This is a genomic window from Intestinimonas butyriciproducens (assembly GCF_004154955.1).
Classification (GTDB): Bacteria; Bacillota; Clostridia; order Oscillospirales; family Oscillospiraceae; genus Intestinimonas; species Intestinimonas butyriciproducens.
In genome coordinates this window covers 337,344-393,514 of record NZ_CP011524.1, presented here as the reverse complement: position 1 = coordinate 393,514, position 56,171 = coordinate 337,344, and the positions used below count along the sequence as shown (strand labels likewise).

General features: G+C 59.5%; 59 protein-coding genes and 1 pseudogene (2 of these 60 cut by a window edge). 31 read left to right on the top strand and 29 right to left on the bottom strand.

From position 1 onward, the window contains the following. From SRB521_RS01905 to SRB521_RS15935, 5 genes are all read left to right on the top strand, one after another. Positions 1–121, top strand: partial view of a hypothetical protein gene (locus tag SRB521_RS01905; RefSeq protein ID WP_207215989.1) — the 3' end only. The gene continues 1,019 nt to the left of window position 1, outside the view; only the last 121 of its 1,140 coding nucleotides appear in the window; the start codon falls outside the window, past its left edge; its stop codon occupies positions 119–121. Between the two features lie 49 nt (positions 122–170). Then, positions 171–740, top strand: a complete 570-nt coding sequence (locus SRB521_RS01900) for a DUF6935 domain-containing protein (RefSeq protein ID WP_116721485.1) — start codon at positions 171–173, stop codon at positions 738–740. A gap of 94 nt (positions 741–834) precedes the next feature. Further along, on the top strand, positions 835–1,224 hold the full coding sequence (locus SRB521_RS01895) for a hypothetical protein (RefSeq protein ID WP_207215988.1): 390 nt from the start codon (positions 835–837) through the stop codon (positions 1,222–1,224). A 279-nt stretch (positions 1,225–1,503) separates the two neighbouring features. Further along, a complete protein-coding gene (locus SRB521_RS01890) occupies positions 1,504–2,064 on the top strand; it encodes a tyrosine-type recombinase/integrase (RefSeq protein WP_116721487.1) in 561 nt (186 codons plus the stop codon). Positions 2,065–2,077: 13 nt separating this feature from the next. Continuing rightward, on the top strand, positions 2,078–2,218 hold the full coding sequence (locus SRB521_RS15935; protein ID WP_165366524.1) for a hypothetical protein: 141 nt from the start codon (positions 2,078–2,080) through the stop codon (positions 2,216–2,218). Between the two features lie 287 nt (positions 2,219–2,505). Here the strand turns inward: SRB521_RS15935 and SRB521_RS01885 are convergent, their stop codons facing one another. Further along, positions 2,506–2,760 (bottom strand): hypothetical protein, encoded by a 255-nt coding sequence (locus SRB521_RS01885; RefSeq protein WP_116721488.1) that lies wholly within the window; start codon positions 2,758–2,760, stop codon positions 2,506–2,508. Between the two features lie 112 nt (positions 2,761–2,872). Between SRB521_RS01885 and SRB521_RS01880 the strand changes: the two genes are divergently transcribed. Further along, a complete protein-coding gene (locus SRB521_RS01880) occupies positions 2,873–3,049 on the top strand; it encodes a cysteine-rich KTR domain-containing protein (protein ID WP_116721489.1) in 177 nt (58 codons plus the stop codon). Between the two features lie 58 nt (positions 3,050–3,107). Here the strand turns inward: SRB521_RS01880 and SRB521_RS01875 are convergent, their stop codons facing one another. Beyond that, positions 3,108–3,458 carry a helix-turn-helix transcriptional regulator gene (locus SRB521_RS01875; protein ID WP_116721490.1) on the bottom strand — a complete coding sequence of 117 codons (351 nt, stop codon included), beginning with the start codon at positions 3,456–3,458 and terminating at the stop codon, positions 3,108–3,110. 225 nt (positions 3,459–3,683) lie between these two features. On the opposite strand from SRB521_RS01875, the gene SRB521_RS01870 reads away from it, so the two are divergent. From SRB521_RS01870 to SRB521_RS01830, 11 genes and pseudogenes are all read left to right on the top strand, one after another. Next, complete coding sequence (locus tag SRB521_RS01870; protein WP_129868757.1) at positions 3,684–3,962, top strand: hypothetical protein; 279 nt, start codon at positions 3,684–3,686, stop codon at positions 3,960–3,962. A gap of 42 nt (positions 3,963–4,004) precedes the next feature. Then, the gene (locus SRB521_RS01865) at positions 4,005–4,292 is read left to right on the top strand and encodes a helix-turn-helix domain-containing protein (RefSeq protein ID WP_116721491.1); all 288 of its coding nucleotides are present in this window, start codon (positions 4,005–4,007) and stop codon (positions 4,290–4,292) included. A gap of 550 nt (positions 4,293–4,842) precedes the next feature. Then, positions 4,843–4,995, top strand: a complete 153-nt coding sequence (locus tag SRB521_RS15930) for a hypothetical protein (RefSeq protein ID WP_165366523.1) — start codon at positions 4,843–4,845, stop codon at positions 4,993–4,995. 74 nt (positions 4,996–5,069) lie between these two features. Beyond that, complete coding sequence (locus tag SRB521_RS01860) at positions 5,070–6,671, top strand: recombinase family protein (protein ID WP_116721492.1); 1,602 nt, start codon at positions 5,070–5,072, stop codon at positions 6,669–6,671. 32 nt (positions 6,672–6,703) lie between these two features. Beyond that, on the top strand, positions 6,704–7,525 hold the full coding sequence (locus tag SRB521_RS01855; protein WP_165816279.1) for a recombinase family protein: 822 nt from the start codon (positions 6,704–6,706) through the stop codon (positions 7,523–7,525). Next, the gene (locus SRB521_RS01850; protein WP_116721494.1) at positions 7,410–9,035 is read left to right on the top strand and encodes a recombinase family protein; all 1,626 of its coding nucleotides are present in this window, start codon (positions 7,410–7,412) and stop codon (positions 9,033–9,035) included. Before SRB521_RS01855 ends, SRB521_RS01850 begins: the two co-directional genes overlap by 116 nt. A 22-nt stretch (positions 9,036–9,057) precedes the next feature. Further along, positions 9,058–9,804: a metallophosphoesterase family protein gene (locus SRB521_RS01845; protein WP_116721495.1), complete on the top strand. Its 747-nt coding sequence runs from the start codon at positions 9,058–9,060 to the stop codon at positions 9,802–9,804. Between the two features lie 85 nt (positions 9,805–9,889). Then, positions 9,890–10,285, top strand: a pseudogene (locus tag SRB521_RS16850) (DUF1016 N-terminal domain-containing protein); the annotation flags it as partial. A gap of 85 nt (positions 10,286–10,370) precedes the next feature. Further along, complete coding sequence (locus SRB521_RS15920; RefSeq protein ID WP_116721496.1) at positions 10,371–10,838, top strand: low molecular weight protein-tyrosine-phosphatase; 468 nt, start codon at positions 10,371–10,373, stop codon at positions 10,836–10,838. After that, positions 10,839–11,732, top strand: a complete 894-nt coding sequence (locus tag SRB521_RS01835) for a BRO-N domain-containing protein (RefSeq protein WP_116721497.1) — start codon at positions 10,839–10,841, stop codon at positions 11,730–11,732. A 684-nt stretch (positions 11,733–12,416) separates the two neighbouring features. Next, positions 12,417–12,926, top strand: a complete 510-nt coding sequence (locus tag SRB521_RS01830) for a hypothetical protein (RefSeq protein ID WP_116721499.1) — start codon at positions 12,417–12,419, stop codon at positions 12,924–12,926. A 233-nt stretch (positions 12,927–13,159) separates the two neighbouring features. Here SRB521_RS01830 and SRB521_RS01825 read toward each other — a convergent pair whose 3' ends face one another. From SRB521_RS01825 to SRB521_RS01810, 4 genes are all read right to left on the bottom strand, one after another. Further along, positions 13,160–14,494, bottom strand: a complete 1,335-nt coding sequence (locus SRB521_RS01825) for a transglutaminase-like domain-containing protein (RefSeq protein ID WP_075705204.1) — start codon at positions 14,492–14,494, stop codon at positions 13,160–13,162. A 100-nt stretch (positions 14,495–14,594) separates the two neighbouring features. Next, positions 14,595–15,014 (bottom strand): RbsD/FucU domain-containing protein, encoded by a 420-nt coding sequence (locus SRB521_RS01820; RefSeq protein ID WP_075705203.1) that lies wholly within the window; start codon positions 15,012–15,014, stop codon positions 14,595–14,597. 2 nt (positions 15,015–15,016) lie between these two features. Continuing rightward, positions 15,017–15,628: a KpsF/GutQ family sugar-phosphate isomerase gene (locus SRB521_RS01815; protein ID WP_075705202.1), complete on the bottom strand. Its 612-nt coding sequence runs from the start codon at positions 15,626–15,628 to the stop codon at positions 15,017–15,019. A 19-nt stretch (positions 15,629–15,647) separates the two neighbouring features. Continuing rightward, positions 15,648–16,646 carry a ribokinase gene (locus tag SRB521_RS01810; protein ID WP_075705201.1) on the bottom strand — a complete coding sequence of 333 codons (999 nt, stop codon included), beginning with the start codon at positions 16,644–16,646 and terminating at the stop codon, positions 15,648–15,650. A gap of 241 nt (positions 16,647–16,887) precedes the next feature. On the opposite strand from SRB521_RS01810, the gene SRB521_RS01805 reads away from it, so the two are divergent. Beyond that, the gene (locus SRB521_RS01805) at positions 16,888–17,613 is read left to right on the top strand and encodes a FadR/GntR family transcriptional regulator (protein ID WP_058116965.1); all 726 of its coding nucleotides are present in this window, start codon (positions 16,888–16,890) and stop codon (positions 17,611–17,613) included. Between the two features lie 136 nt (positions 17,614–17,749). On the opposite strand, the gene dapA is transcribed toward SRB521_RS01805, so the two are convergent. From dapA to SRB521_RS01775, 6 genes are all read right to left on the bottom strand, one after another. Then, positions 17,750–18,673 carry a 4-hydroxy-tetrahydrodipicolinate synthase gene (dapA, locus tag SRB521_RS01800; RefSeq protein ID WP_081959958.1) on the bottom strand — a complete coding sequence of 308 codons (924 nt, stop codon included), beginning with the start codon at positions 18,671–18,673 and terminating at the stop codon, positions 17,750–17,752. Positions 18,674–18,733: 60 nt separating this feature from the next. Beyond that, positions 18,734–19,609 carry a dihydrodipicolinate synthase family protein gene (locus SRB521_RS01795; RefSeq protein WP_033118825.1) on the bottom strand — a complete coding sequence of 292 codons (876 nt, stop codon included), beginning with the start codon at positions 19,607–19,609 and terminating at the stop codon, positions 18,734–18,736. Between the two features lie 131 nt (positions 19,610–19,740). Further along, positions 19,741–21,036 (bottom strand): TRAP transporter large permease, encoded by a 1,296-nt coding sequence (locus tag SRB521_RS01790; protein WP_075705200.1) that lies wholly within the window; start codon positions 21,034–21,036, stop codon positions 19,741–19,743. After that, on the bottom strand, positions 21,029–21,532 hold the full coding sequence (locus SRB521_RS01785) for a TRAP transporter small permease (RefSeq protein WP_075705199.1): 504 nt from the start codon (positions 21,530–21,532) through the stop codon (positions 21,029–21,031). Before SRB521_RS01785 ends, SRB521_RS01790 begins: the two co-directional genes overlap by 8 nt. Before the next feature lie 114 nt (positions 21,533–21,646). Further along, entirely contained in the window at positions 21,647–22,891 is a 1,245-nt protein-coding gene (gene dctP, locus SRB521_RS01780; protein ID WP_165366522.1) for a TRAP transporter substrate-binding protein DctP, read from the bottom strand. Between the two features lie 188 nt (positions 22,892–23,079). After that, complete coding sequence (locus tag SRB521_RS01775; protein WP_075705197.1) at positions 23,080–23,898, bottom strand: SDR family NAD(P)-dependent oxidoreductase; 819 nt, start codon at positions 23,896–23,898, stop codon at positions 23,080–23,082. Between the two features lie 173 nt (positions 23,899–24,071). Between SRB521_RS01775 and SRB521_RS01770 the strand changes: the two genes are divergently transcribed. Further along, the gene (locus SRB521_RS01770; RefSeq protein WP_075705196.1) at positions 24,072–25,142 is read left to right on the top strand and encodes an iron-containing alcohol dehydrogenase; all 1,071 of its coding nucleotides are present in this window, start codon (positions 24,072–24,074) and stop codon (positions 25,140–25,142) included. 61 nt (positions 25,143–25,203) lie between these two features. On the opposite strand, the gene SRB521_RS01765 is transcribed toward SRB521_RS01770, so the two are convergent. The 5 genes from SRB521_RS01765 to SRB521_RS01745 are packed head-to-tail and all read right to left on the bottom strand — an operon-like array spanning position 25,204 to position 30,426. Continuing rightward, positions 25,204–25,881, bottom strand: coding sequence for a YczE/YyaS/YitT family protein (locus SRB521_RS01765; protein WP_075705195.1), 678 nt, complete (start codon positions 25,879–25,881; stop codon positions 25,204–25,206). Beyond that, positions 25,878–27,023, bottom strand: coding sequence for an acyl-CoA dehydrogenase family protein (locus SRB521_RS01760; RefSeq protein ID WP_116721501.1), 1,146 nt, complete (start codon positions 27,021–27,023; stop codon positions 25,878–25,880). The genes SRB521_RS01765 and SRB521_RS01760 overlap by 4 nt, the downstream gene beginning before the upstream one ends. A 23-nt stretch (positions 27,024–27,046) precedes the next feature. Continuing rightward, on the bottom strand, positions 27,047–27,829 hold the full coding sequence (locus SRB521_RS01755) for an enoyl-CoA hydratase/isomerase family protein (RefSeq protein WP_116721502.1): 783 nt from the start codon (positions 27,827–27,829) through the stop codon (positions 27,047–27,049). A gap of 24 nt (positions 27,830–27,853) precedes the next feature. After that, on the bottom strand, positions 27,854–29,182 hold the full coding sequence (locus SRB521_RS01750) for a GntP family permease (protein ID WP_075705193.1): 1,329 nt from the start codon (positions 29,180–29,182) through the stop codon (positions 27,854–27,856). A gap of 59 nt (positions 29,183–29,241) precedes the next feature. Then, on the bottom strand, positions 29,242–30,426 hold the full coding sequence (locus SRB521_RS01745; RefSeq protein ID WP_033118833.1) for a CaiB/BaiF CoA transferase family protein: 1,185 nt from the start codon (positions 30,424–30,426) through the stop codon (positions 29,242–29,244). Positions 30,427–30,844: 418 nt separating this feature from the next. Here SRB521_RS01745 and SRB521_RS01740 point away from each other — a divergent pair, with 418 nt between their 5' ends. Then, positions 30,845–32,278 (top strand): sigma-54 interaction domain-containing protein, encoded by a 1,434-nt coding sequence (locus SRB521_RS01740; RefSeq protein WP_116721503.1) that lies wholly within the window; start codon positions 30,845–30,847, stop codon positions 32,276–32,278. 96 nt (positions 32,279–32,374) lie between these two features. Here the strand turns inward: SRB521_RS01740 and SRB521_RS01735 are convergent, their stop codons facing one another. Genes SRB521_RS01735 through SRB521_RS01700 form a run of 8 tightly spaced genes read right to left on the bottom strand, consistent with a single transcriptional unit; the run spans position 32,375 to position 41,258 of the window. Beyond that, positions 32,375–33,169 carry a triose-phosphate isomerase family protein gene (locus tag SRB521_RS01735; RefSeq protein ID WP_075705189.1) on the bottom strand — a complete coding sequence of 265 codons (795 nt, stop codon included), beginning with the start codon at positions 33,167–33,169 and terminating at the stop codon, positions 32,375–32,377. 4 nt (positions 33,170–33,173) lie between these two features. Continuing rightward, positions 33,174–33,629, bottom strand: a complete 456-nt coding sequence (locus SRB521_RS01730) for an RpiB/LacA/LacB family sugar-phosphate isomerase (protein WP_075705188.1) — start codon at positions 33,627–33,629, stop codon at positions 33,174–33,176. A gap of 30 nt (positions 33,630–33,659) precedes the next feature. Next, positions 33,660–34,652, bottom strand: a complete 993-nt coding sequence (locus SRB521_RS01725) for a dihydroxyacetone kinase subunit DhaK (protein ID WP_207215987.1) — start codon at positions 34,650–34,652, stop codon at positions 33,660–33,662. 10 nt (positions 34,653–34,662) lie between these two features. Next, positions 34,663–35,301, bottom strand: a complete 639-nt coding sequence (gene dhaL / locus SRB521_RS01720) for a dihydroxyacetone kinase subunit DhaL (RefSeq protein ID WP_075705187.1) — start codon at positions 35,299–35,301, stop codon at positions 34,663–34,665. Positions 35,302–35,330: 29 nt separating this feature from the next. After that, positions 35,331–36,386 (bottom strand): uroporphyrinogen decarboxylase family protein, encoded by a 1,056-nt coding sequence (locus SRB521_RS01715; protein ID WP_116721505.1) that lies wholly within the window; start codon positions 36,384–36,386, stop codon positions 35,331–35,333. Beyond that, positions 36,383–38,131 carry a sigma 54-interacting transcriptional regulator gene (locus SRB521_RS01710; protein WP_075705185.1) on the bottom strand — a complete coding sequence of 583 codons (1,749 nt, stop codon included), beginning with the start codon at positions 38,129–38,131 and terminating at the stop codon, positions 36,383–36,385. Before SRB521_RS01710 ends, SRB521_RS01715 begins: the two co-directional genes overlap by 4 nt. 39 nt (positions 38,132–38,170) lie before the next feature. Continuing rightward, positions 38,171–39,937, bottom strand: coding sequence for a M3 family oligoendopeptidase (locus SRB521_RS01705; RefSeq protein WP_075705184.1), 1,767 nt, complete (start codon positions 39,935–39,937; stop codon positions 38,171–38,173). 16 nt (positions 39,938–39,953) lie between these two features. After that, positions 39,954–41,258 (bottom strand): M20/M25/M40 family metallo-hydrolase, encoded by a 1,305-nt coding sequence (locus SRB521_RS01700; protein ID WP_116721506.1) that lies wholly within the window; start codon positions 41,256–41,258, stop codon positions 39,954–39,956. 26 nt (positions 41,259–41,284) lie between these two features. On the opposite strand from SRB521_RS01700, the gene SRB521_RS01695 reads away from it, so the two are divergent. The 4 genes from SRB521_RS01695 to SRB521_RS01680 are packed head-to-tail and all read left to right on the top strand — an operon-like array spanning position 41,285 to position 44,705. Further along, a complete protein-coding gene (locus SRB521_RS01695) occupies positions 41,285–42,475 on the top strand; it encodes a CaiB/BaiF CoA transferase family protein (RefSeq protein WP_075705172.1) in 1,191 nt (396 codons plus the stop codon). Between the two features lie 51 nt (positions 42,476–42,526). Continuing rightward, positions 42,527–43,003 (top strand): MaoC family dehydratase, encoded by a 477-nt coding sequence (locus tag SRB521_RS01690; protein ID WP_075705171.1) that lies wholly within the window; start codon positions 42,527–42,529, stop codon positions 43,001–43,003. A 38-nt stretch (positions 43,004–43,041) separates the two neighbouring features. After that, positions 43,042–43,515: a MaoC/PaaZ C-terminal domain-containing protein gene (locus SRB521_RS01685; RefSeq protein ID WP_075705170.1), complete on the top strand. Its 474-nt coding sequence runs from the start codon at positions 43,042–43,044 to the stop codon at positions 43,513–43,515. A gap of 44 nt (positions 43,516–43,559) precedes the next feature. Beyond that, entirely contained in the window at positions 43,560–44,705 is a 1,146-nt protein-coding gene (locus SRB521_RS01680; protein WP_075705169.1) for an acyl-CoA dehydrogenase family protein, read from the top strand. Between the two features lie 153 nt (positions 44,706–44,858). Here the strand turns inward: SRB521_RS01680 and SRB521_RS15915 are convergent, their stop codons facing one another. Continuing rightward, the gene (locus tag SRB521_RS15915) at positions 44,859–45,029 is read right to left on the bottom strand and encodes a hypothetical protein (protein WP_156113824.1); all 171 of its coding nucleotides are present in this window, start codon (positions 45,027–45,029) and stop codon (positions 44,859–44,861) included. Between the two features lie 205 nt (positions 45,030–45,234). On the opposite strand from SRB521_RS15915, the gene SRB521_RS01675 reads away from it, so the two are divergent. After that, complete coding sequence (locus SRB521_RS01675) at positions 45,235–46,305, top strand: sensor histidine kinase (protein ID WP_081960001.1); 1,071 nt, start codon at positions 45,235–45,237, stop codon at positions 46,303–46,305. After that, positions 46,302–47,033 carry a response regulator gene (locus SRB521_RS01670; protein WP_033119342.1) on the top strand — a complete coding sequence of 244 codons (732 nt, stop codon included), beginning with the start codon at positions 46,302–46,304 and terminating at the stop codon, positions 47,031–47,033. The genes SRB521_RS01675 and SRB521_RS01670 overlap by 4 nt, the downstream gene beginning before the upstream one ends. A gap of 62 nt (positions 47,034–47,095) precedes the next feature. Here the strand turns inward: SRB521_RS01670 and SRB521_RS01665 are convergent, their stop codons facing one another. The 3 genes from SRB521_RS01665 to SRB521_RS01655 all read right to left on the bottom strand — a co-directional run bounded on the left by SRB521_RS01665 (position 47,096) and on the right by SRB521_RS01655 (position 49,924). Next, positions 47,096–47,590 carry a DUF1275 family protein gene (locus SRB521_RS01665; RefSeq protein WP_165366521.1) on the bottom strand — a complete coding sequence of 165 codons (495 nt, stop codon included), beginning with the start codon at positions 47,588–47,590 and terminating at the stop codon, positions 47,096–47,098. A gap of 349 nt (positions 47,591–47,939) precedes the next feature. Then, on the bottom strand, positions 47,940–48,596 hold the full coding sequence (locus SRB521_RS01660; RefSeq protein WP_075705167.1) for a hypothetical protein: 657 nt from the start codon (positions 48,594–48,596) through the stop codon (positions 47,940–47,942). Positions 48,597–48,922: 326 nt separating this feature from the next. Continuing rightward, positions 48,923–49,924, bottom strand: a complete 1,002-nt coding sequence (locus SRB521_RS01655; RefSeq protein ID WP_075705166.1) for a helix-turn-helix transcriptional regulator — start codon at positions 49,922–49,924, stop codon at positions 48,923–48,925. A 349-nt stretch (positions 49,925–50,273) separates the two neighbouring features. Between SRB521_RS01655 and SRB521_RS01650 the strand changes: the two genes are divergently transcribed. From SRB521_RS01650 to SRB521_RS01630, 5 genes are all read left to right on the top strand, one after another. Beyond that, positions 50,274–51,362, top strand: a complete 1,089-nt coding sequence (locus tag SRB521_RS01650; protein WP_075705165.1) for a dipeptide epimerase — start codon at positions 50,274–50,276, stop codon at positions 51,360–51,362. A gap of 129 nt (positions 51,363–51,491) precedes the next feature. Beyond that, complete coding sequence (locus tag SRB521_RS01645; protein WP_116721508.1) at positions 51,492–53,432, top strand: peptide ABC transporter substrate-binding protein; 1,941 nt, start codon at positions 51,492–51,494, stop codon at positions 53,430–53,432. A 138-nt stretch (positions 53,433–53,570) separates the two neighbouring features. Further along, positions 53,571–54,524 (top strand): ABC transporter permease, encoded by a 954-nt coding sequence (locus tag SRB521_RS01640; protein WP_058116949.1) that lies wholly within the window; start codon positions 53,571–53,573, stop codon positions 54,522–54,524. Further along, complete coding sequence (locus tag SRB521_RS01635) at positions 54,524–55,525, top strand: ABC transporter permease (protein ID WP_116721509.1); 1,002 nt, start codon at positions 54,524–54,526, stop codon at positions 55,523–55,525. Before SRB521_RS01640 ends, SRB521_RS01635 begins: the two co-directional genes overlap by 1 nt. 13 nt (positions 55,526–55,538) lie before the next feature. Next, positions 55,539–56,171: the 5' portion of an ABC transporter ATP-binding protein gene (locus SRB521_RS01630; protein ID WP_075705162.1), read on the top strand. The gene runs 417 nt beyond the window's last position; 633 of the gene's 1,050 nt are visible here — the first part of the coding sequence; its start codon is at positions 55,539–55,541; its stop codon lies off the right edge, out of view.

Below are 56,171 nucleotides of genomic sequence, written 5' to 3'. Positions count from 1 at the left end.
GGTGCTGATCGACCCCTCCGGCGAATCTCTCCATATCCAGCAGGATCGTGAAACCGGTGTGTGTCCACCCTTTTTTGGCGAGGGCATGACCTGTATGGATCTGATACGCGCCTATGGCTGAGAGAACATCAGGCGCACAAGTGTGGAACAGGCGTGAAAGGAGTATTTGTATGAGTATTTTTGACAGGCTAAAGCAGTCCGCCGTGGATGCCGCGGCGACGGCAGCCACAGCCATTGGAAACAAGCGGGAAACCTTTACCTTCGCGGCCCTCCCCGAAAGCCTTGCTCAGATGCAGGCTCTCCCGGAGGCGGCCCTTGACACACCCTTTCAGGCGGCGGCGCTGACCGTGCTGGCCCTGTGCGCCTATGCCGCTGACCGGCAGATCGGCACGGATATGCTGAATTGGCTGCGGGGGCCCCGTCCTTTGAGCGGACAGGAGATCTCCTTCTTAAACGACCGTTTTCGTGACGGAAAGACCTACCTTCCATTCACCTACTTCGCCGGCTCTACCCCCGACAACAATTACACACCCGCCCAGCCCTATACCATCCGGGTGGAAAGCAACCATGTTTCCGGTGAGGAGCAGGGCTATATGAAACTGTTTATCCCCTGCGGCGGCGCGGACAGCCCTCGCCCCATCAAACTCCGACAGCGGGGCAGCGATGGGAAATGGTTCCTCTGGGAGCAATATCTGCTCACCGGTGTCCGCACCCCTAAGTCCGCCGACCCCTGGGCTTGAGTCAGGCGGCGCGGCTGTGGAGGCTCGGCTCATGGAAGCCGGAGCAGGCGGGAGCGATCAGAAAACCATCTGTATTTATCGGATTGGATAGAGGGTGCCGATCATGAAAACAGTGCTGTTTATATCATCCAATAAGGTGCTGGGACAGGGGTTGTCAGCGGCCATCCATGCAAAGCCGGAGCTTGACTTCCTGTGGGCGGCCCAGCTCCATTATCCGCAGGCTGTGGTCGGCGTTGATATCTTTCATGCGGATGTGGTGATATTGGATATTGTGGATCAGGCGGATATGGATCAGGCGGTCGGGATCTGCCAACCTCTTCGGCAGGTTGAACAGGACCTCAAGATCCTGCTTCTGGTCAGGCCGGAACAGTCCGCCGTATGCAGCCGTGTCATAGATGCAAAAAATGCCGGACTGATCGATGATTTCGTCTTTTATGATAGTTCTCTGGCGTATCTGCTGGCGAAATTGGCGGCGTTTTCATAGAATGATTGCAAATCAATCAATAGATTTTTCTAAAAATAATCAAGATAAGAAGTATAAAAAAGCGAGATGTGCCAACGCTTTAATTTTTTGTGCAAGCTGATTTTATATAGTTTGATTTTTTCTTGAAACGCTATAATCCTTATGGTAAAATCAAGTTAAAATTTTAATTTGATTTTTTGCCAAAGGGGGTTATGATATGGCAGGTACACGCAAAAGGGTACAAAGGACGATTAGCAGAGCAGAGGCTAACAACCAATATCTAAATAGCGTCTTTCAAGAATTTATAGCAGAGAAAAAGGCACTAGGCAGAGTAGAGGAATCTGTTGTTTTGTAGTTGGTACAGGTGCAAGGCTTGGAACGCTAGTAGATATACGCATGAAGGATATAGACCTTAAAAACGGGAAAGTATTCTATCAGCACACAAAAAATAAGAAGTTACAAACTGCTAATCTTTCTCCGCAATTAGTCAAGAACTTAACAGAATATATTGATATGTGGCGTGTTGCCAATGTTGAAGAAGATGATTACTTATTCTGTAATGTTAGCGGAGAACAGCTTTCTAAAGCGTCACTTACACAAGGATATAGGCAATATACAAAAGATAGAGGGGTCAATAAATCTAATATTCACGGCTTGCGCCATACATTCGCTAGAGAGTGGTTCTTAAATGGCGGTGATGTGGTACAGCTTTCAAAGATACTAGGTCATTCTACCCTTGCTATGAGTGAACACTATATGAACATCTATGCAGATATGGCAAGAGATAGATTTGTTCAATATAATCCGCTCGATAATATAGCAAGAAGTGGAGCAAAGAAAACAGTAAGGCGCAAGGATTAAGGAGGAAACAGCTATGTGTGAATACTACGGCTTGCCGCTTGCGCTGATATTTGAAGAACTGATAGATATGGATAAGCCAGAGGACAAGGCGCAAGAGCAGAGGCCAGCAGAGGTAGAGCAGGAACAGCAGAACAAAGGGGAGCGGCAAAAGTAAGCCGCTCCCCTCTTTGCTTATTTATCCAGCCGCCGCTTGTGCGGCCTTTAAACGGCCCGCTACGCTGTTTGCGGCCATTGGGGGTGTTGGGATATTCCTTGCCGCCTAAAATGGCTCTAGCGGCCTTCTATGGCCCTTTACGGCCTGTTCCGCTCCATCATGGCATACCGCCGCCGTCACTACCTACGGCGGCCTGTGGCCGCCTCCGGTGCTTGGCGGCTCCCTCCCGCTCCAACAGGCAATAACAAGGGCGGCGGCTACGATCAACCGCCGCCCGCTCGATTGTCTTAAAGAGCGTCTATCTGTTCCCACATAGAGGGCTTCTTTTCCTTGGGCTTGGGGGCGAGTTCGGGGAAGAATTTAATAGCAAACTCTTTTCGGAGTTCGATAAAGGACATTTGGCGTTCCCTACCGTTCTTGTCCGGTGGTACAGGCTTGTTCTTTAAGTCTTTCAGCCATTGAATAGCGTCCGGCCCTTGTTCTTTGACATATCCAATAATAAATTCAAGGTTGATTTCCTTAATATCTTTTATCTCTTTCATTCTTTGTTCCCCTTTCTTTTATAATATGCTTAATGTACCTAGATTGTATATCAATGAAGAAAAACCGACTGCAATTATCTAACTTGTAACTACGAATAAATGAGTGATTGCTATGCGGCATGAGTCAAAATGGATCTGCTGTCCTCAGTGCGGCAGCAAAACGAAAGTCAAAGTATATGAAGAAACGGTTTTAGTAAAATTCCCGCTATACTGTCCAAAATGTAAAAAGGAATTCATGGTCAATGTGGTAAAACTGAAGATGGTATTGAGCGACGAGCCGGATGCTTAAAGCACAGAGCCTGCTGATCCCCCTGCCGGGGAAAAGCAGGCTCTGTTTTTTTATATAGTCATCCAATCTCAATGGCGTCCTTTGTCCGGAGTGCGGCAATGACCGATTCCACCACCGGGATCAACGCTTCGGCCTCCTGCTCACTGCATTCCTCAATCATAAGCCGAAGTTGTTGTAGAGCGGGAGTTTCGCGCTGCTGCTCAGGGTTAAAAATGGTTCTGGCATCAATACGGAGGGCACGGATCAAAGGGTAGAGCACCTCCATCTTGGGATTTGCCTTGTAGTTCTCAATATTCATCACGGTTCGCACATCGATATCCGCCATGTCTGCTACCTGAAGCTGGGTCAGACCGCGCCGATAACGTGTGCTCTTCACCGCATTCCCCAATGGATAGGAGAAGTCATACATCGCAGTTCACCTCAAAGATATTCTACAATACATCTTTTTGCGGGTGAATGCGACACAATTCGCTTGTTTGATGTATCGCAATACACGAACCAACAAGCCTGAGATACATAAAACTGAATTATATTATCGGCAAGACAGTCGCATTTGCCGAAGAACAAAAATTATAAGGGGGTGATGCTGGCTGTCTGTGTGCCGGCCGCGTAAGTGGACAAGGAGAAATGCAACATGGCAGATAACAGCTGCCGCATTAAGTTGTTCCATCTGGTTAAGCCGAGTCACACTGCTTTCAGGACAGCACGAGGAAGACTGTCAAGAAAAAAACGGGATACGCAAGCTGGGCATATGAGAAAGAAAGAAAAACCTCCGCCTGCTGCCCCTGTATCCCGCCCTGGACTTCTTAATGCAGATCAAGCACAGGTTGCCGATTCTCCATTTTTGCACGGGATCGGCAATTTATTTTTTACATATAATCTTTCTGTTGGGTGCCGTGATCCTCCGAACTGAAATTCGGTCTCATCCAAATTTCAGAAAACGGAGGAAAGTGTTATGGGCTTCAACAGAGATAGCTATGCCGCTCGAATCAAGAATTTACGGAAAAGCCGAGGACTTACGCAGGAGCAGCTGGCAGAGAAAATGAACATCACCAGTACATACATCCTGAAAATTGAAAACGGAAAGCAGACCGGCTCAGTTGAACTGGCTGTGGAGCTTGCAGCATTCTTCGATGTCTCCCTGGATTATCTTTTGTCGGGGAGAGAATTTAAAGCTATGGATCAGAAGCAGAACCTGCGAATGACCATTGCATTTTTGTCTGAATTGGAGGCAAAACTCTAAAACCTTCCATTTTGGGTAGGTAACCTTCCATTCTGTTTATGTAATTCTGAAACACACAGAGTTACAATCTTAGTGAGATCAGTTAATCTCACAGTACCTTGAAAAATACTGCTCCAAGCAGTCATATCCGGTAGCATAGATACATCAGCTGACGGAGCCAGCGTCAGGCCGAGTGCGCGAAGACCACCTGTGCGGATCATTTCCGCATCTAAGGACGGCCAATTAAGGTGCAGAGCGATACCCACTCAGGCCAGAGCAGGATTGGCACCCTGCTTCGCCAAGATCCCGTCAGCCCACAATGGTACTCCTGTACGCAGCTTCGGGCGTTCCCCGGAGGGGTGAGATTCCCGTGATGTGCGCCAGCACAGTTTATGTTGCCGCCCTGCCTGGGGAAGTAGTGTCGAATACAGGCAAAAATTCTTGATATTAGAAGCAATGGAGGTCGCCTGCAATGTAGTAGAGCAAGCCAAGGCTTCCCCAACCAAATTGGGCGGCCTCTATTTTTGTGGTATCAAGGTTTAGTAAAACCGTAAATGAAGGGAGGATTACTATGACAGTACAGAATGTAAACATCGATTACTGTGGCATTATCACGCTGCTTAAAAACCTTGTCCAGATTGGGAAATGCACCGAAAAAGAGGCTCAAAAAATTGCAAGCTACCTCTCTGTGCAGGATGGTGTGGAGATCATTCTGTTTCCCTGATTTTCGTTGCATTTGGTGATAGCTATTGGGGCAAAAGTGTGGTAGTGTTTGTTGCTGTAAGGAGGTGAACTGACATGGAGAAAAAGCAGCTGACCGATGGAAGTATGGCCCTGCAGGAAAAGCAGTGCAGAGTTATTACGATAGAGGCTACTGAAAAGCAGCAGGACATCAAGCTGCGGGTAGCTGCTTACGCCCGTGTCAGCTCTGCTTCCGATGACCAGCTCAACTCCTTCGCCGCTCAGAATCGGCACTATGCAGACCTGATCTCCGGAAAAGAAAACTGGAGCATGGTGGACATTTATGCAGATGAGGGTATCACAGGCACTTCTGCTGAAAAGCGGGAGGACTTCCAACGACTTCTGGCAGATTGCCACAGAGGGCTGATTGACCGGATATTGGTGAAATCCATCTCCCGATTTGCCCGAAACACCACAGAATGTCTGGAGACGATCCGAGAACTGAAAGCGCTGGGAATCAGCATCTACTTCGAAAAAGAAAATATCGACACATCCACCATGTCCGGTGAGATGATGACGGCCATATTCGCTGCCTTCGCTCAGGCTGAGAGCGAATCAATCTCAGGTAATATGCGGTGGAGCTATCAGAAACGAATGCAAAGCGGTAAGTTCATTACCTGTAAGGCGCCGTTTGGATACCGGTTGTGCGATGGGAGGCTTGAAATCGTAGAATCCGAAGCACAAATCGTGCGGTTGATCTTCGACAGGTTCCTGGCTGGGTACAGCACCACAGAAATCGCATCGGAAATCACAAGCTTAGGAATTCCCACAAGAGATAAAATCCCATACTGGCAGCACACAACGGTCTGCTATGTCTTGCAAAACGAAAAATATGTCGGTGACTCCCTGCTGCAGAAACGATATTCGACTGATACCCTTCCGGTCAAAAAGAAGATAAACCATGGAAATAAGGATCAGTACTACATTGCAGACAGTCACCCACCTATTGTGGACAGGCTCATATTTGAAAGGGCGCAGGCGCTGTATCAGGCGAAAAGCTCTAAAATTACCCATTCACCTCGGGAGCAATATCCCTTCACCATGACGATCCTGTGCGGAAACTGTGGGACATACTTCAAAAGGAAAATGTCAAAGGACATAACATACTGGGTGTGCCGCAAACACGACAGACAAAAAGATGCCTGTGTCATGGAACAGATACCAGAGTCCCAAATCGAGGAAGCCGTCCTGCGTCTGTACTATAACCTCAAGCACCATGGAGAGCCGATCCTCTCCCAGATGATCACCAGTCTCCTGACGATCCGCAACCGCAGAATGCTCTGGAGTCTGGATGTCATTGAGCTGAACAAACAAATATCTGAACTTTCCAGTCAGAATCAAATGTTGACCACGCTGAAACAGCAGGGCCTCATTGATCCTGACATTTTTATATCCCAGAGCAATGAGCTGACCGAACAGCTCCGCACTGCAAAGCTGAAAAAGGAACGCCTGTTAGCCTCCGATGGCGACAACACCATCGCTCAAACGCAGGAGCTGATGGATATCTTAGAAGCAGGGCCGGATTTCCTTGATGCCTTCGATGCAGAGCTGTTCGGTGAACTGATTGACAAGATTATTGTGGACAGTAAAGAACAGCTTCGATTCCGCCTGAAAAACGGATTGGAGCTTACAGAAACCATTGAAAGGACGGTGCGCTGATGGGAAATCGGAAACTGCCCTTCGGCTATCACATGGAACTGGGTAAAATCGTACTTCATCCACCGGAGGCAGTGCTGGTAAAGCATGTCTTCCAGGCGTATATCGCCGGAGAATCCTACAACAGCCTGGTTGAGTGGCTTCGGGAGCAGAAGATTCCATACGATGTTGGAAGGGTCTGGAACAAAAATATGGTAGCACGGATTCTGGAGGATCGCCGTTATATCGGTGACAAGGGCTATCCTGCTATCCTGCAGGAAGAAACTATGACAAGTGCGATAAAAAAACGCAGCGCCAAGCAAGTGACCACCCATATTACAGAGGCACAGAAGATCCTTCGCCGTCTCAGTGGGTGGACAGAAACGAAGCAGATAGAACAGCAGGTGTTAGGTCTGCTCAATATGCTGCTCAACAATCCGGAACGGATTCAAGTGGTGTCGCCCCATCCTAAAAGCGAGAATGTGGAACTGCAAAGGCAATTGGATGCAGTGCTATCCTGCCAGCCAATCGACGAAGATGCAGCTCAAGAGCTTATCCGCTCCATTGCCTCTGTACAATATAGTGCTATCGATGCAGATGAATATGAGAGTATCCGGCTCCGGCGAATATTTGCCCAGCATCCGGTCATGCGTGAATTGGACGCAAAACTGCTGAAAACCACGGTATCCGCAATCCGTGTATACAGTGATAAATCCATAGCCATACGACTGAAAAATAATCAAATCATAGGAGTGAACCACAATGAGAGACAATCCACCCAGAGTCATTACGATCCCTGCGAAAGTGGAAAGCACAGCACAGCAGGCTGTCCAGCGGCAGCTGCGAGTCGCCGCTTACTGCCGGGTATCTACAGATGACGAGGAACAGCTCACCAGCTACGAAGCCCAGCAGACCTACTATACCGACAAAATCATGGGCAATAAGGACTGGACGATGGCAGGCATTTTTGCCGATGAGGGCATCACAGGAACTTCTGCCCGAAAGCGCCCTGAATTTCTGAAGATGATCCGCCAGTGCAAGCGTAAGAAAATCGATATCATCCTGACCAAGTCCATCTCCCGCTTTGCCAGAAATACGGTAGACTGCCTGAACTATATCCGGGCTCTCCGGGAATTGGGTATCGCAGTCATCTTCGAAAAGGAAAACATCAACACCATGGAGTCGGACAGCGAGATCCTCATCACCATGCTGGGCGCCTTCGCCCAGGCGGAAAGTGAGAGCATCAGCGCCAATGTCCGCTGGGGCAAGCGGCAGGCCATGCGGGAAGGTAAAGCCATCATACAGTACAAACGCCTGTATGCATACGAGAAGGGCGAGGATGGTATGCCCCAGATCATTCCGGAACAGGCAGATGTCGTCCGGTCGATTTATGACCGGTACCTGACCGGCGCCAGCCTGCGGATGCTCAAAGACTGGCTGGAATCGGAGCAGATCCCCAATGTGGCAGGAGGTGCAGAGTGGACCATATCATCGATCCGCAGCATCCTGACCAATGAAAAATACTGCGGTGATGTCCTGCTCCAAAAGACCTACATCAGTGACTGTATCAGCCGAAAGGTAATCCGCAATACAGGTCAGCTCCCAATGTACCTGGTGGAAAACCATCATGATGGAATCGTAGACCGAAAGACATTCGATGCGGTACAGGCAGAAATGGCAAGGCGCAACGCAGGAAAAAGTCCTTCAAAAAAGAATGCTCCCACGGGAATGACCTCCTATGCCAGCAAATATGCGCTCTCAGAGCGGCTTGTATGTGGAGAATGTGGAACACTGTACCGCCGATGCACATGGTCCAAACGGGGCAAAAAACGGGTTGTATGGCGCTGCGTCAGCCGACTGGACTATGGAACAAAATATTGCCACAACTCGCCATCAGTCGATGAAGATCAGCTTCAGCGGTCGATTCTCGCAGCAATCAACTCTGCAATGAGCCGGAAAAGCACACTCATCCGGAAAATCACCGGAGCTATGGAACAGGTGCTGGCACCGATTCCAGGCGAGAGCATGAGCCTGTCAGATATAGAAAGTCGGCTGGATGAGTTGAATGACCTGACAAGGACTCTGGTGGCAAAAGCCGCTCATGCAGAAAATCCATCCATCTATACAGTCCAGCTCAAGGAAATTATGGACGAGGCCGCTGTTCTGAAGGAAAAACGGCAAGCCATAGAAGAACAGCGTAAAAGCAATGTGCGGGCAATTCGACGGATCGAAGAAGCTGCCGCGGTCATGGAGGGCGCATCTGCAGAGATTCAGGAATGGGATGAAATCCTCATCCGACAGCTGGTGGATACGGTGAAGGTCGTCTCTGCGGAACATATCACGGTGATCCTGCGCGGGGGCATTCAAGTGGAGCAGGATATGATATAATGAGAAAAAGAAGGTGAACGATATGATTTATGCGACCGGCGATACCCATGGCAATTTCGAGCGGTTTCAGCCCGAACACTTCCCGGAGCAAGCTGAAATGACCAAAGAGGATTACATGATCATCTGCGGTGACTTTGGTGGTCTGTGGGACGGGCGAAAAAAAGATAATCGGAACCTGGACTGGCTGGAATCCTTACCCTTCACCGTGCTGTTTGTCAGCGGCAATCACGAGAACTTTGATCTGCTGGGGAAATACCCTGTCGAGGAATGGAACGGTGGGAAAGTCCAGCGCATCCGCCCGCATGTGATCCACTTGATGCGGGGACAGGTATTTGAACTGCAGGGATATACATTCTTTACTATGGGCGGAGCAAGGAGCCACGATATGGAATACGGTGTACTGAATCCCTACGCTCCAGATTTCGAAGAACAATACTGGACACTTCGCAGGATGGGGGCCAGTTTCCGTGTAAACCATCGTTCCTGGTGGAAACAGGAGCTTCCGAGTGCTGCGGAATATGAAGAAGCCCGAAACAATTTGGAGCGTGTCCGGCATGAAGTGAACTATGTCATCACCCACTGTGCTCCCAGCAGTATTGTAGACCAACTGGGCGCAGGAGGATATGCCCATGATCCCCTGACAGATTATCTGGAAGAAGTCAAAGAAAGAACCCGGTTTCATTACTGGCTGTTCGGACACTATCATGACAACAAAATCCTGGATGACCGATTCGTTCTTCTCTGGGAACAGATGATTCGGGTGGTGTAAACAGGCCAAAGAGAAGTGCGGGAGTATCCCGTATTTCTCTTTGGCCTGTTTTCGGTTAAGCATAATTTATCAGAAAGGAGAAACTATGAACACTCGCAAAAACATCGACTATTCTGCCATGTTTGCGGATTTGGATGCAGCAGTAACTGCTGACTTTTCTCAAGTGCAACTATACTGCGAATTAGGCCGAATTGTATGTGGTCGTTCTGAAAAGGGTGCTGCGGTTGCTGCTGCAGAATACCTGTCTGAACAGTATCCGAATGTCCCTGGTTTCTCCCCGCGCAATCTGCGGAGGATGCGTGATTTTTATCGGATGTACGAGGGCAATCAAGAACTTTTGAAACTCGCCGCAGAGATCTCCTGGACACAAAATGTTGTGATTCTGGAGGCGGACCTGAACATGGAGGAGCGACGCTGGTATCTGCTGGCCGCAAAACAGTTTGGATGGTCAAAAACCGCACTCCAGAATGCTATCCAGGAATGTGCTCATCAGGAACTCACGCTCGACGAATTTGAGGTTCCATGTTATACTGATCATGAAGAAAATCAATTGGAGAGTTCCGAAAATGATCAAGATACTTTTTCTCTGTCATGGCAATATTTGCAGAAGCCCGATGACCGAGTTTGTGATGAAAGATATGGTGAAGAAAGCTGGTCTGGCACAGGAGTTTCAGATCGAATCAGCTGCTACCAGCACCGAGGAAATCGGAAATCCTGTTTACCCGCCTGCCCGCCGGAAATTGGCCGAGCATGGAATCGACTGTTCCGGCAAAACAGCATGGCAGCTCCAGAACAGCGACTACGACAAGTACGACCTGCTGATCGGCATGGATCACGCCAATATCCGGAGTATGTACCAGATCTGTGGTGGCGACTTTGCCGACAAAATGCACCTTCTGATGGATTTTACAAGCCGACCAGGAGAAGTAGCCGACCCGTGGTACACCGGCGACTTCGATGCGACCTGGCGGGATGTTATGGAAGGCTGTCAGGGATTGCTTGATGATTTGCTGAAGAAAAGAGGTGTGATATGAATGGGGCAAGAGGATAAGATTCAGCTTTTTGAAGATAAGCGCATCCGCACAGCCTGGGACGAGGATAAAGAGGAATGGTACTTTTCTGTTGTTGATGTCGTTGCAGTTTTGACCGATCAGCCGGATCAGCGTGGCGCAAGCAACTACTGGGCAAAGCTGAAACAACGCCTTAAAGACGAAGGTGCAGATCAGTTGCTGACAAATTGTCAGCAACTGAAATTGAGGTCCCCAAAGGATGGAAAACGGTATAATACTGATGTGGCAGATACGGAACAGCTTCTGCGTATCATCCAGTCCATACCATCTCCCAAAGCTGAGCCGTTTAAGCTATGGTTGGCACAGGTTGGTCGGGAGCGAATCGAAGAAACGATAGATCCGGAACTGACCATTGAACGGGCGCTGGAAACCTATCTGAAGAAAGGCTATACCCGTGAATGGATCAATCAGCGACTGCAGGCGATCCAGGTCCGCAAAGAGCTGACCGATGAATGGGATGCCCGTGGTGTTCAAAAGGGCATTGAGTATGCCATTCTTACAGATGAGATATCCCGAGCATGGTCCGGGATGTCCACCAGACAGTATAAGAATCTCAAGGGGCTGAAAAAGGAAAACCTGCGGGACAATATGACTACACTGGAATTGGTTCTGAATATGCTGGCCGAGGCTACGACCACAGAAATTTCCAAGCAGAAAGCACCGGAATCTTTTTCTGATAATATCGAAGTGGCTCGTGCAGGCGGTAAAGTCGCTGGAGATGCCCGAAAGGCTATTGAGTTGCAAACAGGTGTCCCTGTTATTACGGAAAAGAATGCTGCCCAACTCAATCAAGTGATAACCGATTTGATTGAAGGGGGTATCTCCGAATCGGAAGTTGACTCATCAAAACAAGAATAAATAATTTGAGTTTTGCGGAGATAACATGACATCTACAGCGTTTTGATGTTACAAAACCAGAAGCGTTGAGAAATCTACGTTTCTGGTTTTTTCTTTACAGCCGCAATTGATCGCTGGTTTTTTATTTTGTGATTTGCCACTGTTGCATATGACTCATCACTCATCAAAAAAACAAAAAATTGCACACGAAATTACACACGGAATTGAGGGGCCGCGGGAAATTACCCGGGAGGGCAAACGGAAACCCCCTCCCGAACGTGGAGGGGGTGGACGCTGGTGAGGTATGGGGAGTACGTGCCCGACGCAGATTGCCCGAATCATATCCATCTAGATGCATACAAATGTACTGCAGCGGGAAAAATTCTACCGAAAAAAGTAAAGTTTTTCTTGCTTATGCTTACCGGGGGTGATATGATTGGGCCAGGAGGAAGTACCATTTAGAAGCACATTCGAAGGAAAAAGGAAGGAAGGAGGCTCGAAAATGGCACTATTAGCCGCGCCGAGAAAGGGCGCTTTTCTCATCGACTCGCGCGATGCCGACATATTAAACACTAGGAGCGGGGCTGTTTTAGAGGCTCTGCAAAAAATTCGGAAGGCCGAAGCCTCCGGGAAAGACACTAGTCGCTTACGTCAACTGGATGAAAGAATTTCGACGTTGCGGGCTAAAGGGCGGTAGTTCGATAGGTGATATATACGCTTGCCAGCAAAGATGACTTAATTGGTATTTCCTTCAACTGCGGAAGCGAATATATTGATAAATACTTTAGTGAAGAACTGCTGGATGACGATGATGCTGTTTCCTATTGTTTTTGGGCAGATGCCAGAAAACAAGAATTAGTGGGAATAGCATCATTGTCTTGTAGTGGGATAATCATTCAATCAGCCTCTAAGTTTAACATAACACCAGCCGTAGAGGTGAAAATATTCGCGGTAGACGAAAAGTACCAGCATAAGATATTCCCAGACGCGGACGAGGATGCGGGGCACTGGAGCGATTATTGTTGGTATTACCTCATGGAAATCCTATACGGCATAACCGGTAAGCATTGCGGGGCAAGCCATATCGTCCTATACTCCGTACCAGATGCCGTAACATTTTATAAGCGGCATGACTTCAAGGCGTTCGCGGAACTCATGGCCATGCCGTCCAACATGGGGATAGACGGATGCATTCCGATGTTTTTGAACTTATGACAGTAAAAACCGCCCCCGCCACCCAATATGGATGGCGGGGGCCTTTTCATTTCTTACCTAGCTGGTCATAGAGCGCGTTACCCTGTGGACCGATGAGCGCCCGCAGGGCGGCTTTTTCGTGCAACCGTGAAATATCGGTTTTAACCGCCCCTTCCAAAAGAGAGCCGGACCAGCCTTCCAAAGATAAACTTCTTGACAAACGAAGGCAGGCAGTCCCGCGGGGGAACCGTCCCTCACAGCAGTTGAAATTCCACCATCTCCACCGTCCGCTCCATCTCATCCCCGGTCAGGCCTCTGCCGTCCAGCGTCATCTCGCCGAGCTGGTTGTCATAGGGATCCCAGCGCACCTCCGGGTCAGGGGGCGTCAGGGGGGCCAGACAGGCCCGGTTGGCCACCATCCGCCAGGGGTCCAGGCTGCCGAAATAGTGCGCCCGCCGCTGGTCCTCCCCCTTCCGCCGAGCAGAAGAGCCGAAGGAACAGTCGCACCACAGCCAGCCGTAGGGCTGAACGTAGAACTGGGCCCAGTCGTGGGGGCCTACATGGTCTGGCCGGACCGACAGGCCGCTCTCCCACCGAGCGGGCACGCCTGCGATGCGGCACAGGGCAATGAAGAGCAGGGCCATCACACCGCAGTCCCCCCGCAGCTCCCGGGCGCAGTAGTCGGCGATGGGGGGCAGCTGCAGGTAAGCGGGCTGGTAGCGGTAGTCCACATGGCCCGTCACATAGTCATAGATGGCCGCCGCCTTTTCCACCGGCCCCCGGCATCCCGCCGTAAGCCGCGCCGCCAGCGCCCGCAGATAAGGAGTGAAGGCCAGGTGGGGCGTCTCCTCCCCGGTGTCGAAGTCGGGCTGGACTGGGTCGGGCGTGAGGGACGCGGGGGAAACGTAGTCGGCCCGGTAGCAGTAACGGTATGTCACGGAGAAGTCCCCCCGCTCCCGGCTCTTCCACCAGACGGTCCGCTGAGGCGCGTCCCCCGGGGCGCACACCCCGCCGGGGGTCATCTCCAGAAATTCGATTCCGCTCTGCTGGGGGCACTCCAGGGGGATGGGAAGCCAGGCCTGGACCTCCCTGCCCGCCGGCGCCTGCTTGGAGCGGATGGCGGCCCGCAGGGTGATGACGGCAGTAAGACTCCCCTCCGCCTCCATCCGCGCCAGGATCTGGTTTCGCAGGGTGTTGTCCTCTGCCTCGGGCGCGAGGCCAACCGCCTCCTTGGGATAGATGCGCAGGGAGTCCACGAAGTCCTCGTGGAGGCGCATCTCCCCATTGATGTACCGCCAGTCTGCCCGGCCGGCGTCCACCAGGGCGTCGAACTGCCCGTCGGTGATGTCCTTCCACTCCCGGCGCAGCAGCTCCAGCGCCTGGACGCGGGGATAGGGGTAGTCCCGGGGGAGACGCTGGAGCCGCACCCGCTCGCACCGCAGGCGGGCTGCCAGCTCCGGTTCGCAGTCCCCCGCCAGACGGGCTTCGACCAGCCGCAGCGCCCCGGATAGGTCCCCCGCGGCCTTGCGCCGGGCGATGTCGCCGGGCAGGTCCACGCACAGATAGCGGAAATCCTCGTTTTTGGTCATGACGACGCCTCCATTTCTTGCACTGCGCGATGCGCTCGGCTCTATTATATCACAGGACGCCGCGCCGTCACAATCCCGTCCTCCGGCGGGGACGGTCCCGTCAGTGTATTCCGTCCGCCACCCCTATGGTGAGCAGCAGGTTGGCAAAGGTCCGCCCCTCTCCCGTGGAGACGGCCAGACGCACCCCCGGCTCACAGCAGGCGTCGTAAAACGCATAGCGCCCCAGGCCCTGAAGCTCCATGCCCCCCAGCATCTGCCGGAACACGCCGAAAATCTCCGGCGTGGAGCCGTCCTCCGGGTCCATGACCTCCGCCTTTTCCACGCAGACCACGGTTTGCAGGACCGCCAGCACGTCGGTGACGGTGGGCAGGCCGGGCGCCAGCCCCAGATAGACCTTCTCCGCGCCGCCGGAGCGGGAGGCCAGGGGGTAATTCCCGTCGGCGATGAGGACCTTGTCCCCGTGGCCGCATAAGGAGAGGACCCGCATCAGGTCCGGGTGGATACACGCGCCCGTAAGCATTTTCAGTTCTCTCCTTCCCGCAGTTGGCCCAGCTTTCCGCCGGGGTGACAGCGCACATAATCGGCCGGCGTCTGTCCGCAGTCCGCCTGGAGCGCCACGGACAGGGCCTGCAAGGTGAGCAGCTCGGCCAGGATGGAGCTGCGGGGCGCCCGGTTGAGGGGCCCCCCCTCCTCCCCCACCCCGGCAAAGAGGTGGAGGTCGCTGTTCCGGGCCAGCCAGGAGCCCGGATCTCCGGTGACCCCGATGACCTTGCAGCCGTTGTTCTTCACGGCGATCACTGTGGCCTTCAGCTCGGCGGTCTCCCCCGAGTTGGAGATGCAGATGACCACATCTCCGGCCACCAGTTGGCCGCAGGAACCATGTACGGCCTCTGTCCCGTGGAGGAAGTAGGCGGGGGTCCCGGTGGAGGACAGCAGGGAGGCCATATAGCCGGCCACATGGCCCGGCTTTCCGATGCCGGTGACGTGGACCCGTCCGCCCCCCCGGCGGCTCTCCCGGATCATCTGGACGGCCGCCTCATAGCCGTCCGCCTCCAGCCCCTCCAGGAAGGCGTTCAGCTCCCTTCCGGCGGCGATCAAAAAATGCGCCACCGCCTGTCTGCTCTCTGGTTTCATGGCGTTCACTCCTTTTTTCTTATTGCAGGGCGTCCAGCTCGGCGGGGTCAAAGCCGCCGTAGCCCCGCTCCCGGAGCAGGGCCTGGACCTCCGCTGCGGTGGGCAGACTGGGGATGGCCCCCATACGGGTGACGGTGATGGCCGCCGTATGGCTGGCGAAGGCCAGGGCCTCCCCCTGGGGCAGCCCCGCGCACACGCCGGTGCAGAAGGCCGCCACAAAGGAGTCCCCCGCCGCCGTGGGGTCCGCCACATGGGGCATCCGCACGCAGGGCGTTTCATGGATACCCTCCGCCCCCGCCGCCACAGAGCCGTTCTCTCCCAGGGTGATGATGAGGTGCTCCACCCCCTTCTTTCGGAAGGCGGCGGCCACCGCCGCCACGTCCTCCCGGCAGACGCCCTGCGCGTCCGTCCGGATGGGGTGCCCGGCGATGAGGGCGGCCTCGTGCTCGTTGGGGGAGAGGTAAGTGGCGCAGGAGAGCAGCTTCGGTGAGATGGGGGCCGCCGGGGCCGGATTTACCATAACGGGCACCCCGGCGTCCCAGGCCCATTCCGCCGCCGTCTCTATGACCTCCATGGGCAACTCGAACTGCATCATCAGCATGTCGTAGCACCCGATCTCCTCCCGCAGCCAGGCGATATCCTCCACCTTCATTGTATAATTGGCCCCCGGGCATACCGTGATGCGGTTCTGTGCCCCGTGCTCCGTCACCTCCAGGAGGATGTGGCCCACACCGGAGGACTCCGCCGGGTCCACGGACACGTGGGACACATCCACGCCCGCCGCCCGTGCCGCGTCGGTCATGATCCGCCCAAAGGCGTCGTCCCCCACCCGGCCCGCCATGGTCACATGGGCCCCCAGGCGGGCGCACTGTACGGCCTGATTCACCCCCTTGCCGCCGGGCGCGGTGGTGAATTTCTTTCCGATGACGGTCTCTCCTGCGTTGGGCGCCCGCTCGGCAGAGGCGATGAGATCCATCATAAAGCTGCCGACCACCAGGATACGCGGTTTTTTTAGCATGACTGATTTCCTCCCTGCGTCTTTCTGTAGTTGTCTTTATCATATAATATTGTCTGATATCCTATCTCTATTCCTCTCGGTCCGCCCCTCACCTGTCGCCGGACTGCGGGCGCGAACCCTTGCGCCAAACCTTTTTCTGCGATTTTCTCCCCCCGCGCCCTTTTCAAATTCGGTTTCTATGGTATAATAAAACCAATTTAGAACGGTATGACGTCATCATATTTCTGAAGGGGGTATTTTCATGGATAAGCCGGAGCCGAGTCCGATCAAGGCCATCACCAGAGTGTCGATTACCGATTCCGTCGTAGACCGCATCCGCGAAATGATCGAGTCCGGAGCCTATGAGGTGGGGGAAAAGCTGCCCACCGAGGCCAAACTGTGTGAAATGCTCTCCGTGAGCCGCACCAGCGTGCGGGAGGCCACCCGCGTGCTTCAGACCCTGGGCTACGTGACTCTGGTGCCGGGCAAGGGGGCCTTCGTGGCCGACCTCAAGCCCTCCGACGGCGGGGAGGAGAACTGGTTCGACGTGGAGAACGTGCAGTTCTATGACTTCATGGAGGTGCGCATGGCCATCGAGACCCTGGCCGTCCGCCTTTCGGTGGAGCGGGCCACGCCCAAGCAGATCCGGGCCCTGGAGAAGATCCACGCCGCCTTTCTGGAGGCCAACGAGAAGCAGGATGGCCTCCAGCTCATCATGCTGGACGAGCAATTCCACACCAAGATCATCGAGTACACCAACAATCCCCTGCTCATCAACATCAACAAGCAGCTCCTGGAGTGCTTCCGGGTTTACCGGAGCAGCTCCTTCATGAACAACGCGGTCTATCAGAACGCGGTGGGGCCCCACTCCCGGATTCTGCTGTGCTTCCAGACCCATAACGTGAGCCAGGCGGTGGAGGAGATGCGCCGACATCTGGAGATCACAACGCTGGATATGAAAACCATCCACAGCGGGCAGGAGTCCTGAGGGGCCCTGTCCGCCCGCCATGTCCGGGGACATAAGGCAAACAGGAGCGCCCGCCCGATCATCCATGGATGCGGTTGGCGCTCCTGTTTTGATTGTCGGGCCGATCCGTCTTGTCCGCCCCAGGGGCCCCCCGGGCTTAGTTCAGCTTGCCGATCTCCCGAAGAATGGCGGTGGTGACGGCCATCTCCTCCTCGGTGGCGGGCGCCAGGGGGCTGCGCGCGGGCCCGAGGTGGATGCCGGTGACCAGCTCGATGGCGGGGCGGAGAATGGAGTTGGGCAGGATGCGGCCGTTCTGGCCGGTGGACTTGCAGAAGCGGTAGATGGGCACGAAGAGCTCCTTGGCCCGCTGGTTGTCGCCCTCGGCGAAGGCCTTGAAGATGGCCCGGATCTCGTGGCCGAAGATGTGGGCGCCGCCGCTGACCAGACCCATGGCGCCCTGGACGATGGTGGGCAGGAGCATCACGTCGTCGCCGTTGTAGATGGCAAAGTCGGGATCCACGTCCTGTGTGGCCAGGAAGAAGTCGGTGACTTGGGTGGGGTTGATGCCGGCCTCGTCCTTGACGCCCACGATGTTGGGGAGGGCGGCCAGGCGGCGGACCGTCTCGGCCTCCAGGTTCACGCCCACAAAGATGGGGATGTTGTAGAGCATGATGTCGGCCTTGGTGGCCTCGGCCAGGGCCTTGAAGTGGCGGTACAGGCCCTCCTGGGTGGGCTTGTTGTAGAAGGGGCAGACCACCAGGCAGGTCTCGATGCCCAAATCCACCGCCTTGTTGGTCAGGGCGATGGTCTCCTTGGTGGAGGCGCAACCGGTGCCGGCGATAACGGGCTTGCGCCCGGCGGCGGTCTTGACGGCGGTCTCCATCAGCTTCACCCGCTCGTCAAAGGTGAGCAGGCTGGCCTCGCCGGTGGTTCCGGTGACGATGAGGGAATCGCACAGGTCGTTTTGAATGAGGTACTCGATGAGTTCGGCATACTTGCCGTAGTCCACCTCTTCGTTGGCGTCATAGGGGGTGATGAGGGGCAGCAGGATCTGGCCGTACTTTTCCACAAACTGATTCATGACTTGTTTCCTCCAAATGATTCTATTTTCTGTTGTTTGATAGGACCCCTCCGGGGGCGCTCAGCCGGCAAAGGCGCTGCGGATGGCCGCCTTCTCCTCCTCGGGCAGGTAGGTGATGGGGCTCCGGCAGTAGCCGCAGTCCCGGCCCAGCACCTTGAGGGCGTACTTCAGGCGGATGGGGAACTGATTGCCGCCCAGGCACTGCCACTTCTGATAGAGGGACTGCTGGATGGCCAGGCCCCGCTGGTGGTCTCCGTTCCGGGCGCACTCCCACATCTCCACGCACTCGGCGGGGAATACGGAGAGGATGGCGGAGATGGCCCCCCTGGCCCCCAGGTCGAAGCAGGAGTAGATCATATCGTCGGTGGCCGCGTACACCCTGCCCCGGCCGGCCGTCTCCATGATGTCGGCGTAGAGGGCCTGGATGCCGCCCACGCTCTGCTTGATGCCCATGACGTGCTCGGTCTCATCCAGCAGGCGGTGGAAGAGGGCGGGGGAGATGGTGTTCTGCGGGATCACGTTGTAGATGATGACGGGCAGCCCCACCTCCCTGGAGATGGTGCTGTAAAAACTGAACATGCCTTCGGCGTTGGGCACCAGGACGTTGTAGGCGGTGGGGGTCACCATGATGGCGTCGGCCCCGGCCTCCCTGGCCCGCAGTCCGGTGGCCACCGCGTCCCGGGTGCTCATCCGCATGACGCCGCACACCAGGGTCTGCTCCGGGCCGACGAACTCCCGGCCGATCTCCAGCATCCGGCACAGCTCGTCGTCGTGGAGGGTGGGGCCCTCTCCGGTGCTGCCGCCCACACTCAGGCCGTGGGCGCCCGCCTCCATGCACAGCTCCATCTCCCGGCGCAGACAGCTCTCGTTGATCTCGCCCGCCTCGTCAAAGGGCGTGACGATGGGGGGAATGATCCCCTCGTACTTCTTGACCATGCTGCTCTTCCTCCTTCCCAGGCGGTTCCTCGCCCGGCTTGCTCATCCATTTTGTATGATGTATGATTGTATGATTAGTATATACACCCTTTTTCTCCTGCCGTCAATACTCACCCGGGAATTTTTTTCGGTCAGTCGATAAAGCCCAGCAGCCGGGGCAGGAACAGACTCAGCTCAGGGATGAAGGTGACCAGCAGCAGGATGACCACAGCCAAGAGGATGAGGGGCATGGTGGACTTGACCACCTGCTCAAACTTCAGTTTTCCCACGTTGGAGGTGGCGTAGAGCACCACGCCCACAGGCGGCGTGATGAGGCCGATGGTCAGGTTGATGATCATGACCACGGCGAAGTGGACGGGGTGGACGCCCATGGCCACGGCGATGGGGGCCAGGATGGGGGCGAACAACAGCACGGCGGCGGAGGTCTCCATCCACATGCCCACGATGATAAGGACTACGTTGATGATCAGGAGCATGACGTAGGGGCTGTCGGTAATGCCCAGCATGAAGGCGGAGAGCTGCTGGGGGATCTGCTCCACGCCGATGGCCCAGGCAAACACCGCCGAGATGGAGGTGATGACGAAGAGATTGGCGGTGGTCTTTCCGGCGGACCAGAGGGAGTCCAGGATCATCTTCACAGTGATGTTCTTAAAGACGAAGGCGCCTACGATCAGGGCGTAGAGCACGGCCACGGCGGCCGCCTCGGTGGGGGTGAAGAGGCCGGCGGTGATGCCGACAAGGATGATGAGGGGCATCCCCATGGCGATCCAGCCCCGGATGCGGATGTCCTTTTTCTCCGCGGAGGTATACTGCTTTTCATGCTTGGGCAGGTTGAGCCGCTTGGCGTTGAGCTTGATGTAGAGCATTTGGGAGCCCGCCAGCAGCAGGCCGGGAAGGAATCCAGCGTACAGCACGGCGCCCACGGACAGGGCCATGGTGCCGGCGTAGAGGATGGCCACGTTGCTGGGCGGGATGAGGGGGCTCTCAATGGAAGAGGCGGCGGTGATGGCGCAGGCAAAGCCCTTCTCATAGCCGTCCTCCTCCATGGCGTCGATCTCCACCTTGCCCAGACCGGCGATGTCGGACAGGGCCGCGCCGGAGATGGAGCCGAAGATGGTGCTGGCCAGCACGTTGACGTAGGCCAGTCCACCCCGCCACCTGCCCACCCGGGTGATGCGCACAAAGTCGAAGAGCTTGCTGGAGATGCCGGTCCGGACCATGATCTCCGCCGCCAGCATGAACAGGGGCAGGGCCATCAGCGTAAAGGAGTTGATGCCCGAGAACATGCGGATGGGGATGACCAGCAGGTTGGCGGGGTTGGTGATAAAGATGTAGAAGATGGTCGTCAGGCCGATGGAATAGGCGATGGGGAACCCGACGAGGATGGTTACGATCAAAATCAGAGTGGCGATCCCGAATTCAAGCATCCTCTCCACCTCCAAACAGCAGATTCAAAATCTGCCCCATTGTCTGCAACGTACAAAGCACGCCGCCTATGATCAGGGAAATCTGGGCATACAGGATAGGAAAACCCATGGAGGCGCTGAACTGTCTGGCACCCACCTTTGGGAAATACTCCACGCCCCAATAGGTCACGATGCACCAGAACGCCAGCACCACCAGACGAATCACTATATTGAGCAGAAATTGGGGAACCCTTGGCAGACGTTCGATGAGAAAGTCCACCCCTACGTTGTCCCACTGACGAATCCCATTACTGGCGCCGATGAACGCGATGTAGATCATGACATAGCGGGAGAGCTCCTCCGTCCAGTTGGGGTTCTTGACGCCGGGGGTCAGCCGGGCCACCACCTGCAGAAGCACGATGCCTGTCATGATCGCCATTAGAGCCAAGCAGACCTTCTCCACCACCGTGGCTAAAAAGTCCAGGTATTCGTTTAGAAGATCATGTACTTTCCTCATGATTGTCCTCCTCATAGGATCTATTGTAAAGGGCCGCAGGGGAGGGGCGTCAGGAAGGACACACCGTCCTGACACCCCCTTGCGGTTTCAGCCCCTCCCAATGCGGGGAGAGAATCAGTCTTCTTTTTTACCACCCTTTTTGCGGGTGACGAGGAAAATCACAACAAGCGCCGCGACAACAATCACCGCAATCAGGGCCGGGCTGGTCCCGCCGCTGTTCGAGTTGGAGGCACCCTCGGTCTGGGTGGGATCGTTAGCATTGCCGGGTGCGGGGGTGGCGTCAGGATCGGTGGGCGCGGCGTTTCCGCCATTCTCAACGCTGTCGATGGCAGCAAAGCGCTCATCCACTAAGCTGGGATTGCTCAGATTTTGTTTCAGATAATCGATGACGGGTTGCTGAGCCACCTTAAAGGTCTCCAGCTCCTCAGCCGTAGGGGAGTAAACGGTGACGCCCTTTTGAGTCAGTGTGTCCACAGCCAAGGCCTCGGCGTAGCGGCAGGTGCCGCGGGCGGCGATGGTGGCCTCCCGTCCGGCCTCGTCCACCTTGGCCTGGGTATCCGCGTCCAGCCCCTGGTACCACGTGTCGCTGATGACCAGGAAGGCTAGGCCCAGCAGATGCCCGTCCAGCGTGCAGTAGGGCTGCACCTCGTCCAGGGAGGCGCCCAGAGTCGTGACGGCTGAGTTCTCCTGTCCGTCCACCACGCCGGTCTGCAGGGCGCTGTAGAGCTCCAGGAACGCCACCGGCGTGGCGGAGGCGCCCAGGGCTTCCACCATCTCCAGGTAGACCGGGCTGTCCTGCACCCGGATGTTCAGCCCCTCCATATCGGCGGCCGTCCGGATCTCCCGCTTGCTGTTGGTGAAGTTGCGGTAGCCGCCGTTGTCGTAGGAGGCCACCACCCGGAACCCGGTCTCGGCGGCGATCTTCTCAAAGAGCTGCCGGCCGAAGTCCCCGTCCAGCACATCGTAGGCAATGGTGGGGTTGTCAAACAGATAGGGGATGGTGAACACCTGGATATCGGGGGCGAAGGCGGACAGAGCGCCGTCCGCCGGGGTGCTGCCGGTGATGGTCCCGGTGAGCATCTGCTCCATGGTGGAGGCCGCGTCCCCCAGCACGCCGTTGGGATAGAGCTCCACGGAGTACTCCCCGCCGGTGGACTTCTCAAAGGCGCCCTTAAAGGCCAGCATCGCCGCGTAGGAAGGGTGGTAGATGCTCATATCACCGATAGTAAGTGTGGGGGAATCGGTGAACGCCAGCTTGACGATCTTCCCGTCCTCCGCCGCGAAGGCTGTTGTGGACAATGCTATCATCAATACAATACCCAGCAACAGAGAGACCATTCTTTTACCTGTCTGTTTCATCTCGCTCCTCCTCTTTAGACATCTCAAATTTTGTGTGATGTCATATGTCTGTTTAATAAATATAGTCATCTTTCATCAATTCGTCAAGTATTTTTATCTTTTTTGCCGGCGCTTCTACGTTTTCGACAATTTTTGTTGTAAATATTTAGCCTATTTGCCAACGTTCCCTTTTATCTGTTGATATGATGTCAGGCCGTCTCAGACCGGCTCCCTCTCCCCTCCTCCCGGTCTCCCGCCGTCCAGGCGTATCTGGGATTCTGTACACAGAACTTTCCGCCGGTGATTTCGATGCTGACGCCGTTGATATAGGAGGCCCGGTCCGAGGCCAGAAACACGATGGTGTCGGCCAGGTCCTGGGGCACGCCCAGCCGCTCCATGGGAATGTTGTCCCGCTGCCCTGTGGCCGCCGCCCAGTCGTCGATCCGGGTCATGGGCGTCTCGATGACGCCGGGGATATAGGTGAGCACCCGGATGTGATCCCTGGCGTATTCCCCGGCCAGCGAGCGGGTGAGGCTGCATACCCCCGCCTTGGCCGCGCCGTAGGGGCCGGAGCCCGCCGCCGGGAACAGGGACTGGAAGGAGCCTGCGTTGAAGATAATGCCGCCTCCGCCCTTCCGCATCTCTCTGGCGGCGTATTTGGACCCCAGGAAGACCCCCGTCAGGTTGGTGTCGATGACCTCCCGCCAGAATGCCAGACTCACCTGATCCATGGGGGCATGGCAGGTCATCCCCGCGTTGTTCACCCAAACGTCCAGCCGCCCGAAGCGGCGGAAGACCTGCGCGGCGAAGTCGGATACCTCCTCCTCCCGGGTCACATCCACCTTTTGGGTGTAGATCTCCCACCCCCGGGCGGTGAAGTCCGCCTCCGCCTCCGCCAGCTTCTCCTCCCGGCGGGCGCCGATGGCCACCGCGCAGCCCTCTCCGGCAAAGGCCTCCGCGATGGCCCGCCCGATCCCGGTGGCGCCGCCCGTCACCACGGCGACCCTACCCTTCAGACCCAATTCCATACCGACACTTCCTCTTCAATATTTTGTATGATATCATACTTTTATTTTATGCCTTTCTTTCCGCAAAGTAAACAGATTTCTTTTTGAAAAGCCCTTGACATTGGGCAGGTCTGCGCGTAAGATAGGTCTAAATTGTATGATGTCATATATAATCACAGAAAGAGGGATCTCAAATGGAAGCTGTCTCCGCGTTGAAGGTCGGCTGCGGAAAATTCTTTCACGGCGAGGGAGTGATCTCCCTTCTGGCGGGAGAGATCATGCGTCTGGGCGGGAAGGCTCTTCTTGTGGGCGGCCCCACCTCGGTGGACCGGGTGATGGATGCCGCGCGGGAAAGCCTGGACGCCGCCGGTGTCTCCTGTGTGGTCCGCCGCCACACCGATTACTGCACCGTCGCCTGGGCCGAGACCTACGCCGCGCTGGCCCGGTCGGAGGGCTGCACGGTCCTGGTGGGCGTGGGGGGCGGCAAGTGCATCGACGAGATGAAGTGCGCCGCCCATTTCGCCGGCCTCCCCATCATCACAGTGCCCACCTCCATCGCCACCTGCGTGGCCACCTCCATGGTCTGCATTATGTATAATGAGAAGGGCCAACGGGCCCCGGCCGTCAACCTGAGCAAGGAGGTGGATGTGTGCATCGCCGACACCGGCCTCATCGCCTCCGCCCCCCGCCGCACGCTGGCCGCCGGGATTCTGGACTCCATGGCCAAGATGCCCGAATGCTTCCATCAAAAGAAGATCGGGAGCTATCGGGACTGCACGCTGGAGGAGTACATCCAGGTCGTCAACAGCCGGGCCATTTTTGAATTTCTGATGGGCGAGGGCCGGGACCTCTACAAAAACGGCGGCGCGGCCCGGCGCTTCCAGGACGCAGTGCTCACCAATCTGCTCCACACCTCCATCGTCAGCGGGTTTGCTGACGGCTCCGGGCAGTTGGCCGTGGCCCATGCCACCTATGACTTCCTGCGCACCCATCATACCGAGGCCAGCTATCATTTTCTCCACGGCGAGATGGTGGCGGTGGGTCTGCTGGTCCAGATGGCTTATAACGGCTCCTCTCAGGAGGAGATCCAGGCCGTCCGGAGCCTGATGGCCGACATGCACATGCCCCTGACCCTGGCGGACCTGGAGTACGACTGCTCCGGTGCTCAGCGGGACTTTTTCCTCCAGACCATTGCCGCAGACGCCAACATCACCACGCCTGCGGACATGTCCCTCCTGCGTGCCGCTCTGGAGGAGGCGCTCTGAGCGCGGCTCCGACCTTTCTCACGGCAGAGCGCGCCGCCCATACGGGCGGCGCGCTCTTTTGTCATGTAGCCGCGGCCAGATGCCGCTCCAGGGCGGGCCCCAGCCGCTCCCCGATGTGCCGAGCAAAGGTGCCGATGAGGACCACTGCGATCAGGGTCCCCTCCCGGATTCCCCGGACCTGCCGGAAGCAGAGGAGGGAGACGGCCACCGTCACCGCCACCATGGCGCCGTCGAAGAGCACCTTCCCCGTGCCGAACCGCAGGCCCGTACGGCGGACGACGGCGTTGACGCACCCCTCGGCGGGCAGCACCACAAAGTCCGCCGAGACGATGAGGAACACCCCCAGGGCCAGCACGGCGCAGCCCAGAACAAAGACCGCCAGCCGGGCCGGGTAGGGCGGAGCCCACCCGGCCAGAAAGCCGAAGAGGACGGCGGTGAGGTCGATGGTCACACTGAACAGGACGCTCATGAGGAACTGTGCCCCCATCATCCACAGGGGGTATTCCCGCCGGAGCAGCAGGCGCTGGAGCAGGAAAAACACCAGGTTTACCAGCGTGGTGCACCAGCCCATGGTGATGGGTGTGATCAGGGAGAGGACGTACGCCACACTGACGATGGGCGAGATGCCCAGATCACAGTTTTTGGTGACCGCCACTCCGGAGGCGTAGCACAGCAGTCCCAGGGCGCAGATCAGGAGCCTCTTCGGAAGGGCGGCCCCGGTGTTGGCCGCCGTGCTCATTTCCCGGCGGCCATGGCCCCGGCGATGACCATGCGCTGGACCTGGTTGGTGCCCTCAAAGATCTGCCACAGTTTGGCATCCCGCATCAGCTTCTCCACCGGATATTCCCGGGAGTAGCCGTAGCCGCCCAGTACCTGCACCGCATTGGTGGTCACCTGCATGGCCGCGTCGCTGATGAAAGCCTTGGTGACGGTGCCCAGCTTGGAGTCGTAGACTCCCTCGTCCACCATCCGGGCGCAGTGCCACAGCAGGGCCCGGGCGGCGGTGGTCTGGATCTCCATATCCGCCAGCAGCCCCTGCACCATCTGGTGGGCGATGATGGGCTTGCCGAAGGTCTTGCGCTGTTTGGCATAGGCCACGCTCTCGTCAATGGCCCGCTGGGCGATGCCCAGGGCGCCGTAGGAATTCACCCCCCGGCTGCGGTCCAGGCAGGTCATGGCGATCTTGAAGCCCTTGCCCTCCTCGCCCACCCGGTTCTTGGCAGGGATACGGACGTTCTCAAAGAGGAGATCGGTGGTGTTGGAGAGCACCATGCCCATCTTGTCCTCGGCCTTGCCTACGGACACGCCGGGCCGGTCCTTTTCCACGATGAAACAGGTGATGCCCTTGGTGCCCAGGCTGCGGTCCACCGTGGCGAACACGGTGTACACGTCGGCCAGACCGCCGCTGGTGATGAAGCACTTTCGGCCGTTGAGGATGTAGTCGTCCCCATCCCGCACCGCAGCGGTGCGGGTGGCTCCGGCGTCGCTGCCGGCGTCGGGCTCGGTGAGGGCAAAGGCGCCCAGCTTGCCGTTGAGGAGGAAGTCCATGTAGTAGTGCTTTTGCTCCTCGGTCCCGAAGAGCATCACCGGCTCGATGCCGAACTCTCCGGTGGTGGCGCTGCAGATGAACCCCGCGTCCACTTTGGCGAATTCTTCGTTCACCAGCACCATGTCGAAGGCGCCGAAGCCCTGTCCGCCATAAGCCTCAGGCAGGAACATGGTGTTGAAGCCGGCGTCGCAGAACTTCCGGAACACCTCCACGGGGAAGGGCCCGTGGGTGCGGTCGATCTCGGCGGCAATGGGGCCCAGCTCCTTCTGGGCAAAATCCCGGGCAAACTTTTGCAGGTCCTTCTGCATCTCAGTCAAAACATATCCGCTCATGGCAGTATCTCCTTTCGGGTCGGTCACTGGAATTTTGGGGGGCGCTTTTCCAGGAAGGCAAACACGCCCTCCCGGAAGTTGGGGGAGGCGGCGCATTCGGCCTGGAACTCCTGCTCCAGGGCCATGTAGTCCCCAAAGTCCTTCCAGCCGGTCTCCCACTCCATCCGCTTGACGGCCCTGTAGCAGCTGGAGGGGCCCGCCGCCAGTCGGAGGGCAAACTTCATGACCTTCTCCTCCAGCTCCGCCTCAGGCACCACCCGGTAGGCAATGCCGTACTCCAGGGCCTTTTCAGCACTCACGGGCTCGCCCGTCATGCACATCTGGACGGCCCGGGCGTCGCCCACCGCCTTGGCCAGGGCGTAGAGCCCGCCGGTGTCGGGCAGCAGCCCCACACCCACAAATGCTTCGATGAATTTGGCGTTGTCGGCAGCGAAGCAGAAGTCGCAGCACAGCGCCAGGCTGCACCCCGCTCCGGCGGCGGCACCCCGCACGGCGGCAATGACCGGCTTTCCGGAGGTCTTGATGGCCACCGGCAGCCGGGAGGAATTGCGCATGTTGGCCGCCATATCCAGGGTCCCGTTCTCCAGCCCTTCCCGGAAAGAGCCCAGCTCTCCCCCGGCACAGAATGCCTTGCCCGCGCCGGTGAGGACCATCACCCGCACCCCGTCGTCGGCCTCCGCGGCGGTGATGGCCTGGTAGAGCTCCTCGATGATCTCATCGGTGATGGCGTTGAGGGTCTTGGGGCTGTTGATGGTGATGACGGCCACGCCGTCCCTCACCTCATAGAGGATCTTTTTGTATTCCATAGAACATTCATCTCCTTGGTGATGTCAGCAGATGCCGAATGTGGAGGACAGAAACGCCAGGATAAAGCACAGGACCAGGGGCCAGACGGTGTTGAGCCAGAACATGTTAAAATAGGCCTCTTTCTGGGTGAGGCGTGCCTGATTGAACTCGTTGATCAGGGTGGCGCAGCTGGGCAGGGAGTCCAGGCTGCCGGAGGCCACCACGGAGATACGGTGGATGACGCCGGGATTGATGCCCAGTTCCAGGAAGTGTTGGCCCAAATTCTCCAGGGCGATGTTCAGGCCGCCGGAGGGGGAGCCGGACATGGCGGCGGCGATGGCCACGGCGATGACGATCTGATACTCGGCGGGGCCCGGGAGATTGAAGAGCTTCTCGATGATCCAGGCATAGCCGGCAGTGGCGGCCACGCAGCTTCCAAAGCCGATGACCATGGCGGTAACGAAGCCGGAATTGATGGCCTGGCTGGTACCGGTCCCCATCAGGGCGATGGCCTCCTTGAGGCGGAACCGCTTCTGGACCAGGCCGAAGTCGACAAGGGCCACCACGATGCCCACAAAGCAGGCGATGGTGACGCCCATATCCAGGACGTTGAGGACGACGAGGAGTACGATGGAGGGGAGCAGCGCAGCCAGCAGATTCATGGGTTCCGGATTTTCAAACTGCACTTCGGAGATCCCTTTTCCCGTGGGGAGAAAGCCCTCGCCGCTGGCCTTGATCTTCCTGACCTGGATGGTGAAATAGACATGGCCGAAAAGGATGGAAAGGACCACGGCGAACAGTCCCAGCACAGGTCCGGACATCGCGTTGGTGCCCAACCAGCCGGCGGCCACGGCGTTGTTGGCGGAGGGGGAGCCGGGGATCATGGTCATGGACAGGGCGGCGGTGCCGAAGGCGCCCACAGTGTACATCTTCCACGGCACGTTCAGCTCCTCATACATCTCCTTGACGATGGCAATGATGGTGAAGAAGGCCACAAAGATCATCACGCCTCCGTAAGTGATGACCACGCCCACCAGCACGCAGCACCACAGAGCGGCGTAGGTCTCATGGCCGGGAAACTTTTTGGCCAGCTTGGCCAGGGCCAGTCCGATGGAACGGGCCGCGCCGCTGGCTGCCATCAGATTGGCAAAGACAGCGCCGGTGAGGAACATGAGGAAATAATTCTTGATGAAATTGGTGGCGCCGGTCATATAGGCGCCGGTCATGCCGTCGTACACATCCATACCGGCGGTCAGCAGGACCACCATGGCCATAATGGGCGCCATCACCGTTGGGGGGAACCCCTGATAACACAGATAGATAAAGATGATGACGCAGACCAGCAAAATCAATACCGCAGGAATACCCGTCACAAAAATCCCTCTCTCTACATTTTATTGGGACCGGCGCCCGGAGGGGCCGGCCGCGGGTGTCATTTCAGGGCGGCAATCTGCTCCCGGGTGTAACCCAGGCCGGTCAGGACCTCTTCGGTGTCCGCGCCCAGGGCGGGGGCGATGCGCTGAGCGGGGGGCTCCTCATCACCGAACTGGACGGGCACCCGGGGCACCACCAGGTCGTCGCCGTTCTCCAGCGTGACCCGGGTGAGGTAGTCGTTGGCCCAGGCCTGCTCGTCGTCATAGAGCTCGTTGGGCCCCAGCAGCCGGGAACAGACGATGCCGTTTTGGGAGAAGGCGCTCATCAATTCGTCTGCGGTCATCCTGCCCCAGGCCTCTGCGATGAGGGCGCAGACCTTGTGGTAATTGGCCCGGGCGGCATCCCGCTCGTGGAGCATGGGATCGCCGATGTAGGACTCCAGGCCGATGAGCCGGAACACCTTGGGATAGAGATCGCTCCAGGAGGGGCTGGATGCCATCACCCAGTAGCCGTCCTTGCTCTTGTAGGGGGGCACCAGGGGGTCGGTGTGGATCTCCTTGGGGAATTTCAGCCCGTACCGGGGCTGACCGCAGATGAGACCGATGCTGTTGTACCACAGGGCGGCGGAGTAAAGGGAGGTCTGGATGTGCTCGCCCCTGCCGGTGCGTCCCCGCTTGATGAGGGCCGCCAGGATACCGTCCAGCATGATGGCGCCGCAGGCGCCGTCGCCAAAGCCGGGCTGGGGCTTGAAGGGCTTGTCGTCGGCCAGGGTCCACTCCACCAGGGTGCCGCTCTTGGCCCAGAAGGAGGCGATGTCAAAGCCGGGGAAGTCCTTTTCCGGCCCCTTCTGACCGAAGGCGCCGAAGTGGACATAGATGAGGCCCGGGCACTCCTCCCGGAGAGCCTCATAGCTCAGCCCCAGCTTCTCCAGGGCCTTGGTGCGGGTGTTGGTAATGAATACGTCGGCGCTCCGGATGAGTGTCTTCATGGCGGCCTGGCCCTCGGGGGTTTTCAAATTCAGGGCCACACTCTTTTTGTTGATGTTTTCCACCTCGAAGATGGGATTGTTGTCCGGCCCGGCCGGCATCTCGTAGCCGGGCCCCACATAGCGCCAGGGCTCCCCCTTGGGGGGCTCCACCTTGATGACCTCCGCGCCCCAGTCCGCCATGATCCGGGCCGCCTTGGGCACGGCCACATGGGTGCCCAGCTCCACGACCCGGATTCCCTCCAGATGATTGCTCATAGGAATACCCTCCTCCTAGAAATTGGATCTGTCCGAACCTTCCGGTCCGGTTGCGTCACACCTGCTATCATGCAAGGTTCATGCCAACTCGAAATTTGTGCAGATCGCCGATTTTCTTTTTGTTTTCGGCGCTGTTCTCCCCCTGTTTTCCCAAAATAAAGGAGATTTCCGTGTTCTGATGTGTCCGGGTATCCGCCGCCGTGTCCGAATGTGTTCCAGGCCGGAGGCGCCCGGCCGGCAAGGTCTTTTTTTGCTTTGTCTCACCCCATCCGGCACAGAACAGGACACTTTTGACACATATTGAAACACGTGGACAGGCCGACGTGGTGGAGCGGTTGATTTTTTCCCTCCTGACATGTCATAATGGACTGGAACAGCCGGACTGCGGTTTGGACATAGGACAAAGGGGGCAGGCGGCGTGGAATTTTTCAGGCTGGGCGCAGAGGAAAAGGCACGGTTTTATCAAAAGATCCTGCTGGAGGTGGGGCGTCTGGCCCCCATCATGCTCATCGACGCGGACGGGAACTTTATCTTCGCCTCCGATGCCTTTCTGACCGATATGGGCCTGGAGGCGGAGGACCTGAGGCACAAGAGCGCCTATGACCTGGTGGCGGAGAAGTACTACGACCGCTCTCCCAGCCTGAAGGCGCTGGCGGAGGGGAAGGACTGCGGGGAGCTCTCGGAGTCCAAGGACGGCTTTCCCGTCTACACCGAGACCAAGCTGCTCCGCAATGAGCAGGGCGAGGTGGAGTATGCCCTGTGTCACTCCCTCAAGCCCGCCAGCATCGACCACGAGGTGGAGCTTCTCCGCCATCAGGTGGCCTACTACCGGGGAGAGGTGGCCGAGCTGAAGAACCGGCTTCGGTCCGGCCCCCAGACCATCTACCAGAGCGAGGCCATGCGGCGGAGCATCGTGACGGCGGACCGAGTGGCCAAGGCGGACACGGCGGTGATGCTCACGGGGGAATCCGGCGTGGGCAAGGACCTGATGGCCCGGCACATCCATGAGCGCAGCGCCCGTTCCGGTAAGCCCTTTGTGCCGGTGTGCATTCCCATGATGTCCCCTTCCCTGCTGGAGTCGGAGCTCTTCGGCTATGTGGAGGGGGCCTTCACCGGCTCCATGCGGAAGGGAAAAACGGGCCTTTTCGAGGCCGCCAACGGCGGTACGGTCTTTTTGGACGAGGTGGGGGACATCCCCCTGGAGCTCCAGGTCAAGCTGCTGCGGGTGCTGGAGAATCAGGAGATCATCCGGGTGGGTGGCACCGAGCCCACCCATCTGGATATCCGCATCATCTCGGCCACCAACCGGGACATCCCGTCCATGGTGGAGCAAGGGCTCTTCCGGGAGGACCTGTATTACCGCCTGGAGGTCATCCAGCTTCGCATCCCGCCGCTGCGGGAGCGGACGGGAGACGTACCGCTGCTGGCGGACTTCTTCCTCCACAAACTCAACCAGAAATATCACTCTCACAAGTGTCTCGCGCCCGGTGCGCTCTCCCTGATGGAGCGTTACGACTGGCCCGGGAATGTGCGTCAGCTCCGCAATGTGGTGGAGCAGTCGGTGGTCCTCAGCGACGGGGATTTTATCCGGGAGCAGGATATCTCCCGCCTGATCCGGGGCGTGCCCGGCCGGCCCCCTGTCTCTCCCTCCGGGGCGGCGGCCGGGTCCTCCACCCATCCGGTCCCCGTTCCGGAGGCCGCCTCCGCGCCGGATGTGGTCAGTGAGGCCAGCCGGATCGAGCGGCAACAGATCGTGGACGCCCTGGTGCGGGCCCACGGGAACAAAAAGAAGGCGGCCGAACTGCTGGGGATCTCCCGCAGCAAGCTCTACCGCCGCCTGAACACTTTTTGACGCCTTCCTCTTATGGCACACGAAGGCCCGCGGTCTCCCCGATGCGGGGAGGCCGCGGGCCTTTCACACGCGCTTCTCTCTTCTCTCTTGTTTGGCTCAGCCGTCTGCGGCGGCCAGCACATCCCGGATGATGGCGTTGAATTTCCGGGCGTCCCAGGCGCTGCGCCCGATGAACAGCCCGTCGATGTTCTCCATCCGGATCAGACCCACGGCGTTGTCCGGGTTGACGCTCCCCCCGTAGAGGAGGGGCACCGCCTGACCCGCCTGCTCGCCGTAGAGCTCCGTCAGGGTGCGCCGGATGGTGTCGTGGCGCGCTTCGGCGTACTCCTTGGTGGCGGGCACGCCGTGCTCTCCGATGGCCCAGACGGGCTCATAGGCCACCCAGAGCCGCTCCGCGCCCCCGGCGCCCAGGCCGTAGAGCCCCGCCTTGAGCTGGGTGCGGAGCACCTCGTCGGCCAGTCCACGCGCCTTCTCCTCCGCGGTCTCTCCGATGCACAGCAGGGCGGTGAGCCCGTATTCCGCCGCGCACAGGACCTTGCGGTTCACCATCTCGTCCGTCTCCCCCAGCACATGCCTGCGCTCGGAGTGACCCAGCTCGGCGATGTCGGCCCCCACCTCCAGCAGCATTTTGGGGGAGATCTCGCCGGTGTAGGGGCCCTCCCCGGCCCAGCCCATATTCTGTCCGCCCAGCCGTACCAGCTCCCTCGGCGCGCAGCGCCGGGCGGATTCCAGGGCGGTGAAGGATGGGATGACGAAGAGCTCCAGCGCCTCCCGGCTCAGGTCGCCGGTCAGGCGGCAGAGTTCCTCCAGGTAGGACGCCGTGTCGGCCACGCCCTTGTACATCTTGGTGTTGGTGCCCAGGTAGACCTTTTTCCCTTTCACCTGCGTCACCCGCTCACTTCATGTTCTCGCGCTCGATGTCGAGAATGGCCTGTACCTTGGGGGTGGAGGAGCCGTCCTGAAACTCCAGGGTGATCCACTCCCTGAGGATCTTCTTGGCCAGCTCCGGCCCGATGACCCGGGCGCCGAAGCAGAGGACATTGCCGTTGTTGGAGAGGATGGACCGCTCGGCGGAGAAACAGTCGTGGCCCACCGCGGCCCGGATGCCGGGGAACTTGTTGGCGGTGATGCACATGCCGATGCCGGTGCCGCACACCAGCACCCCCCGCTTGGCGTAGCCGCTGCGGATGATGTTCTCACACACCCGCTTGGCCACAAGGGGGTAGACGGTGGGGTCGGAGGCGTCCATGCACCCCTCGTCCTCCACCGTGACCCCCTGCTCCTTCAGGCAGGCGATCAGGGTGTTCTTTAACTCGACGGCCGCGTTGTCGCAGCCCACTACGATGGTCATGGCGGAATCTCTCCTTTGCCCCCGCGCCCCTCAGCCCTTCTTGTAGTAGGGGGAGCGGCAGGGCATATCGTAATAGTTCTTCAGTTCGTCGTCCAGCTTCAGGATGGTGACGGAGGCTCCCGCCATCTCCAGGGAGGTGACGTAGGTGCCCACGTCCATATCGTGGACCTGAATGCCCTTCTCCTGGAGGAGCCGAGCCAGCTTGCGGTTCATGACGTACAGCTCCAGCGGGGGGGTGGCGCCCAGGCCGTTGACCAGGGTGCACACGGTGTCCCCGGCCTGGATGCCGGAGTCCTCCAGGATCTTCTCCACCAGCTCCTCCACAATCTCGTCCGCGGTCTGGAGCTTCACCCGGCGGACGCCCGGCTCGCCGTGGATGCCCAAGCCGTACTCCATCTCGTCGTCGGCCAGGGTAAAGATAGGCTTATCCTCGCCGGGGATAGTGGCGCCGGAGAGGCCCACGCCGATGCTGTACACGTTGTCCCGGGCCTTGCAGGCCACCCGGTAGGCCTCCTCCAGGTCCAGCCCCGAGGCGGTGGCGGCGCCGGCGATCTTGATGACCAGCACGTTGCCGGCGATGCCCCGGCGGTCCAGGTAGTTCTCCTTGGACGCGGAGGCCACGTCGTCCCACACCCGCACGGTCTTTACCGGGATATCCATATCGCCCAGCATCTCACCTGCGATGTCAAAGTTCATGTTGTCGCCGGAATAGTTGCCGTAGACGAAGAGGATACCCTTGCCCCGGTCCACGGCCTGGGCGGCCTGAAGGATGCTGCCGGGGTCGGGGGAGGTGAACACGCTGCCGGCCACGGAGGCGTCGGCCAGATTTTCTCCCACAAAATAGCCGAACATGGGCTCATGGCCGCTGCCGCCGCCCACGATCATGGCGGGTTTGTCCTTGAGGTTGCGGACCCGGATGGCGGAGGCACCCTCCACCTGTACATAGTCTTTGTTGGCGGCCAGGAAGCCCTCCATGGCCTCGCTGACGCAGTCCTCGGGCAGATTCATGATTTTTTTCGGCATATCCCTCACCTCACAGCTTCTGTACGTATTCGGCCATAGAACGGAAGATGATCCAGGTGGAGGTGGCGCCGGCGTCCGGGTGGCCCAGCGCGCGCTCCATCAGGGATTTGGCCCTTCCATACTTGGCCTGATAATTCTTGGTGGCCTCCATGCCCTCCCGGGCCGCCTCGGCCGCCTGGGAGAGCATCTCGCCCAGGTCGCTGGTCCCGGCGCAGGACTTCATCCGCTCCACGGCTGGCTCCAGGGCGTCCACCATGGTCTTGTCGCCCACCTGCGCCTTGCCCCGCTCCTTGATCTGGGCCAGGCTCCCCTCCAAAAGCTCGATGAGGGCCGCGCCGTCGAGACTGCTGCGCTCGGGCTTTCCCTTGGCCCCGCCCATGAACATGGTGCCGAAGATCACGCCGGAGGCGCCGCCCATGCTCATGAGCATGGTCTTGCCCATCTCCTGGAACAGGGCATAGACATTGGAGCCGCTCTCCATGCTCAGCAGCTTTTCCTTGGCCTTCTTCATGCCCCGCTCCATGCCGATGCCGTGATCGCCGTCGCCGATCTGGCTGTCCACCTCCGTCAGGAGGGCCTTGCTGTCGATGATCTGCTCCGCCACGTAGAGGAGCATATCCCTGACCTGGGCGTAATTGAGTTGCTCCATTGCAATTCCATTCCTTTCCTGTAATCGGTTTATTTGCTCTGGCCCAGTTCCTCCGCCACTTCATAGATGAGCGCATTGAGATAAGAGCCGCCGTGGGCCAGACAGCAGCCGGGCGCGAAGATGAAGCGGTTGGAACCGTTCTCCTTTTCCGCCTCCAAGAAGCGCCGCTTGAGAACGGCCTTCACCGCCTCGCGGTCGTTTTTGGGAGTGATGAAGTCGTGGTCCTGATCAAAGCCGGCGATGATGATCTTGTCGGTCTTGGCGCGCACGTCGGCGATGGTGGTGACCTCTTCCGCCGGCACGCCCACGGGACAGCACTCCCAGTTGAGGGCCTGAAGCAGGTCGTCGCTGTAAGAGAGGTAGCGGTCCATGCGCAGGTTCCGCGAGCCGTGGATGTGGGCCATGTTGAACCAGGTGTGCCCTTTGCAGTGCTCCAGGATGCGGGCCTCATAAGGCTGGCAGAACTCCTCATACTGGGCGTCGGTGAGGAGGTGGGACATGGAGTACTGATTGGCCAGGAAGATGCCGTCGATCCCCTCGGCAAAGAGGGCGTCGAGGTAGATGAAGTTGGTCTGGGTCATGGCCTCCAGGGCCTTGTGCAGGGCGTCGGGGTCCTCGGCCATCAGATGGAGCATGGGCACGGGGTCCAGGCATCCGGCGCACTCCTGGACGGCGGTGAGGGGATTGAAGATGGTGGCCACGATGGGCAGGCGGTCCTGGTAGTAGTCCTTCAGGTTCCGCAGGATCTTCAGCTCCCGCTGCCACACGGGGTTGTCGATGCCCAGCACGGGCAGGTTCCGGGCATCGGCGGCGGAGCGGATGGGGTAGCGTTTGATGGTGCCGCTCCACATGGTGTTGACTTTGGAGAACGCAATGTCACCGCCGTAGGCCTCGGTGTAGAAGTGGCCGTTGGTCATGATCTTGATAAAATCCCACTTGTTCAGGTCGGTGGAGGCGATGAGCTCCCGGGTGAAATCCGTCACATTGCGGTCCACCAGAGGCATGTGGTACCACCCGCCGATGGGGGTGCGGTCGATGGGGCTCCCATCCAGTAAGGCTTTGATGCGCTGTGTTCCTGTCATCATCCTGCTGACTCCCTTTCTCGTAATGCCGATTCGTTGAGTTTGAATTTTTCGATCCAGCGGTAGAGCGTGGCGCGGCTGACGCCCATCTCCTCCGCGATCTTTTCCTTGGTCATGCCCGCGCCCAGCAGCCTGCGCAGCTGGGACTCGATGCTGTCCTCCACGATGCCCCTGTTCTGGGGCCGGAGGCTCTCCTCCGGGAAGAAGGCGGCCAGCTCCTCCAGACCCAGTTCCTCCCCCTCCGCCCGGATGACGATGCGCTCGGCGGTCTCCCGGATCTCCTGGACACCGCCCTCCCAGCGCCGCCGCTCCAGAAAGCTCCATGCCTCCCCGCCCACCCGGATGGGCGGCTGTCCGTAGATGCCGCAGTAGCGCTCCAGGTACTTCTCAAAGTAGAAGCGGATGTCCTCAGGCACCCCGCTCACCTGCGGGATAGAGATCTTGTTCCGGGAGATCATGTTGTAGAGCTCCATGGAGAAGCGGTCCTTCTTCACCTGCGCGTACAGGTTCCGGCCGCTGGTGGCGATGACCCTCACATGGGCGGGCGCCTCGTCGTCCCAGCTCCCCCGCAGGGATTTTGCCAGCTTGTTTTGCAGGTACATGGGCAGGTGGTCGATGCCATAGAGGTACACCACGCTCTCCTGGCTGAGGAAGAGGACGCCCGGGGAGCCCTCCTCCCGGTCCAGCAGCACCGTCTCCAAAATACGCTCGTCCTCGGAGCAGTCCACCTTGACGATCTGGTAATTGTCCTGGATAGAGCGCATGAACAGGAGCCTTGCCAGCGCGTCGGCCTGCCTGCGGTCCGGGCACTCCACCAGGATGGAGAGCTGGTTGCGCATGGCCCGCTGGGTGTTCAGCTTGGCCCGCTCCATGGCGGGGCTCCTGCCGAAGAACTGGTCCACCAGCTCGGGGGAATAGGTGCTCTGGGTCTGGTAGCGGAGGAACGGGAGGGCATCCACCTTGTCGAAGATGTAGAGGAAAAGGGGGCCCTCCTCTCCGACCGCCATGCTCTGGATGCCCCGGAGGTGGAGCACCTCCGGCCCCTTCTTGTAGAAAGAGTTGTCGATGAGGCTGCGCTTCTCCCCCTCCGGAGGGGCCTGGAGCTTCCAGCGGGTAAAGATCTCGTCGATGCGGCTGCCCACCACGGCCTGTCCGTCGGAGAAGAAATCCATAAAATATCGGTTGGCGAAAAAGACCACGCCGGAGGAATCGGTGATGGCCGCAGCCTCATTGACGCTGTCCAGCACCACCCGAAACTTGGTCCGGACAGCCTGGAGCAGGCGGCTGTTGGAGGCGCTGCGCACCATCTCGGAGATCAGAATCGAAATCTGCTGGAGGAAATCGATGACCGGCGTCTGCTTCTGCTGGAAGGACACCACCTGGTTGGGCTCCACCAGCAGGGCGATGGCGCCGATGCACTCCCCGCCGCACATGATGGGGGTGCCGAACACACCGCCCAGCTCACAGGTGGTGTAGTCCGGACAGTTCACACAGTCGGTGAAGTACTTTCGGTCATAGATCATCTGCAGCTTCTGGGTGGTAACGATGTTCCCCACCACAGAGTTAATCCTGATGTCGGCGGAGTTGTACCGGTAGTGGAAGGTGTTCACGATCCGGTTGAGGTACTTGTCCACCACGATGACGTCTGCGCCCAGGACCCCCTTCAGGGACTGGGCGAGGGTGCCGATCTCCTCCTTATAGGGCAGCAGCGCGAACTGCTCCCCGTTCTCCCGGGCCATATCGCGCATCAGGCTGCACTCCTCTCTTTCCGGCCCCGCCGGGCTTTTTCAGGCGTCCTCCGTCATGAGGAGGAACTCGTCGATCTGTCCGGCCACCATGGCCAGGCTCTCCGCCCAGAACGCCTTTTGGGTCACGTCGATGCCGGCCACCGCTGCAGCCTCCTCCACGGTGGACACCGTAGTGGAGCGCAGGAAGGCGCGGTACTTCTCGACGAAGGGCGCCCCCTCCTTCTGGTAGCGGGCATAGAGCCCGGTGGCCAGCAGGGCGCCGAAGGCGTAGGGGAAGTTGTAGAAGCTCAATGTGGTGTAATAGTAGTGGACCTTGTTGACCCACATATAGGGATGGAGGCACGCGGGGTCCAGCCCGGGGCCGTAGGCCGTTTTTTGGGTCTCGGCCATGATCCGGCACAGCCGCTCCGGGAAGAGGAAGCCTCCCTTGCGCTCCTCGAACACCTCCCTCTCGAAGAGGAAGCGGGAGTAGATGTCGCAGATGACCTGGGTGTAGTCCTGGAGCCGCTGCTCCAGCAGCGCCAGCTTCTCCTGTCCCCGGGCCCGAGCAATGGCCGCGTTCATGACCAGGGTCTCGTTGAAGTTAGAGGCCGTCTCGGCCACGGGCATGGTATAGGTCCGGTTCAGGGGCCGGTGGTCCTGGATGAGGTGCCCGTGGTAGGCATGTCCCAGCTCGTGGGCAATGGTCACCACTCCGTCCAGATTACCCTCAAAGTTGGTCAGCACCCGGCTCTGCTTCTGATTGGAGAGATTCCGGCAGAAGGCGCCGCCGCTCTTCCCCGGCCGGGGATAGAAGTCGATCCAGTGCTCCCGGAAGGCCCGGTCCACCATCTCGCCCAGATCGGGGGCGAAAGCGCCCAGCAGCTCCACCAGGTAGGCCCGCGCCCCCTCGGTGTCGAAGCGCTGCCCGCTCTCCCCCAGGCCGGCGCACAGCTCGTACCAGGGAAGGCCCTTTTCATAGCCGAGCACCCTGGCCTTCCTGCAGAGATAGGCGTGGAATTTGGGGAGGGCGTCCTCCACCGCGCCCCACAGCGCCTTGAGGGTTTCCGGCTGCATGCGGCACTGGGCCATGGTCATGGTCATCACGTCGCCGTAGCCCCGCAGCTCGGCCATCAGGTTCATGTGCTCCTTGACGCCGTTGAGGGCGAAGGCCATCCCCCCCTCGATGCTCTTGGAGCAGGCGAGCTCCGCCTCGAAGGCGGCCTTGCGCAGGGCCTTGTCCGGGCTGTGGATGAAGCCCCGGAGCTGGGTCAGCGTGTATTCTTTTCCGTTCATGGGCGCGTGGGCGAAGGAGGTAAGGTAGCCCCGCAGGTCGGTCCAGGCGCCGCCCGCGCAACCCTGCATCCGGCCCAGGAGCTCCTCGGCGGAGGTATCCAGCATGTGCCGGCCCTTTTCCGCCTCCTCGCCGATGAAGAAGCGGTAGTCCGCCAGGATGGGGTGGGCGGCATAGTCCGCCTCGGTGAGGACGAGCCCTCCCATCCAGCGGCGCACCAGAGCGGCCTCCCCCGCCACGCTGCCGAACAGCTTTTTCAGCCGCCCCATGGCGCTCACCGCCTGGCTGTCCCCGGCGTCGGCCTCCCGGCGCATGTCGGTGAACTTCTGCAGGTCGGCGCCCACCACCCACATCGCTTCCTCCCGGCCCAGCAGGTCGGCCAGCGCCGCCGCGTCCAGGCCGTCCAGACTCCGAACCTGCTGCCGGTATGCCTCCATCATCCCGTCCAGGCGGGCGATGTCCGCCTCAAAGGCCGGGTCGTCAAATCCGTTGTACAGGGCGCTCAGATCCCAGCGCCCCTCGTTTGCTTCCATGCCGTTCTCGCCCTCCTTACAGCCCCTGGATCAGGTTCTTGAAGAAGTCCACCCCGTTGGGGATGGTGTCCAGGTCGATGTTCTCGTCGATGGCGTGGCACCGGACCTGCTGATCCGCGCTGATCCGATAGGCGGTAAAGCGCAGACAGTTGGGGCACAGGCTCACGAAATGCTTGGTGTCTGTACCGCCGGAGAGCAGGAAGGGCAGCACCTCGGTGCCGGGCCATGCGGCCTGGATGGCCCGCTCCACCCGGACGAAGGCCTCTCCCCTGGGGTCGGTGACGGGGCTGGGCTCGTTGGAGCGGAGGACCTCCAGCTCCACCTGATGCCGGTCCGCCACCGCCTGCAGGGCCGCCACCGCTCCGGCCACCGTCTCGCCGGGGGCCACGCGGATGTTGCAGATCACATAGGCCTCCTGGGGGATGACGTTGGCGGCCTGGGAGCCACCGGCCATGGTGAAGGCGATGGTGGTGCCCAGCATCTCCTTCTGCCGCTCCCCCAGGCTCTCCTGCCAGCCGGGGCGCTCCTCGGCGATGGCGGTCAGGTAGGCCCGCTCCCCCTCGTCGGCGGAGAGGGCCGCCATGCGGCGGTACATCTCGGCGCTGGCGCTGCTGAGGCGGACGGGGAACAAATCGGTGTTCTCCACCTCGCACATGAAGGCGCCCAGGCGGGGCAGCGGCGTCCCCTTGCCGGGGATGCTGGCGTGGCCGCCGGGCCCCCGGGCCACACACTTGACGTCGATATAACCCTTTTCCGCCACCGACACCATGGCCGCGTGGCCGTCGAAGCCCGGCACCGGGCAGGGCTGGATGGACGAGCCCTCGTCCACCAACATCTCGGGGACGATCCCCTGCTCCCGCAGGAAGTCCACGATGAGGGTATTGCCGCCGGTCTCCTCCTCATGGCTGGCGGCGATGTACACGTCCCACTCGGGGGTGTACCCCGCCTCCATGAGCTCCTCCACCGCCTGGAAGATGTCGTGGAGGTTGCCCTTCACGTCCAGGGCCCCCCGGCCCCACAACTTCCCCTCGGCGATGGTGCCGGAGAAGGGGGGATATTTCCATGCGCCGGACGCCTCCACCACATCCTGGTGGCTCATGAGCACCAGGGCCCTCCGGGTCTTCCCGGGCCAGCAGAAGAGCAGGCTGCTCTCAAATTCCCACCGGCGGCAGCCCTCGAACACACAGGGGAAGAGCTCCGCCATCACGGCGTGGAGGCGGTCGAAGTTCTCCTTGTCCGCTCCGGGCCGCCGCACCGTGTCCACCTGGATCATGCGCGCGATTTGCCGGGCATAGCGCATGGCCCGGTCCTGGTTTTCCATTTGATTCACGCTCCCAAGCTTTACCTATGCAGGTCCTGGAAGGCATCAAGGTCGTCGATCTGAGCACCGCCTACTCCGCCCCCATCGCCACCATGCAGTTGGCAGACTTCGGCGCGGAGGTCATCAAAATCGAAAATACGGCCGGGGGCGACGGCTCCCGGAGCTGGAACCCCTCCGTCAACGGACAGGGTATCCATTTCCTGTACATGAACCGGAACAAAAAGAGCGTGGCCCTCAACCTGAAGAGCCCGGAGGGCAAGCGGATCCTCTTTGAGCTGGTCAAGGACGCCGACATCGTGGTGGAAAATTTCCGCCCCGGCGTGACCCGTAAGCTGGGCATCGACTACGAGGCCATGCGCGCCGTCAAGCCCGACATCATCATGGCCTCCCTCTCCGGCTACGGGCAGACCGGACCCTACGCCACCCGCGGCGCTTATTCCAACCTGGCCGAGGCCCTCAGCGGCCTCATGTACGTCACCGGCTGGCCCGCGCCGGAGGGCAAACCCACCGCCTCCGGCGTGGCCTTCGGCGACAGTGTGGCCGGCATGTTCCTCACCCAGGGCATCCTGTACGCCCTCTACCACCGGGAGCGCACCGGCCAGGGCCAGTACATCGACGTATCCATGGTGGACTCCCTGGTGGCCCTGCTCCAGCACTGCTTCGTCCAGTGCTCCCTGATGGGCCAGGAGCCGGAGCGGATCGGCAACCGGGACCTGTCCGACTACCCCTACGATCTCTTCGAGGCCAAGGACGGCTACTGCCAGTTGGGCAACTCCACCCCCCGGGACTGGAGCCGCTTTGCCCAAGCCATCGGTCGCCCCGACCTGGGCGAGGACCCTGCCTACAAGACCTCCGCCCAGCGCTGGGCGCACATCGGAGAGCTCCACGACATCATTCAGGACTGGGCCTCCCAGCGCACCCGGAAGGAGATCGAGGCGATCTTTACCGAATACGGCCAGCTCTACGCCCCTGTTCTGAAGATCAGCGAGGTCATGCAGGACGAGCAGGTCCTCTTCCGGGAGATGGTGGTGGATATGGAGTACGAGGGTATGGGCAAGTATAAGGATAAGGGTATCCCCGTGAAGATGAGCCGGACCCCCGGCCGGATCCGTTCCATGCCCCCCCACCTGGGCGAGCACACCGACGCCATTCTCTCCGGCCTGGGCTACACCGACGCCGAGCGGGAGCGGCTCAGAAACGAAGGCGTGATCCGCTGACCCCTTCTCCCCCGCCGGGGGAAACATGGATGATTGGAGTGAACCAAGACTATGGGCGTTCTTCATTATGATTTCAAGGGCATGCTCTATGACGAATGGGAGCTCAACCGGGCATACACCACCGGCGCACGCACCATCTGCGAGGCCGACGTAGCCCGCTACTGCTCCCTCTCCGGGGACTACAGCCCCCTCTACACCAACGCGCTCTACGCGGAAAACACCGTGTACGGCCGCCCCATCGTGCCGGGCGGACTCACGTTCATCATCGCAAACGGCCTGGACTGCCAGACTCTGTGGGTGGATGGGAGCTATATCGGCCTTCTGGACCAGCAGATGCGCTTCCTCCGGCCCGTCTATGTGGGCGACACCATCTGCCTCACCATGACCCCCACCGCCAAGCGGCTGTCCAAAAAGCCGGGCCGCGGCATCATCACCTACCGCATCTGCGTGTTCAATCAGCGGGACGAGATGGTCATGGACGGGACCTGGGTCATCCTGATGGCCACGGACCGGGACCACATGGAATAAGCGCCTGTCTTTACAGGCTTTAAGGAGGAGCAAGCCCTATGGGAATCAGAGATTACGAGTTCCGCGGCAGGACTTACGACCAGTGGGAGCTGGGCGAGGAATATATCACCGGCGCGCGCACCATCACGGAGGCCGACATCGTAAATTTCGCCGGTCTCTCCGGCGACTGGAGCGCCACCCACACCAACGACGTCTACGGCAAAGGCACCATCTACGGCTCCCGTATCGCCTACGGCAACGTCACCTTCATCGTCAGCACCGGCCTTCTGACACAGACCCTGATGTTCGAGGGCACCACCGTGGCCCTGCTGGACATGCAGATCAGCTATCAGGAGCCGGTCCGCTTTGAGGACACCATCTACTGCAAATTCATCCCGGTGGAGAAGCGCCCCACCAAAACGCCCGGCCGGGGTCTGGTCACGTTCCACGTGTTCGTCTACAACCAGAACGACGAGCAGGTGGCCGAGGAACGGCTGGTGTTCCTCATTTCCAGCGAAAAAGGGCACATGTAACCGCGGCCCCGCCCATCACTTAGGATTTCGGAGGTAGACAGCATATGAGCGCATCCCCCTTTTTCAACGAGGATCACGAGAGCATCCGCGAGATGGCCCGTGACTTTGCCGACAGGACTCTCTCCCCCATCGCCGCCGAGGTGGACAGGACCGACGCCTTTCCCCTGGACGTGGTGAAGCAGATGGCCGAGTTGGGCTTTCTGGGCCTGAAAATCCCCGAGGCATACGGCGGCCTGGGCCTGGATATGCGCAGCTACGTCTGCGCCATGGAGGAACTGGCCCGGAAGTCGGTCACCGCCACCCTCTTTCTCTCCTCGGCCAACTCCCTGGCCACCGCCCCCATCGTCCTCTCCGGCACCGAGGCCCAGAAGCAGGCGTACCTGCCCGGGGTGGCCGCCGGGGAGCGATTCATCGCCTTCGGCCTCACCGAGCCCAACGCCGGCAGCGACGCGGCCAGCCTGACCACCCGGGCCGAACGGGACGGGGACAGCTATCTCCTCAACGGCCGCAAATGCTTCATCACCTTCGCCCCCATGGCCAGTCAGGCCATTCTCTACGCCAAGACCAGCCCCGACAAGGGGGCCAAGGGCATCACCGCCTTCGTGGTGGATATGTCCCTGCCCGGCGTCTCCTGCGGCAAGCACGAGGAGAAGATGGGGCAGCGGGGCGTCCCGGTGAGCGACATCGTGCTGGAGGACGTGCGCGTGGGCGCCGACTGTGTCATCGGCGAGGTGGACATGGGCTTTCTCAACGCCATGAAGACCCTGTCCGTGGGCCGCGTCGGCGTGGCCGCCATGTCCCTGGGCATCGCCCAGGAGGCCGTTGACCTAGCGGTGTCCCACACCAAGAACCGGGTCCAGTTCGGCCGCCCCCTGTGCAAAAACCAGGCCGTCGCCTTTATGCTGGCCGATATGGAGACCCGGCTCAACGCCGCCCGCGGCCTGGTATATCACGCCGCCTGGCTCATGGACAACGGGCGGCCGGCGGACAAGGCCGCCTCCATGGCCAAGTACTTTGCCGCCGAGGCCGCCGTCTCCATTGTCAACCAGTCCCTTCAGCTCCACGGCGGCTACGGCTACTCCCGCGAGTATGAGATTGAACGGCTCTACCGGGATGTCCGCATCGCCTCTATCTATGAGGGCTCCTCGCAGGTCCAGCAGATGGTCATCTCCGGCGCCATGCTCAAATAGCGCGTATGCCGGGAAACATGGGCCGTACATTTTGTCTCCAGAAACGAAAACGTACCGGCGCGGCAGATGCCGCGCCGGTACGTTTTTTCCTTCTTCTATCCTTGCTCCGTCCCATCCGCCGGGGGGAGCGCTTTTAATCCCGCCGCGGGCCGGTCAGGCCGCCATGGCCTCCTGCTCGCCCTGGACCTCCTTCAGACGTTCCCGCTTCATGATCGGATACCACTCCGTAAACGCGAGGAACAGGGACACGCCGAGGCAGATCGGCGACATCACGATACAGTTCACAAACTCTTTCTTGGCCTCCAGATACGCTTTGCTGTGCATGAAATGCTCCTCTCCGCCGCGGTCGATTTTGACGGGTCGCTCCGTCGGTCTGCGGCTCTTTTCTGAAATTATAGCACCTCCGTCCGCTAATTTTCCGGAAAGCTTTTCTCTCCGCCCGGCCGCCCCGTATTTCTCTTTTGGGCAGACTGTGCTATACTGGAGCGGCGGAGCTCTCCCCACTCTTTCCTTCGGGCGGTGATACCATGTGAAGTCTTTGATCCGTTCTTCCGTGTGCAGGAACACGGCCATTCTGCTCTCCATCCTGTCGCTGTGTATCGTGGTCTGCTATGCCCTTTCCCATCTGCACGACGACAACAACCCCTTTGCGGTCCCCATCTTCATCCTGGGCGTCGCCGCCATCTCCCGCTTCTCGGACGGGTACGTCTGCGGCATCGCCGCCTCGGTGATCGGCGTGGTATGTGTCAACTATATGTTCACCTATCCCTTCTGGGTCTTTGATATGACCCTGTCCGGCTATCCCCTCACCTTCACCGTTATGCTGCTGGTCTCGGTCATCATCAGCACCCTCACCACACAGGTCAAGCACCAGCAACGGCTGATGTACGAGGTCAAGAGCGAGAGTATGCGCGCCAATCTGCTCCGGGCCGTCTCCCATGACATCCGCACCCCCCTCTCCTCCATTCTGGGCGCCACCTCCACGCTGTTGGAGTCCCAGGACCTGGATGAGACCGCCCGCCGGGACCTGCTCCTGGAGGTCCACAAGGATGCCCAGTGGCTGGTGCGCGTGACGGAGAACATCCTCTCCGTCACCAAGTTCAGTGCGGACGGGGTCAAGCTCAAGTTGACGGAAGAGGTGGTGGAGGAGATCGTGGGCAGCGCCATCACCAAATTCCGCAAGACCGGAGGCAGTATCTCCATCCAGGTCCATAAGCCCCAGGACATCCTTCTGGTCCCCATGGAGGCCACCCTGATCGAACAGGTGCTGCTGAACCTGCTGGAAAACGTGGTGTTTCACGGGAAATGCGCCACCCGAATCGATATCGACATCGCCGAGGAGCCCTCCCGGGTCTGCTTCCACGTGTCGGACAACGGCGCGGGGATCGCCGAGGGCGTCCTGCCCCATCTGTTTGACGGGAGCTATGCGGCGCAGGACGGCACGGCCAGGGACGACAGCCGGAACATGGGCATCGGGCTGTCGGTCTGCCAGTCCATCGTGGCCGCCCACGGCGGCGGGATGTCGGCGCGGAACAACCCCTCCGGCGGCGCGACCCTATCCTTTTGGCTCCCAAAAAGAGGAGGCACAGAACCATCATGAATGTCAGAGACAAGGTCCTCATCGTGGAGGACGACGAGGGCATCCGGAAATTTCTCTCCACCACCCTCATTGCCAACGGCTACAGCGTGATCCTGGCCGACGACGGCAAAAGCGCCCTGGAGCTGGTGTCCTCCCACTGTCCGGTGTGCATCCTGCTGGATCTGGGACTTCCGGACATAGACGGCAATGAGATCATCCGGTCCATCCGGTCATGGACCTCCATCCCCATCCTCGTCATTTCAGCCCGGACCACGGAGGACGACAAGGCCGGCGCCCTGGATCTGGGCGCCGACGACTACCTCACCAAGCCCTTCAGCACCGTGGAACTGCTGGCCCGTATCCGCACCGCACTCCGCCACGCCAGGACCCCCGCCGGGAACGACGAGCTCTCCCTCACCGGCAGCTACCATGTGGGGGAGCTGACCGTGGACATGCGTAAGCACCGTGTGTTCCTGGCGGGCCGGGACGTGGGCCTCACCCCCAACGAATTTCGGATCGTGTCCCTGCTGGCGGCCCACGCCGGTCAGGTCCTCACCTATAAATACATCCTGCGGGAGCTGTGGGGACCAGCAGCCAGCTCGGACAACAAGATCCTGCGGGTCCATATGGCGAATATCCGCCGCAAGCTGGAGCCCAATCCCGACGAGCCCATCTATCTCTTCACAGAGGTGGGCGTGGGCTATCGGATGGCGGACAGCGAGGACTTCCCGCCCGACTCCCACATATAAATATAGAAACACCGGGCGCACCGTAAAGAGCGGTGTGCCCGGTGCTTTTTCTTCCCTTGCGGTCATGCCGCGGCCCGTTCAGCCCCGTGCCGCCGGCGGGCCAGCGCGCCCGCCGCCGCCAGCAGCGGCAGGCAGAGCCATGCGCTCCGGACCCCCAGTCTCAGGTGCGCCGGATAGGACAGCGTCACCCCCAGGTGGAACGAGCACAGCGTCAACCCGAAAAATTTGGCCTGCTCCAGTTCCTCCCGCCGCTTGGTGATGCAATACCTTGTCACCCCTTGGGTGGTCTGCCTGTAATTGTTGGTGGAGAAGATGGTGGAGCTGACATATTTCCCGCACCCCTTGAAGGCACACCACTGCAGCGCCATGACAAAGAAAATGGGGTAGAGGCCCAGCACAGGATCCATCTCCGCGGGCAGGACACCCAGCAGCATAGATACAGCCGCAGTGCAGGCAATGCTGAAGCGCTGCAGGTCCCGGCCCAGGTACTCCGGCACCAGGATCGACAGGGCGATGGCGCAGGCGTAGAGGGCAGCCGCGCCGAGGCGGATCAGCACCTCCCGCAGGTCCCCCCAACAGCTTCAGCGTCATGCTCAGCAGGTTGGCCGTCTGGGCCGAGCCCAGGATATCACAGCGGTTGAGGATGGCGTAGCCGCCGAAAAAGTCCCCGATCACCGCCATCAAATTGTGCAGATACCGCTCCCGTCGCTGCTCTGCGCCCATGTCATATCCCCCCATGGCCTATGATTTTATCACACTACCTCATAAAACAACTCCCAATTTCCTTATGTGTTCCCGAAGTATTGGTGGGATTTTTTAGTGAATATTCATTCATTAGGGACATAAAAAGAGGCTCCATCCTTATCGGGTGGAACCGCTTGCGCTTTTATACCCATTGACATGGCATCAATCAGTTGTCGTGAAATCCGAATGGTCATAGAATAGATGAATGAGCTCATCACCGGAGCCGTTGTATGCACCGTCGGCCGTTTCGTGCAAAGGCTGTACTGTCAAATGAATCAGCCAGCCGTCTAAATTCGATGCTCCGGCTTGGTTATAGGTGAGAACCCGGTCGAAGTCATTCGGTACACCATAGTCTACCTGTTCTATAGAATAACCGTCAGCATCTGGCGAGAGTTGACGCACTTCTCCCTGCGGAATATATTTTAGCGCCTCTAAATAGTCTTGAAGTTTGAAAATACGCTCCTGCTTAACCCACTCTGTACGCTCTGTAATAAAATACTTATTATCATCATGGAACATTCTTAATTGTGCGCTATAGGTTTTTTCCCTTTCGGTATAGAAAAATCGGATTGCACCGTCGTTTGCCCAGTCAAAATCAGATGTAAACATTAAGTCAAAATTGTCCACATTAGCACACAACAAAGAACCATCTTCCAAATTTTCAGCATCAGCTATTTTACGAATGATTTCTTCCGTATTCAAATTGGAAACATTATCACCGTTTATCGGAAATTCCCGATCGACTCCGGAAGTGGTCAGAAAGTATGCCCCTGCGAGAACGATTGCCGCAGCCATAAGCAATGCTGTCAATTTTCTCATGTAAGTTACCTCCTCTGTCGTTATATGATCGCTTATGTAGATTCCAAAATTTTCCAGGCCACGTCCGTTCAGCGTTTTATATTATCTTGATCTTGCTGTTTTTGTCAAGGTCATCAGTGAAATCGCCGGAGATCATTTCATCAGCACAAAAATTTATACTTTTTCTTATCAAAGTGCTTTGAGATTAGATTGCAAGGAAAAGAGGCCACCGTTCTGTCAATCTCTCATTGATTTGGTTGCTTATTTTGATTGCATTGTATATTTATGCGCGATTTCTGCCGGGAACACATAAGTGAATTGGGACTAAAACAAAATACCTTTTCCCCCTAATCTTTTTGTTTTTCCCCATAATTTGCCCCTACGGCGTCCAGTTGAGCCCGGAAGGCCGCCGCCGCCCAGTCCGGAGCCAGGAGCTCCACCCGATCCCCCAGGCCGAAGAGCCAGCCGAAGAACTGGGGGGACACCACCGCGTCCACCGTGACGGTAAAGTGGTTCCTGCCGTCTGGCACCAGGACACTCTCCTGTCCAAACCGGTCCAGCACCACCCCCACCAGGCCGTTCTCGCACCGCAGGCGCACCCGCCCTTCCCGGCCGCTGAACATGCCGAAATGCTTGGCGGCATAGGCCGCCACGTCCAGCGCCCCGGGGCCTCCACCCTCCTTGCCGGTCCGGTCCGTGATCTCCAGCCCGGCCATCTTGTCCACCCGGTAGTGGCGCACCCCGCCCTTCTCCTCGTCATAGCCCACCAGGTAGTAGTTCTCGTCGTCCCAGATGAGGCCATGGGGAAACACGGCGTACCAGGCCCCCTCCCGGCGGAATACCTTCTCTTTGCGGACATTGTACTCAAAATAGCGGAAGCGCACCCCTCTGCCCTCCGCCAGGGCGGCGTGAAGGGTGTCGATGGAATAGTATACGCTCTCGTTCATGGTCTTGACCCGCCGGTCCACATAGACCTGCCGCTGAAGCTGCCTGGCCTGCCACACACTGGTGAGCCCCTCCAGCTTGCCGATGAGCTGGTCGCTCTTGCGCCGGGTGATGAATTTGCACGACTGCACCGCGTCCACCAGCAGCTTGAGCTCCGGGAGCTGAAAGGGCCGCTCTCCGATGAACCACCCGGGGGCCCGCCCCTTCCGGCTCTGTACGTCCAGCCCAAACCCCCGCAGGGCCTCCAGGTCGTCATAGACGCTTTTGCGCTCCGCCGTCACGCCTTCGGCCTCCAGAGCCGTAATGAGCTCCGGCACCGTCATGGTGTGGTCCTCGTCCGTCCGCTCCAGCAGCACCCGGGCCAGGATCAGGGTTTTGCGCTTCTGCCCCGCACCCTTCGCCATGTGCCTCTCCTCCCTCCGCCCGCCGTCCGGCGCGCTTTTTTCCAGTATATCACATTGCCGCCAGCGGGAGAAAGCCCCCTTTTCATCGCCGGCGCCGGAGGGACTGGCCGTGAAATGTCCCCTTCGACGGCGTCCGCTCTTTCGATTTGCAGTTTTTTTATCTTCAAGTTGCAAACAGAAGCGCCGTTTTTCTCTTTCCCGCCACCGGACGCCCGCCCTCCGCCATGTTTTTTCTTTACAATAGAGTAGATACATGGTACAATTTATCTAGTTGAAGTTTCCCTTTTTCTTGAAGCGGACGAAACGTGAAACTTGATTTCTTTAAAATTTCATTTCAGGGGGCATTCTCATGGTCATTCAGGATATTCAGACAGGCCGCATCTCCCTTCCCCTCCGCCACCCCTTCAAGACCGCTCTACGCACGGTAGACGCCGTGGAGGACGTGGTGGTCCGGGTGATCGCCGACACCGGCGAGACGGGGTACGGCGAGGCGCCTCCCACCGCCGTTATCACCGGGGACACGCTGGGCTCCATCGAGTGCGCGGTCCGGGACTTCATCCGCCCCGCCCTTCTGGGGATGGAGATCGAAAATTTGGACGGCATTATGAAAAAACTTCACGGCTGCATCCTCAAAAACACCTCGGCCAAGGCGGCGGTGGATATGGCGGTATACGATCTCTACGGAAAGCGTCTGGGCGCGCCGGTCTATCAGCTTCTGGGCGGCGCCCGGAAGCGGGTGGAGACCGACCTCACCATCTCGGTCAATCCCATCGAGGAGATGGTGGCCGACGCGCTGGAGGCCGTGGACCGGGGCTACCGCATCCTGAAGATCAAGGTAGGCAAGGAGGGCAGGGCCGACGTGGAGCGCATCGCCGCCATCCGCAGCGCCGTGGGTCCCGACATTCTCCTCCGGGTGGACGCCAATCAGGGCTGGAACGCCCGACAGTCGGTGTCCATCATCTCCGCCATGGAGGACAAGGGGCTGGACATTGAGCTGGTAGAGCAGCCGGTGAAGGCCCACGACATCGAGGGTATGAAGTACATCACCCGGCGGGTGCAGACCCCCATCCTGGCCGACGAGTCGGTCTTTTCCCCCGCCGACGCGGTGGAGATCATCCGCCAGCGCGCTGCGGACCTCATCAACATCAAGCTCATGAAGACCGGCGGCATTCACGAGGCGCTGAAGATCTGCGACGTGGCGGAAATCTACGGTGTGGAGTGCATGATCGGCTGCATGCTGGAGTCCCGCCTCTCCGTGGCCGCCGCCGCCCATCTGGCCGCCGGCCGGAGCGTCATCACCCGGGCCGATCTGGACGGCCCCTCCCTCTGCTCCGTGGACCCCTATGAGGGGGGCCCTGTGTTTGACGAGGCGGCCATCTCCATGACCGGCGACCCCGGAATCGGCGTGGGGAACCTCCCCTGCGCCCAGTGGAGCTGAGCCTCAACGTCCCTTTCCCGGAAAGCGGCATGCCGCTTTCCGCTCCCGGCGCCGCCGCCGGGGGCCTCTCTCCCGCGTGCAATGGGGCACGAAACCCCTGAAATATCGAAATGGAAAGAAGGAACACGCATGAAGAGAAGAAATCGCATCCTCGCCCTCTCGCTGACCCTGGCCATGGGCCTGGGCCTGCTCTCCGGCTGTGGCGGAGGCAGCGGCAACGCCACGCCCGCCCCCACCGGCGGCGGCGCGGCCCCCGAGAGCGCCGTCTACCGCAAGCTCTACGGCTCCGAGGTCTCCACCATGAACTACCTCACCACCAACACCATTCTGGAGCAGACCGTGGGCGCCAACGTCATCGACTGTCTGGTGGAGTACGACCAGTACGGCGCGCTCCAACCCTCCCTGGCCGAGAGCTGGACCACCAATGACGACGCCACCGTCTATACCTTCAAGATCCGCCAGGGCGTGAAGTGGGTGGATTCCTCCGGCGCCGAGCAGGGGGAGCTCACCGCCAACGACTTCGTCACCGCCGCCGCCTACGTGCTGGACGCCGCTCACCAAAGCGGCACCGCCGCCTCCTATTTCGGCGTGGTGAAGAACGCGGAGGCCTATTTCAATTATACCTCCTACCTCATCACCAGCGAGAACGGCGCTAAGACCACCGACGCCGAGGGCAACGCCATCGAACCGGTGGACCCCATCACCTTTGAAGAGGTGGGCGTGAAGGCCCTGGACGACTATACCCTGGAGTACACGCTGGAACAGCCGGTGCCCTATTTCCTCTCGGGCCTGACCTACGTGTGCTTCATGCCCGTGTACGGCCCCTTCCTGGAGGAGAAGGGCGACAGCTTCGGCGCAGCCACCGGGCCGGACACCCTGCTCTACTGCGGGGCCTATATCCTCTCCGACTTCGCCCCCCAGCAGACCCACGTCTACACCAAAAACGCGTCCTACTGGGACAAGGACAAGGTGTACATCGACCAGATCGTGGAGACCTATAACTCCCAGTACAACACCGTGGGCCCCCAGATGGTCAAGACCGGGGAGATCGATCAGGCCGACATCGGCTCCGACATCCTGGACTCCTGGCTCCTGGACCCCAACACCGCCGACCTGGTGAGCAAGTACCGCGCCAAGGTGGACTACTCCTATTTCTACTGCTTCAACTTCAATCCCACCTTTGACGCCGAGTACGAGCCGGAGAACTGGCGTCTCGCCGTCAACAACGAAAACTTCCGCCAGTCCCTGATGGCGGGCCTGGACCGGGTGCGGGAGCTCTCCGTCCTGGACCCCAACGACCCCCAGAGCCTGGCCATCAACTCCGTCACCCCGCCGGGCTTCACCAATGCCGACGGCAAGGAGTACACCCAGTTCGGCGACCTGGCCGCCATCATGGCCCGGGACAGCTTTGACGAGACCAAGGCCCTGGAGTACCGCGACGCCGCCCGGGCCGAGCTGGAGGCCGCCGGCTGCACCTTCCCCGTGAAGGTCCTGGTGCGCTATAACCCCGCCACCGTGGACTGGGACAAGGAGTGCGCCGTGGTGGAGCAGCAGATGGAGGGCCTGCTGGGCAGCGACTACATCGACATCATCACCGTGGCCGGCCCCGAGTCCAACTTCCTCACCGAGGTCCGCCGCTCCGGCGACTACGCCTTCATGAAGTGCGGCTGGGGCGCCGACTACGCCGACCCCCAGACCTGGACCGACCCCTTCTACGGCGACTATAAATACGCCTTCCTGACCGAGGCCATGGAGGCCGGGGACCCCGTGGCCGACACTGTGGCGGAATACCGCACCCTGGTGGAGGCCGCCATCGCCGAGACCTCCGACATGGCCCGCCGTTATGAGCTCTTCGCCGCCGCCGAGGCCTACCTCATCGACCACGCCCTTGCCATCCCCTTCTCCACCAGCCAGACCTCCTATCAGGTGGTGCGCCTGAACGTGTTCGAGACCCAGTACGCCCCCTTCGGCGTGTCGGGCCTGCGCTATAAGGGCCAGCACCTCCAGAGCGACTATGTGAGCATGGAGCAGTTCGAGGCCAATCTGGCCGCCTGGGAGGCCGCCCGCTGAGCCTTCCCCGCAGCTCCACCGCACCCTTCGGCGGCAACCTCCCGGCTGTGCCGGGAGGTTGCCGGCCGTTTCCAAGGGGCCCGGCGGACCGGACCTTTTGGAAACGGCCGGGAAGAAACAACAGGAAGGATCTTGCGTATGCTGAAGTATCTGGCCAAACGGATCGGTCGGTCCCTCATCACCCTGTTTTTCATCATCTCCCTGGTATTCTGCCTCATGCGGCAGATGCCGGTGGAGGGCTATTTCACCAACTATGATAAGCTCACCGCCGCCCAGGTCCAGGCCGGTATCGCCCAATTGGGCCTGGACAAGCCCCTGCCCGTCCAGCTCGCCCGGTTCTACCGGGACGCCCTGCGGGGCGACTTGGGGGTGTCCCACATCTACCGCACCAATGTGCCGGTGACCACCATTCTGGCCGAAAAGATCCCCGTCTCCCTGAAGCTGGGGATCGCCGCCATGCTGCTGGCCATGGCTGTGGGCATCCCCATGGGTATCCTCATGGCCCGGTCCAACCGTACCAGGCATAAGCTGGGCGACAAGCTGGGCACCGGCTTCATCGTCTTTATCCAGGCGGTGCCTGCGGCGGTGTACTACCTCTTTCTCCAGCTTCTGGGCAGCGACCTCTTCCACCTGCCCATGCTGGTCACCGGGTCTGCCACCTGGACGGCCTGGATCCTGCCCGTGGTCTCCCTTTCTCTCCCCAACATCGCCTACTACGGCATGTGGCTACGGCGGTATATGGTGGATGAGACCACCAAGGACTATGTGCGCCTGGCCACCGCCAAGGGCGTGAAGAGCAGCACCATCATGCGCCGCCATATCTTCCGAAATGCCTTTGTTCCCATGGTGCAGTACATCCCCACCTCCTTCCTCAACACGGTGGTGGGCTCCATCTACATCGAGTCCCTCTACTCCATCCCAGGCATGGGCGGGCTGCTGGTGGACGTCATCAAGCGCCAGGACAACACCATGGTCCAGGGCATCGTCCTCCTCTACGCCACCGTGGGCATCATCGGCCTCATTCTGGGGGATCTTCTCATGACGGTGGCCGACCCCCGCATCAAGCTGAGCAAAAAGGAGGGCGCGCGCTGATGTCCAGCTATCGTTCCCACAAGGAAAAGACGCTCCTGGAGCAGGTGGAGCGGGCCCTCACCCCGGAGGAGGAGAGCGCCCTCTTCACTCCCGCCGGGTACGACTTCCGGGAGGCCGAGAAGGGCGGCTACTCCAACTACTCCTATTGGCAGAGCACCTTCCGGGCCTTCTTCAAAAACCGGGTGGCGGTCTTTCTCCTCCTGGTCATGGCCGCCCTGCTCCTCTTCACCGTGGTGCAGCCCTACCTGCCCGGCCAGCGGGACCCCAACCTCATCTATGACAACCCCCTCAACGGCCTGCCCCTGCGCAACCAGCAGCCCAACAGCGATTTCTGGTTCGGCACCAACTCCATCGGCCAGGACCTGTGGGCCCGCATCTGGTCGGGCACCCGCACCAGCCTGTTCATCGGCTTTGTGGTGGCCGGGGTGGAGGCCCTTCTGGGCATTCTGGCGGGGATGCTGTGGGGCTATGTCCGCAGGGTGGAGTTTCTCTTCACCGAGCTCTACAACATCCTGGATAACCTCCCCCAGACCCTGGTGTTGGTCCTCTTTTCCCTCATTCTCAAGCCCAGTATCCAGACCATGGTGCTGGCCATGTGCATGACGGGCTGGATCCAGATGGCCCGCTTTGTCCGCAACCAGATCGTCATCCTCCGGGACAGGGACTACAATCTGGCCTCCCGGTGCCTGGGCACCTCCACCTGGCGCATCCTCTTCAAAAACCTGCTGCCCTATCTGGTCAGCGTCATCATGCTGCGGGTGGCTCTGGCCATCCCCGCCGCCATCGGCAACGAGGTCTTTATCACCTACATCGGCCTGGGCCTCCCCCTGGAGATCCCCTCCCTGGGCAACCTCCTCAACGAGGGCCGGCTCCTCATGACCGCGCCGCCCCTGCGGTATCAGCTCATCTTCCCCACCGTGGTGCTGGCCGTCATCACCATCTCCTTTTATATCATCGGCAACGCCTTCGCCGACGCCGCCGACCCCAAAAATCACGTGTAAGGAGGCCTGGACCTTGACAGAAACAGACATCATCCTGTCCGTCCAGGACCTGGACGTGAAGTTTGACCTCCGGGGCCGCACCCTCCACGCCATCCGCGGCGTGTCCCTGGACGTGTACCGGGGGGAATCCCTGGCCATCGTGGGGGAGTCCGGCTCGGGCAAGAGCGTGTTCACCAAGTCCTTCATGGGCCTGCTGGACCAGAACGGCTCGGTCACCGGGGGGCACATCCTCTACGGCGGACAGGACCTGGCCGGATACGCCTCGGAAAAGCAGTGGCTCACCATCCGGGGCCGGGAGATCGCCATGGTCCTCCAGGACCCCATGACCTCCCTCAACCCCCTCAAGACCATCGGCAGACAGATCGAGGAGGCGGTGGTCCTCCACCAGGGCCTGAAGGGGGACGCCGCCCGGCGGGCGGTACTGGCGACCCTCTCCGACGTGGGCATCGACGACCCGGAGCACCGGTACGGCCAGTACCCCCACGAGTTCTCCGGCGGCATGCGCCAGCGGGTGGTCATCGCCATCGCCGTGGCCTGCCGCCCCAAGATCCTCATCTGTGACGAGCCCACCACCGCCCTGGACGTGACCATCCAGGCCCAGATCCTGGACCTGGTGAAGGCCCTCCAGAAGAAATACGACCTCACC

Coding starts and splice junctions, on each gene's coding strand:
- SRB521_RS01670 (WP_033119342.1), top strand. CDS start 46,302: ATGAATGTCAGAGACAAGGTCCTCATCGTGGAGGACGACGAGGGCATC.
- SRB521_RS01705 (WP_075705184.1), bottom strand. CDS start 39,937: ATGGAAGCAAACGAGGGGCGCTGGGATCTGAGCGCCCTGTACAACGGA.
- SRB521_RS15920 (WP_116721496.1), top strand. CDS start 10,371: ATGATCAAGATACTTTTTCTCTGTCATGGCAATATTTGCAGAAGCCCG.
- SRB521_RS01700 (WP_116721506.1), bottom strand. CDS start 41,258: ATGGAAAACCAGGACCGGGCCATGCGCTATGCCCGGCAAATCGCGCGC.
- SRB521_RS01835 (WP_116721497.1), top strand. CDS start 10,839: ATGGGGCAAGAGGATAAGATTCAGCTTTTTGAAGATAAGCGCATCCGC.
- dapA (WP_081959958.1), bottom strand. CDS start 18,673: ATGAATCAGTTTGTGGAAAAGTACGGCCAGATCCTGCTGCCCCTCATC.
- SRB521_RS01710 (WP_075705185.1), bottom strand. CDS start 38,131: ATGCGCGATATGGCCCGGGAGAACGGGGAGCAGTTCGCGCTGCTGCCC.
- SRB521_RS01680 (WP_075705169.1), top strand. CDS start 43,560: ATGAGCGCATCCCCCTTTTTCAACGAGGATCACGAGAGCATCCGCGAG.
- SRB521_RS01755 (WP_116721502.1), bottom strand. CDS start 27,829: ATGGAATACAAAAAGATCCTCTATGAGGTGAGGGACGGCGTGGCCGTC.
- SRB521_RS01655 (WP_075705166.1), bottom strand. CDS start 49,924: ATGGCGAAGGGTGCGGGGCAGAAGCGCAAAACCCTGATCCTGGCCCGG.
- SRB521_RS01695 (WP_075705172.1), top strand. CDS start 41,285: ATGCAGGTCCTGGAAGGCATCAAGGTCGTCGATCTGAGCACCGCCTAC.
- SRB521_RS01875 (WP_116721490.1), bottom strand. CDS start 3,458: ATGTATGACTTCTCCTATCCATTGGGGAATGCGGTGAAGAGCACACGT.
- SRB521_RS01815 (WP_075705202.1), bottom strand. CDS start 15,628: ATGAAACCAGAGAGCAGACAGGCGGTGGCGCATTTTTTGATCGCCGCC.
- SRB521_RS01640 (WP_058116949.1), top strand. CDS start 53,571: ATGCTGAAGTATCTGGCCAAACGGATCGGTCGGTCCCTCATCACCCTG.
- SRB521_RS01790 (WP_075705200.1), bottom strand. CDS start 21,036: ATGCTTGAATTCGGGATCGCCACTCTGATTTTGATCGTAACCATCCTC.
- SRB521_RS01855 (WP_165816279.1), top strand. CDS start 6,704: ATGGAACTGGGTAAAATCGTACTTCATCCACCGGAGGCAGTGCTGGTA.
- SRB521_RS01650 (WP_075705165.1), top strand. CDS start 50,274: ATGGTCATTCAGGATATTCAGACAGGCCGCATCTCCCTTCCCCTCCGC.
- SRB521_RS01880 (WP_116721489.1), top strand. CDS start 2,873: ATGCGGCATGAGTCAAAATGGATCTGCTGTCCTCAGTGCGGCAGCAAA.
- SRB521_RS01795 (WP_033118825.1), bottom strand. CDS start 19,609: ATGGTCAAGAAGTACGAGGGGATCATTCCCCCCATCGTCACGCCCTTT.
- SRB521_RS01645 (WP_116721508.1), top strand. CDS start 51,492: ATGAAGAGAAGAAATCGCATCCTCGCCCTCTCGCTGACCCTGGCCATG.
- SRB521_RS01660 (WP_075705167.1), bottom strand. CDS start 48,596: ATGAGAAAATTGACAGCATTGCTTATGGCTGCGGCAATCGTTCTCGCA.
- SRB521_RS15935 (WP_165366524.1), top strand. CDS start 2,078: ATGTGTGAATACTACGGCTTGCCGCTTGCGCTGATATTTGAAGAACTG.
- SRB521_RS01635 (WP_116721509.1), top strand. CDS start 54,524: ATGTCCAGCTATCGTTCCCACAAGGAAAAGACGCTCCTGGAGCAGGTG.
- SRB521_RS15915 (WP_156113824.1), bottom strand. CDS start 45,029: ATGCACAGCAAAGCGTATCTGGAGGCCAAGAAAGAGTTTGTGAACTGT.
- SRB521_RS01715 (WP_116721505.1), bottom strand. CDS start 36,386: ATGATGACAGGAACACAGCGCATCAAAGCCTTACTGGATGGGAGCCCC.
- SRB521_RS01825 (WP_075705204.1), bottom strand. CDS start 14,494: ATGACCAAAAACGAGGATTTCCGCTATCTGTGCGTGGACCTGCCCGGC.
- SRB521_RS01685 (WP_075705170.1), top strand. CDS start 43,042: ATGGGAATCAGAGATTACGAGTTCCGCGGCAGGACTTACGACCAGTGG.
- SRB521_RS01690 (WP_075705171.1), top strand. CDS start 42,527: ATGGGCGTTCTTCATTATGATTTCAAGGGCATGCTCTATGACGAATGG.
- SRB521_RS01810 (WP_075705201.1), bottom strand. CDS start 16,646: ATGCTAAAAAAACCGCGTATCCTGGTGGTCGGCAGCTTTATGATGGAT.
- SRB521_RS01745 (WP_033118833.1), bottom strand. CDS start 30,426: ATGAGCAATCATCTGGAGGGAATCCGGGTCGTGGAGCTGGGCACCCAT.
- SRB521_RS01860 (WP_116721492.1), top strand. CDS start 5,070: ATGGAGAAAAAGCAGCTGACCGATGGAAGTATGGCCCTGCAGGAAAAG.
- SRB521_RS01885 (WP_116721488.1), bottom strand. CDS start 2,760: ATGAAAGAGATAAAAGATATTAAGGAAATCAACCTTGAATTTATTATT.
- SRB521_RS01765 (WP_075705195.1), bottom strand. CDS start 25,881: ATGAGCACGGCGGCCAACACCGGGGCCGCCCTTCCGAAGAGGCTCCTG.
- SRB521_RS01870 (WP_129868757.1), top strand. CDS start 3,684: ATGGCAGATAACAGCTGCCGCATTAAGTTGTTCCATCTGGTTAAGCCG.
- SRB521_RS01845 (WP_116721495.1), top strand. CDS start 9,058: ATGATTTATGCGACCGGCGATACCCATGGCAATTTCGAGCGGTTTCAG.
- SRB521_RS01770 (WP_075705196.1), top strand. CDS start 24,072: ATGGAAGCTGTCTCCGCGTTGAAGGTCGGCTGCGGAAAATTCTTTCAC.
- SRB521_RS01775 (WP_075705197.1), bottom strand. CDS start 23,898: ATGGAATTGGGTCTGAAGGGTAGGGTCGCCGTGGTGACGGGCGGCGCC.
- SRB521_RS01730 (WP_075705188.1), bottom strand. CDS start 33,629: ATGACCATCGTAGTGGGCTGCGACAACGCGGCCGTCGAGTTAAAGAAC.
- SRB521_RS01865 (WP_116721491.1), top strand. CDS start 4,005: ATGGGCTTCAACAGAGATAGCTATGCCGCTCGAATCAAGAATTTACGG.
- SRB521_RS01785 (WP_075705199.1), bottom strand. CDS start 21,532: ATGAGGAAAGTACATGATCTTCTAAACGAATACCTGGACTTTTTAGCC.
- SRB521_RS01820 (WP_075705203.1), bottom strand. CDS start 15,014: ATGCTTACGGGCGCGTGTATCCACCCGGACCTGATGCGGGTCCTCTCC.
- dctP (WP_165366522.1), bottom strand. CDS start 22,891: ATGAAACAGACAGGTAAAAGAATGGTCTCTCTGTTGCTGGGTATTGTA.
- SRB521_RS01725 (WP_207215987.1), bottom strand. CDS start 34,652: ATGCCGAAAAAAATCATGAATCTGCCCGAGGACTGCGTCAGCGAGGCC.
- SRB521_RS01900 (WP_116721485.1), top strand. CDS start 171: ATGAGTATTTTTGACAGGCTAAAGCAGTCCGCCGTGGATGCCGCGGCG.
- SRB521_RS01850 (WP_116721494.1), top strand. CDS start 7,410: ATGAGAGACAATCCACCCAGAGTCATTACGATCCCTGCGAAAGTGGAA.
- SRB521_RS01760 (WP_116721501.1), bottom strand. CDS start 27,023: ATGAGCGGATATGTTTTGACTGAGATGCAGAAGGACCTGCAAAAGTTT.
- SRB521_RS15930 (WP_165366523.1), top strand. CDS start 4,843: ATGACAGTACAGAATGTAAACATCGATTACTGTGGCATTATCACGCTG.
- SRB521_RS01805 (WP_058116965.1), top strand. CDS start 16,888: ATGGATAAGCCGGAGCCGAGTCCGATCAAGGCCATCACCAGAGTGTCG.
- dhaL (WP_075705187.1), bottom strand. CDS start 35,301: ATGGAGCAACTCAATTACGCCCAGGTCAGGGATATGCTCCTCTACGTG.